We start from the raw sequence: 56,248 nt of genomic DNA, 5'->3' as shown, positions 1-56,248 counted from the left end.
CGGCGTCTGCCAGCCGGCCATATCCCTCGAATGCGCCGACCCCGCCGGCCCGCCGCACGGGGCTTTTTCTCGTGCTCAGACGATCACGGCCTCAGCCGTCATATCGGCGCGCGCCGTCTCGGGCAGCTCCTCGAAGCCGTGATAACCGGCGGCCTGGGCGGCGACTTCCAATGCCCGATCCGCTGTGTCGGCCTGTCCCGTCCAGAGGACCGCGCGCGTGCTGTTCTGCCTCACCTGGAAGATCGTCATGCTTACCTCCCGTGCCGTCGATCGTGCGTCGACTGGCAAAGGCAGGATCACCCGGACCTGTTCCGCCCGCAATAGGGTGTCGCCCTGTCCCTTCGGACATCTGCCCGCCGGGTTCGCCGGCGCGGGCTCTTTCGTGCTCGGAATCCCTGCGCGGGACCATCCTCCGGCCGACACCGAACGGCTCGGTAACCGCCGCCGGGCATCCAGCATCACGAGCCGCGTTGCGTATCGGCTCGGCTGGGCCGCGCCGCAGCTCTTCGGCGTCCATCCGGAGCACGGCGTCCTGCGCGTGACGTAGGCCGGCGCCCTGATGGTCAACGCTAGCCGGACCGTCGGCGTCGAGCCCAACCGGATCGTGTTCGACCGGTTCTCCGGCTGCCGGACCAAGCCGGGTCAGACCTGGGGCCCGCCGGTCCGGGAGTTCGCCGCCAAGCGGCGCGGCTGACGATCAGCCCTGCAGGCTCTCGGCAAAATCGTCCGGCACCTCGCCCCACTGGCCGAGGATCCTGACGCCCTCCAGCTCGCCGGTCTCGTCATCGGCCACAACCTTCAGCGCCGCCGCGCCCGGCATCCGCCTGGCCAGGGTCTCGGCCTTCTTCAGCGCGCCGCTCTCCGTCTGCACCGGCTCCTGGCGGGCCGGGCGCAGGCGCTTGCGGTGGATCTCGAACGGCTGCACCACGAAGCTGGTCGTCATCGCCATGGTGCGGCTCCCGTCCTTACGCCGACTTGCCGCCGACCCGTACCGCAGTGAACGCGCGGAACAGCACGGGCCGGCCTGCGGCATCGCGCACGTCCACCGACCACACGGTCCAGTCCTGACAGCCGACCCCGTCCATCAGGCCCAGCGCCACCCGGTCCGCGTGCTGCCGGATCTCGCGGATGCTCGACAGCCACCGCCCCTGCAGGTCGAACACGGCATCACCGCCTCCCAGGCAGTGGAAGCGATAAAGCCTCCGCGGCATTGGCGTTTTCCCGACCTCTCCACACGTGCCCACTGCGATCTCCGCGGGATCCGACACGGCCATTGAACCACGCCCCACCATCGGGCTTTGTTCCCGATGTGTTCTAGTCGAGGTTGTGATCCGGATGCATGCCCAACGGCACGAACCGCCTGTGGAGATCCGTCTGTCCGAGGCCGAGGTGATCGCCCTGGCCTATCACCGGGCCGCCTCCGGCGATGCCTGGGCCGCCCTCGTTCGGGCGGTGGAGGATGCGCTCACCGACCTGCGAGACGCCGAAGCGCGCGTGCTCGCCCAAGGCCGGCTGATCTCCCGCGGATACGCACGATGCCACGCCGGGACGGCCTGAGCCCCGTGCCGATCCACCCGATCGACGCGTTGCTGCTCGGGAGTCCCGACGCCGTCCGCGTGCCCCTGATCGGGCAGGCGCTGTGCGCCGGCTTCCCGTCGCCGGCCGACGATTTCCTGGAGGGCGCGCTGGAGCTGCCGCGCTGGCTCGTGCCGAACCCGCCCGCCACCTTCCTGTGGCGGATCAGTGGCTCGTCCATGGAGGGCGCCGGCATCTATGACCGCGACCTCGCCTGCGTCGACCGCAGCCTCACGGCCGGCCATGGCAGCATCGTCGTGGCGGCGGTCGACGGCCAGATGAGCTGCAAGCGCCTCGTGATCGACGGCAACACCGCCCGGCTCGCCTTCTGCAACCCGGACCTGCCGGCCTTCGCGGTCGAGGAACTCGGCGAGGGCGTGATCTGGGGCGTGGTGCGCTTCTCGATCCGCTGGCACGTCGCCCGCGGGCAGGTCTCGTGAGCACGCCGGAGGCGCGCCGGCGCGACCGGATCGGCGGCGGCCGCGCCGTGGCGCTGATCGACGGCAACAGCTTCTACTGCTCGTGCGAGCGGGTGTTCGACCCGAAGCTCGCCGCCGTGCCGGTGATCGTGCTCTCGAACAACGACGGCTGCGCCATCGCCCGGACCAGCGAGGCCAAGGCGCTCGGCATCAAGATGGGCGATCCGTTCTTCAAGATCCGCGACCTGTGCCGCGCCCAGGGCGTACGGGTGTTCTCGTCGAACTACACGCTCTACGGCGACATGTCGGGCCGGACCAACGCGGTCTACCGGCAGTTCAGCCCGCAGGTGGAGATCTACTCCATCGACGAGAGCTTCCTGAACCTCACCGACGTGGCGCCGGGCCTGCGGGTCGAGCTGGCGCGGGACCTGCGCACCACGGTGCGGGCCTGGACCGGGATCCCGACCTGCGTCGGCATCGGCCCGACCAAGACGCTGGCCAAGCTCGCCAACCACATCGCCAAGACCGTGCCGGATCTCGGCGGCGTCTGCGACCTGACCGACCCGACGGCCTACGCGCATTGGCTGTGCCGGATCGACGTCGGCGAGGTCTGGGGCATCGGCCGGGCCTCGCTCGCCAAGCTCCAGGCGATGGGCGTCGAGAGCGTCGCGGACCTGCGCGACCTCGACCCGCGGCCGGTGCGCAAGGGCCTGACCGTGGTGGGCGAGCGGATCATCTACGAATTGCGTGGTGCGGCCTGCCTGCCGCTGGAGATGGTGCCGGCGCGGCGGAAGGGCTGCGCGGTGACGCGCTCGTTCTCGAGCCGAATTACCGAGCGGGCGGTGCTGGAGGAGGCGGTGGCCGCGCACGCGACGCGGCTCGGGGAGAAGCTGCGGCGCGAGGGTCTCGGCACCAACCATGTGACGATCTTCTACCACACGAGCGAGCACGACCGCGACGAGCCGATGCGCTCGGTCTCGACCACGGTGCGCTTGCCGGAGCACAGCTCGGACACGCTGGCGCTGATCAAGGCCGCGCGGCACGGGGTGGCGAAGACCTGGCGCGAGCCCGGGGAGCGGCCGTGGCGGTACAGCAAGGCCGGGCTCGTGACGAACGACCTCGTGCCGCTGTCCCACAGCCCGCGGGCGCTGATCGGCGCGCTGGACCGGGAGCGGTCGGGCCCGCTCATGGCGGCGATGGACGCGTGCAACGCGCGCTGGGGCCGCGGCGCCGTGGTGCCGGCGCGCGCGGGGCTGGTGAGCCGGCGCGACTGGAACACGAAGTTCGAGATGCGCACGCCGCGCTACACGACGCAGGTCGGCGAGTTGCCGGTCGCCTACGTCTGAACCGCTCCTTGAGCACGCGGCCGAGTGCTTTGGGTGGATTTCTGCCGGTCCGCTGTCGGGCGACAATGGCGTGAAGCGGACGTCGCCGCCGCGCCCATCTCCAAGACGTAGGCGGGTTGTCCCGTCCTGCCACCAACGGCAGGATGAGGCTAAGGAGCCCGACGAGGTTCAGGATGACGTGGCGGCTACATTGGCTTGAGGCGTCCGGCGATCTGGATCCCTGGCGTAGCACCATCGCCGAAGAGGTCGAGATCGCTCGAAAGGCTATAGCGGGCGTCTTGCCGGTGTCGCCGCTCGACATTCTCGTGCAACGCCTGCCCGGCGCGGTGATCCCGGAGACTGGCACGACGGGATTGGCGATGCGACCTGGCCTGTTCTCCCTGACTATCGACCCCGACAACCCCAACTTCTCACGCGCGCTGCGTAATGGGGACCTGCGCCGGACTGTGGCGCACGAGGCCCACCACTGCTTGCGCATGGCTGGACCCGGCTACGGCTGGACGCTGGGTGAGGCCCTGGTGAGCGAGGGCTTGGCGGGGCAGTTCGTGAGCCGCCTGTTCACCTCGCAGCCCGAGCCGTGGGAATGTGCCGTCACCAACGAGGTGCTCGCGGCCAACTTGCCGGACAACGCGACGCTCGTCGGCAACGAGCACGACCACCGTGCGTGGTTCTTCGGCTTCGGGGGACGGTATCCGCGCTGGCTCGGCTACACCCTGGGCTACCATATCGTGGGCGATTGGCTGGAAGCAGGGGCCGACCTAATCGGTGACGCATGGATCAACGTTCCCGCACATGTGGTCATCGACGCCGCGCGCGGGCGCACGTTGTTGAACATCTGATGCCGCCCCCATTCAAGGTCGAGTTGGCCGAACACAACCCCTGCTGGTCAGAAGCGGCTGAGGCGCAGGCCGCGATCCTGCGCATCGCGCTCAATCCAATCTTACTTGCCGTCCACCATATCGGATCGACCGCTATCCCAGGTCTGGCAGCAAAGCCCATTTTGGATCTCATGCCGGTCGTCGGCGACCTCCATGACCTGGATCGGCGCAGAAATGACCTCGAAGCAGTCGGCTTCGCATGGTGGGGCGAGTTCGGACTGCCGGGGCGGCGCTACGCGACGAAGGACGAGTGCCATTCTGGGCGGCGGCTCGTACAACTGCACTGCTTCGCCAAGGGATCTCCCGATATCGAGCGCCACCTCGTCTTTCGCGACTACCTTCGGAAGAGACCAGACCTCGTCGCATCCTATGCGCATGAGAAAGTCAGGTGCCGAGCGCTTCACCCCGAAAACTCTCACGCGTATGGCGCATGCAAGAGTGCATGGATCGACGCAGTCGAAGCTGCAGCCTTGGCTGATCGGCTGATTTCCTGAGTGACCAGCGGCCGCTTTGGAGAACCGCAAACGACGGTCCAAGTGCCCGGGTTGGGTCGCATGCGGAAGGTCCGCTTCCGGATGGAGAATCCACTTCCGATCGCGATCCCAGCCAACCGTTCGAATAACGCGCGCGTATGAGATGAAGCTCAACGCGGTAGCAAATGGCCACTATCGACCCAGCCTCCCCGTTGATGTCAGACCGCGCCTTGTCCCCGCGCGGTCAGCAATTGATATTCGGAATTGTTCTCCATCATTGCGTCGATGTCGAATTATACAGCCATTAATCGATGGCCGCCCTGAAGATGTTCTGCCAGGCTTACGGGAATGGGTCTGTCGTAAAGATTTTGTTAACCATCTTTGAGGAAAACATTCGTCGAATTGGGCGGCCTCGATGACGGGCAATCCGTGCACCGATGACCCCAACCCTCTCGCTGAGGGCTGCGCAGATGTGCGGATCCGTGCGAGCAAAGAGCCTTTTCTCGATGCCGTCTCTGTCAGGTCAGCCAACTGTTTTAATTTGCCACGGGACGGTCCGTAGCCGCGAACGATTTCTGGTTACGGCCACCACCACCCTGGCATTGATCGTCAGCTTCTCTGCGCACGCCGCCGAGCAATCCCAACCCCAAGTGGTCATCGGCGCAGATGGCCGGGATGGCAAAGTCGTCATCATTGGGCGGAACACTTCTGCCACGCCCGGCCAGGCTGGCGGCGATCTGACCTTGATCGATGTCGATACCGCAGCCGCCGGGCTTGATCCCGCCGTGACGCTCCAAATTGGCTCGAAGGGCGGACGCGGTGGACGAGGCGACGATTTTGGCCTCGGTTCGGTTTTCGGCGCCAACGGAGGCGCCGGCGGTGCCGTCTCGGTAACGTTGTTGGAGGACGTCGCCGGACTGGGCGACCAAGTCAGCAGCGGCGCTCGGCCGGAATTCAAGCCCATTCCCCGGTTCCTCGTTTTTTCCCGGGGCGGGGATGGCGGATTCGCCCTCACGAACTTCGGCGGCGGCGGAGATGCCGGCCCAGTTGCGCTCACCGTTTCGTCCATGGTCTCGACCGTGGGGCAAGCCTTCCTTGGCGTGCGAGTGAGCGCCACCGGGGGAAATGCCGGCTCAGGCGGGGTTGCCGCCGACCAGACTGCGTTCCGGAAGGGCGGGACCGGCGGGTCGGCTTCGCTCGTCGTGACGCCGTCCGGGCAGGTGAGCACCGACGGTGCCGGTGCTACTGCGGCGATCGTCGAGTCCATCGGCGGCGCAGGCGGCAACCGCGGAACAGGAACCGCCTACAGCAAGCCCGAGGTGACGCAGGGCGGCATCGGTGGCCCTGCGCGCCTCGACATGGCCGGCACGATCAGGACGGCTGGCGACTATGCCTTCGGCGCCCTCGTCCAGAGCATCGGCGGTCGAGGCGGAAGCCAGGGCGATGCAGGTGGACGGGATGGAGCCCGAGGCGGCGACGGCGGCACCGTCACGGTGATCCAGCGCGGCACCGTGGTCACGCAGGGCGATTATGCCCTGGGCATCGTTGCGCAGTCGGTCGGCGGCCCCGGCGGCAGGGGCGGCGACGGCATCTTCGGCGGCGGCAAGGGTGGGGATGCCGCCACGGGCGGATCAGTGACATTGACCAACAGCGGCACCGTGACGACCGGCGGTACCGGGGCGATCGGTCTGGTCGCGCAGAGCATCGGTGGCGGCAGCGCCGACACGGCCCTGCCCCTCTCGCCCCTGGCCGTGAGGTCCGAGGCAAATGGCGGCGGTGCCGGGGGCAGGACGCTGTGGTTCTCCACCGGCGGTACCGGTGGCACCGGGGGGAGAGGCGCCACCGCCGAGATCGTCGATGCCGGCGGCAGGATCGTGACCGCGGGTGACGCCGCATACGGCGCCCTCGTCCAGAGCATCGGCGGCAGCGGCGGCATCGGCGGCGACGCGTTCACGGCGAATGCCTTCTTCTCTGTCGGCCTGGGCGGCAGCGGCGGCGGCGGCGGCGATGGCGGCCTCGCCCGCTTCACGGGCGTCGGCGGTACGGTCGAGACCGGCGGTGACGGCGCGACGGCCGTGCTGGTTCAGAGCATCGGCGGCGGCGGCGGTGCCGGCGGCGAGGCCAGGACCAAGGCGGTGGGTGTAGGGCTTTCGGCGTCGTGGGCGATCGGCGGGAGCGGAGGCCGAGGCGGACAGGGCGGCTCCGCCGTCATCGAGAGCGGCAGCACGGTCACGACCGTCGGCCTCGGCGCGGACGGCCTCGCGGCGCTCAGCATCGGCGGCGGCGGCGGCGTGGGCGGCCTGGCCAACGCGCAAGCGATCACGGCACCCCTCGTGACCCCGACCGGCAAGGCGCTGCCGAGCTTCGCGTTCTCCACCGCGATCGGCGGTTCGGGAGGGGATGGTGGCGCGGGCGGCGCAGCGCGTGTCGCCAACACCGGCCTCGTTACCACTTACGGCGATGGGGCGACCGGCCTCCTCGCCCTCAGCGTTGGCGGCGGCGGCGGAATCGGCGGCGGTGCGACGGCCTACGCGCTGGCCGTCGCACCGCCGCAGCAGATGGCTGTGGCTGCCACCACGATCCTCGGCGGCACGGGCGGCGGCGGCGGCAACGGCGGCAGCGCTACCATCACCAATCGCGGGACCGTGCGGACCTCCGGCGACGGCGCGTCCGGCATCGAGGCCCTGAGCATCGGTGGCGGCGGCGGAACCGGCGGTGGCGCGACCGCGACGAGCAACACCTTGAGCCTGCGCCAGAACATCGCCATCACCCGGGGCATCGGCGGGAAGAACCGCGATCGGAGCGGTGGGGAGGGTGGAGGCGGTGGTACCGGCGGCGACGTGACCGTCACTCAGGCGGGTCGCGTCACGACCGGAGGCGACGCTGCGATCGGCGTCCTCGCGCTGAGCGTCGGCGGCGGCGGTGGTAATGCCGGGCCGGCCTCGGCAGTCGCGACGTCCGGAGTCTCCTTCGACAAGACCCTCAACGAAGTTCTCGGCAAGCTCCCGATCGCCGACACCCTGTCGGTGAGCGATACCGTTGGCGGCTCAGGCGGCGTCGGCAACCGCGGCGGTACCGTCCGGGTCACGAACGAAGGCACGGTCTTGACCGGCGGTTCGAACGCGACCGGCATCCAGGCCCACAGCATCGGCGGCGGCGGCGGCAACGGCGGCGAGGTGTCGGGTGCCGCCACGGGTACGTTCAAAATCACCCGACAGCTTGGCGGATCCGGCGGGACCGGTAGCATGGGCGGCCCAGTGGCTGTCTTCAACGCCGCGACCGGCACGGTCGCGACCTCGGGTGACGGCGCACACGGGATCCTTGCCCAGAGCATCGGCGGCGGCGGCGGTACGGGGGGCAGCCTCGCGGCCGGAACGGATGTCGCGCCCGACGCCGTCGGGGAGATCTGGCAACAGATCAAGCAGGCGATCGGCGTCGAAGCGTATCAGCAGTGGGCCGCCGACAAAAATAACAAGGACGACAGGAAATCGCTTGAACAATTCCTCAAGGACATCAAGGCCAGCGACACCTACAAGGGGCTCGCTGACAAGCTGAAGAAATCGGATTTCGGCAAGGCGCTGAAATCCTACTCGACCGGCATCTCAAACTACCTGGACACACAGAAGAAGACCGGGACCAAGCTGCCCAATGTCTCGGCAACTTTGGCTCTCGGCGGCGACGGGGCAAGCGGAGGCTCCGGTGGCGAGGTCAACGTCAAGAACGAGGGGACGATCACGACCCTTGGAGCCTCCGCTCACGGGATCATGGCGCAGAGCATCGGCGGTGGCGGCGGCCAGGGCGGCGTTTCGTTCGCACAGGCCACCAATGCGACCAACATCGCGGCGACCGTCGGCGGCTCGGGCGGCACGGGCAATACTGGCGGTCCTGTGGGGATCCTCAACCTCGGTACGGTCGCTACAGAGGGCAATGCAGCCTACGGCCTCTACGCGCAGAGCATCGGCGGCGGCGGCGGGACCGGTGTCGGCGCCAGCGTCGACAGCCAAGTCAACAAGGGTTTGACACTCAATCTGAACGTCGGCGGCCGCGGCGGTGTCGGCGCGCATGGCGGCGACGTCACGATCGAAAACCGCGGCACCATCGCGACGGCCGGGATCGAGGCGCATGCCGTTGTCGCTCAGAGCATCGGCGGCGGCGGCGGCAGCTTCGCCGCACCGGCTGGCGACGACGCGGCTGACGATGGCACGACCAAGGACGGCTCCGGGAGCGACGCCAAGAGTGGCGCCAAGGATGACACGAAGAGCGATGCCAAGGCGCTGACGGATGCGCTGCTCGCAGCGCTCGACATCGTACAGATCGCACCGCCGGAGGATCCTGCCTCCGTCTCGGCCAAGTCCGGCAGCCTGACGCTCGGCGGCTCCGGAGCCATGGCGGGCAATGGCGGCACCGTGCGGATCGTTCAGGACGGCACAGTCGCCACGAGCGGCTTCGGCGCGGTCGGCATCCTTGCCCAGAGCATCGGCGGCGGCGGCGGGCTCGCCTCCGTGGCGGCGGGACCGGGCGGCCATAAATATACGTTCGGGCTGGGCGGCACGGGTGGTGCCGCTGGCGATGGCGGTTCGATCCAGGTCAGGATGGGGGCGAGCGCGCAGATCCTGACCACCGGCGACGCGGCACCGGCCCTGCTCTTGCAGTCGATCGGCGGTGGCGGCGGCTACGGCGGCGCCCATCAGGCCATGGGCTACGCGATCCCCTACGGACTGGCGGACGGCAGTAGCGGCTCCGGCGGTGCGGTCAGGGTCAACCTGGAGCAGGGCTCCGTCATCCACACCGCGGGCACGCAATCCCACGGCATCGTCGCTCAGAGCCTCGGCGGAGGTGGCGGGCTCCTCGTCGGCCTGTCCGGCGAGACGGCGATGCAGCCCGTGCGAAGCCGCGCCGTAACCGGGAGCGGCGGCGATATCTCCATCGAGTCGGCCGGGTCGATCATCGCGTCCGGCCTGGACGCCCACGCGATCCTGGCGCAATCCGGCGTCCAGCGGACCGATGGTAGCCTCGAGCCCGATCCGAGCCGCAGCGGCAAGATCGTCATCCGGGTCAGCGGCCTCGTCACTGGCGGCAGCGGCGCGGGCGCGGCGATGCGCGTCGAGGGTGGGCACGACAATAGGATCGCCATCGAGGAGGGCGCCGTGGTCAGCGCCGCCTCGGGCCGGGCGATCGTCGGCGCGTTCACCACCGGCACGATCACCAATCGCGGTACGCTGATCGGTGACGTCGACCTCACAGGCGGAGGGCAGACGGGTCGCGTCCTGTTCGACAACGGATTCGACGGCGCAGCTTCGGCGATCCTGCGCACCGGTCCCGACGGTGTCATCGCCCTGGGAGATGGCGGCCGCCTGCGCAACGGCGCCATCCTCGACATCGGCGGGGTCGGCAAAGTCGCCCGGGCGACGATAACCGGCAATTTCGAGCAGACCGAGTCCGGGCGCCTGTTGGTCGATATCGCACCGCTGGCGACAGATCCCGCCTTGCGGAACGATCTTCTGACCGTCACCGGCACCGCCTCCCTGAGGGGCGTGGTCGAGCCGCACGTGATCGATGGTCTCTCGCCCGGCCGCTACACTTTCCTCAGGGCCGGCCAAGTGGAGAACGTCGGCGCCAGCGCCACCGGAAGCAGCATCAGCTCGGGGGCCATCCCAATCTCCTGGACGATCGTCTCGACGGGGAACAGCATCGCGCTGGTGCCGCAGGCTCATTTCACGGCGCCGGTCGGCGTGACCCTGACCGAGGACCAGCGCAGCGTGGCGCAAGGCCTGCAGGATGCCTGGGATGGAAACACGACGAAGCTGGGCACGCTCTACGGACGCTTCCTCTCCGTCGACAGCTCGAAGGCCTATGCCGCCGCCCTGGACGAGTTGAAGCCAGAATCCAACCAGGACAACCTGACCGACCGGACGCTCGATACCCGCAAGGGTCTCCAGCGCGCCATGAGTTGCCCGGCGTTCACGGGAACCGGTACGCTCCTGCGTGAGGGTGAATGCGTCTGGGGGCGCATCACCAGCGCTCACACGACCCAATCCGCCACCGCGGACGACGTTGGCTACCGTCAGACCGCCCTCAGCTACCAAAGCGGACTTCAGACCGAGTTCGCCCCGGACTGGTTCTTCGGCCTCACTGGCGCCTACACACGGGCGATCCAGAGCGACCCCGACCGGATCACCGGGACAACGAGCGATGCCGCCGATGTCTCTGCGGCGCTCAAGCACCAGATTGGCCCCTGGCTGCTCGCAGCTTCGGCCAATCTTGGTTATTCCTGGGCCGACAACAAACGCCTGATCGATTTTGGTGGGGCTACCGCCACGGCGCGCAGCAAGTCCGGAATCCTCACCGCGGGCGGTCGGCTGCGGGCGAGCTACCAAGTCTTGTTCGGCGACTGGTATCTCAAGCCCTACGCGGATCTGGACCTGCTCTACAGCTACAGCCCTGCCTATTCCGAGACCGGGGCGCCGGGCTTCAACCTCGACATGCGGCCGGTGGCCAAGACGCTGGTGGCATTCAGCCCGATGATGGAGATCGGCGGCCGGATCGACCTCGACGGGGGGCGCTGGGTCCGCCCCTACGGCACCCTTGGCGTGACACTCCTGTCGGACGACCATTTCACCGGCAAGGCGAGCTTTAACGGGACCGGCGCGCTGGGCCTGTTCGCTACGGAATCATCGATCCCCGATCGCCTCGGCGAAGTGGGGCTGGGTTTTCAGGTCAGCCTCGGTGGCGGCATCGAGGTGACCGGCGAGTATCAAGGTCAAGTCGGAGACCACTTCCTCTCGCATGCGGGGACTGCTCGGATGCAGCTGCGCTTCTGAGAAAGGCTGCTGCCGACCTCACCAAAACCCATCGCGGTCGATTGGATGCCGTGGGGCATCTACTTTCGCCACTTTCGTCCAAAAGCGGACCGTCTCCAAACGACCCATATCGACCGTCCCGACAGCCGTTGCTACGTCCCGAAAGCGGTCCTTCTCGGTGCTGGGCGACGCAAGTTCGAAGCGGACAGAGATCGGACGCATCAGACGGGGATGCGGACGCGCACTGGACCACGATGATGACCTCGCGTGGCGGCCGAGCCACCTGGAACTATCCGACCTTCGCGAACGTCGCGCGCACATCTGCGACCAAGGCCGAAGGGTTCTCCATGGCCGCGAAATGTCCGCCCCTTGGGGGCCGGTTGTAATGACGCAGGTCCACGAAACGCTTTTCCGCCCAGCGCCGTGACAGCCGCATCACCTCACCGGGGAACACACTGACGCCGGCTGGCAGCGGCATGGGTTCGCTCGGCATACCCGCTTGGCCTTGCGCGTTGTCCCAATAGAACCGCGCCGAGCTGGCTCCGGCGTTCGGCAGCCAGTAGAGCATGATGTCGTCGAGCATGTGGTCCAGCGGGATCACGCGCTCGGGCTCGCCGCCGCTGTCGGTCACGTCCTGAAACAGCGCGTAGATCCAGGCCGCCAGCCCCACCGGCGAGTCCGCCAGCGCAAATCCGACCGACTGCGGACGCGTGTTCTGCAGCTTCATGTAACCCGACTGCACCCGGTCGTATCGCGCCATGCCGGACAGCATCGCCTGCTCCTCCGGCGTCGCGTCCGCGATCTCGTCCTCTGTCGGCTGGAACATGACCATATTCAGGTGGATGCCGGCGAGGCCGGGCGCGCGCATGTGCGCCAGCACCGTCACCACGGCCGCACCCCAATCGCCGCCCTGGGCGAACCACCGGTCGCCATAGCCCAGCCTCTGCATCAGCTCGACATCGGCGCCAGCGATGCGGCCGACGTTCCAACCTGGCCCGGTCGGCTTGTCGGAGAATCCGAACCCCGGCATCGACGGGATCACGAGGTGGAACGCACACCGCGGATTTCCGCCATGCGCCGCAGGGTCGGTCAGCGGCCCGATCACGTCGCGGAACTCCAGGATCGAGCCTGGCCAGCCATGCGCCAGCAAGAGCGGTTGGGCATCGGGCTCGGGCGAGCGGACATGCAGGAAGTGGATGCCGAGGCCGTCGATAACGGTGCGGCTGCTGCCCCAGCCGTTGATGAGGGCTTCTGCCACCCGCCAATCGTAGCCATCGTGCCAGCGGCCGACCAGACGGCGGATGGCGTGCACGGTCGGACCTTGGCTCCCGTCGGTGACGGTGCCGGCATCGGGCCAGCGGGTGCGGGCGAGGCGGTCGGACAGGTCGGTCAGGTCGGCGTCGGCGACCCGGATCGGGAAGGGAGTGATAGCGTCGGTCATGGCATGGCTTTCCCTTGGCGGGTCGATGCTCAGCGGATCGTGGGGGCGAGGACGGCTGCGGCGCTGGTCCAATCGGTCTTGCCGTAGCGGGTGTTGTCGAAGCCGTGCAGCTTGCCGCGCCCGGTCGACATGTCGCGCAGGTATTGCATCCCCTGCCACGCCGGGAACGGCGCGTCGGTCTCCGGGGTCAGCGCGCGCGCGACGGCTATGATCGCGCTCAGGCGACCGATGCCGCCGGCGCGCAGCAGCCGCCAGCGCCGGCCTTCCAGGCTGGTCAACAGCTCGGCCAGCCCGCGCGGGCTGATCTGATCGCCCGAGATGCGCAGATGGCGGGGCGCAGCAGGGTCGAGCGCCGCGTCCGCGGTGTAGGCGGCGACGTCGTCCTTGGCGGTGAAGTCGAACACCTGGTCGGCATCGCCCCAGAAGAGGACGCGGCGAAAGCGGTGCAGCACGATAGGAGCCTGGCCTTCGAGGAGGTCGGCGAACGGCCCGTTGAGTATCGAGGTCGCACGGATCCGTGCCGCATCGAGGCGGGCCGCGAATTGGCGTCGCAGGTCCATGTTGCGATTGTCGCCCGGCCGAGTTGTCAGATAGTCCAGGCAGAAGTCGGACGGGATGAAGCGCGGCACGCCGGCTGCCACCGCCGCGTCGAGCAGTTGCCCTTGCGTGTCGAGGATCACCGGCGCGTACCGTTCAGCGCAGACACGACGCACGCGGCGCCGGAGACGGCGTGAGTCAGCGCAACACCGTTTCCGAAATCCACGGAGACTTGCTCGACGTTGCCGCGGGCCAGCTCATCGGCCGGCCGGCGCACCAGCGCCCGTACCGGCCTACCCTTGGCCGTCAGTGCCTTGACGATCCGGGTGCCGAGATCGCCGGTGGCTCCTGCCACGACCACCAAGTGCTGGGTCTGCGCGCCATCCACCACTCATTCCTCCATCCGCTCGCCGATCAGGTGAATAGGCGTTGCGCTCTCCTGCGATTAGCTGGGCGAGATGGGACAGGGTGTTGCAAAAGGTGGAACGACAATGCAGCTCTCCGACCTGCGCGCGTTCGTGCGCATCACCGACCTGATGAGCGTGTCGGCCGCGGCGCGCGCGCTCGGCCTGCCGAAGTCGGGGGTCAGCCGCGCGCTCGCACGGCTGGAGCGCGATCTCGGCGTGGTACTGATGGACCGCTCGACGCGGCATTTGCGGCTGACCGACGCCGGTACGCTGTTTCGGCCGCACGCGATCCGCATCCTGGCCGACGTGGACGAGGCAGGCACGGCACTCGAAAGGTTGGGAGGCGTTCCGGCCGGTACGCTGCGGGTCAGCCTGCCTTTCACGGTCGCGACCGCACTGGTCGCTCCCATGCTGCCGGGGTTCATGGTCGCCTATCCCCAGGTCCGCGTGATGCTGGCGGTCGAGAACCGGTTCATCGACATGCCGGCCGAGACGGCCGACCTGCTGATCCGGGTGGGCCCCCTCGTGGACAGCGACCTGATCGCACGCCGGCTGCTGGTCTCGGAGGCATGGCTCTGCGCCAGCCCCGGCTACCTCGCGGCGCGGGGAACGCCCGCTCACGCCGCCGACCTCACCGACCATACGCTGATCAGCTACGGCGATCGGGCCATGGCCTACCAGGACAATGCGACCGACGACGCCAGACGCATCGAGCTGCCGCCGGCCGTTGCCATCTCCGACTCCGCGGCTCTGCTGCCAGTGGTACTGGGCGGCGCCGGCATCGCGTACCTGCCCGATTTCCTTGCGAGGCCGTACGTCGCGGACGGCCGGCTGGTTCGGCTATGGCCCACCGCCGAGGGCATCGAGACCGTGATTCACGCGATCTACCCGAGCCACCGCAGCTTGTCGGCCAAGGTGCGAGTCTTCATCGACGCGCTGGTTGCCAGCTTCGATGGATTGCAGCGTTAGCGCTAAGTCGAAGCTGCAATCCGGCACAGGGTTTGCCGTCTTCCCGGGCACCCTCCCGGCTGATCGCCGATCCGGTCATTGCGCGTCTCACGGCATCGTCACAGTTGAATTGAGTGAATGTGTTGCCTTCCGATGTTCAATGTTTTCGGGACGGCAACATCGCCCATCAACGTCAGCTTTCGATGCGTCCTTGCCCTAAAGCCGAAGGACTGCCGTCCACCGATCGAAGGCGCTCGGAGGCGCGTTGGCGCCGCGGGAGCTGACCGAGGGCTACCAGCTTGCTTTGGCGAACGGCCCTCGGCAGAGCGGACGCACTTCTGCGGCCCCGCGCACGGCTTCAGTCCCTCACGCGGGCGATGACCGCTACCGGCCCGCCGCCATCCGGCCCCTGATGCTCAGCGCCGCCGGAGACGAACAGGTCCGTCCGGCCGATCGCCGCGGCGGCCACGCCGCCGACCAAGGCACGGGCGTGCCGGGTGGCGTTGATATCGCTGTCGTCGTTCATGATGTGGCGCCGTCCCCGGATCAGGCCATCATGGGAGGGCTCGGCCTTGGCGAGCAGGGCGATCACGCGCTCCGACTCATGAGGCGGCAACTGCCCCGCTTCCAGGAAGCCGAGGTCGGTGAGCACCCCCCGAATCGCGGGCAGGTCGATGCCGTCGTCCATGACCCGGTGGGCGATGGCGAGCGGGCCTGTCCAGCCCTGGGAGTTGCCGAGCACGATGATCTCGTTGCGCATCAGCTCGATCCCCGCCGAGCAGCTGGCGCGGCCGGAGAAAAGATCGCGTCGGGTGCCGATGGCGGAATCCGTGAGATGTTCGCGGTCGACCTCCCCGAGGGCGAGGGCGATGCCGAGCGCCGAGGCGCCGCGGGATAAGCCCATCGAGGCGTAGGTGTCGTGTGTGGCAACGCCGTGGCCCCGGGCGGCCGCCTCGGCGATCCGAGCGCTCGTCAGGAGCGGGCACTTCACCTGCACCAAATGCACGTCGGCGGGATCGGTGAGCCCCGCCTCTGCCATGGCCCGGCCGACCGCCGCCGCAGTCGCCTCGACCTGCGCCATCCGGCCGATCTCCTCCGCCCGGAACTCCTGCGTGAAGGCCGTGCCGATGGCGAGCGCCTTGCCCTCCGGCACCGCAGGGCCGTCACGCCGGGCGAGGACGAGGAAGTGCGGCGACAGCCCGCCTTCGGTGCCGCCGGACATGACGAGGGCGATCCGCGCGCCGACCTCCGCCGCCGTGCAGCCGAGGGCGGTGGCGAGCGCCGTCTCCAGGGCCATCACCGCAAGCTGCCGGGTGAAGTCATTCACGCAGCCATTGCCCTCGGTCTTGCCGAAGATCGCGACGATCTCGGTCACGTCCACCGCCCCGGAAGCGACGAGGCCCATCACCTCGGAGACGTCGGCGGGATGCTGCGCGGGCACGCGGAAGACGAGGCATTCGGGCATGGGGGAACCAGGGTGGAAAAAAGGGGCGCCGCCCTTTCATCGGGGCAAACCCATCGTCCGTCCGCGCGCCCAGCGACGACAGGAACCGGCACGATCGGGTGGCCAGCAGGGGCAAGCACAGACCGGACCATCTTCGGAGAATCCCTGAGCATTCTACCGCCCGGGCGGAGCAAGTCGTCGATCGGCTCCCGACTCCGAACCAGCACATTGGCCCAATCTGCGGTAGAAGCAGACCGTCTCCAGACCACTCCCTGCCGCCGTTCCGGTAGCGACCCAGTCCGGCTGTTCCAGACTGCTTCGTGGCGTCCTGGAACCGAACACTTGGATGCAAGCAGCTTCGTCGTACCTTTGTTTTCCGGAGGCTGTAGCACAGTTTAAGGCGCATGCTCGATAACGTTACTTGTCGTTATGCTCTGTGATTGCTTATTGCTTCGAGTAAAATGGAGTGCTGTCGATGAACAACCCGGAGAAAGACGGCGTCGTCCTCTAAGGCTCGCGCCAGCACAATCGCGCCTTGTATCCCCGAAACCACCTCCTCCGCGAGTTTCGAGGCGTGTAATTTGGAAACTCCACCGGTTTCTAAACACTGAGCGAGAGCAGATATCCAGCGAGCGAAATAACTTCTTATTCGCACCGCGAAAGCGGCTCCAGAGGCATTCAGACCAATGCAGCCGACCAGACATACCCTTCTGCCGGATCGGAAGTATACCGTCACGTCCTCGATCATGGACGTGACGGCAGCCGTCGGATTATTTGCATGCTCCAACGTCGAGAAAATCACGTTCTCGAACCAAGCGTCTATGTCGGCAAGAACCGCCTCCATCATCTCTTCCTTCCCGCCCGGAAAGAAGTTGTAGAGGCTGCCTTTGCCGAGGCCGGTCGCCTGCGACAGTACCGACAGGCTCGCGCCCTCGAACCCGTGCTCGCGGAACGCTTCAGCTAGTGCTGGGACGGCATCGGCACGCTCGGTCGGGGCGCGCTTAGCGCTCAAAGGCCGAGGTCGCTGAGCGAGGGATGATCGTCGGGTCTGCGGCCCAGTGGCCAACGGAATTTCCGCTCCGTCTCGTTGATCGGCATTTCGTTGATGCTGGCATGGCGGTGGGCCATCAATCCGTCCTCAGCGAATTCCCAGTTCTCATTTCCGTAGGCGCGGAACCAATGTCCGCCGTCGTCACGATACTCATATGCATAGCGCACAGCGATACGGTTGCCGGTAAAGGCCCAAAGCTCCTTGATTAGCCTGTATTCGTGCTCTTTATTCCACTTGCGTGTGAGGAAATCTTGTGCCTCCTCCCGATTGTTCGCAAATTCGACACGGTTCCGCCAGCGTGTATAGGACGTATACGCTGTCGCGACCTTGGCCGCATCGCGCGTGTTCCAGCCGTCTTCAGCAAGGCGCACCTTTTGGATCGCGGACTCTTCAGTGAACGGGGGAAGCGGGGGCCGGGACATCGGAATCACCTTTCAGAACCATGTTGTACCGTTCGGTACAACATGGTGGCCGACCGATCAAGCCCCCTGGGAGCACTCCTACTGTCGGTTCGGGGATCTGCATGCGGCGAGCGGCAGCTTCCTCCGATCTTGGCTCTGAAAGCAGACCGGCGGGAAGCCACCCTGAGCGGCCCTCCCGCAATCGACCCCACCCAGTCGTCCAATGCCGCCTGAGCAGGCCCGGTCAGCAGACGTGCAAATGCTGGGACGTCGAAGCCGATCCTGCGGTAGGCGACGCGCCGGACATCGTTGGGATATTGCAACGCACCACCCTGCTGATGTACGAGGGCGGTATAGGACAGGACCCGGTGAAAGCCCGGGTGGCTCTTCCGGCCGCCGATCCGCCGGACCACGCAATTGACGGCGACTGTGTCACGGACTCCCGCGGGGGCCGACCTGCCGTCTTGCGCCTCCCGCACGGGTTTGCAGACGCTTCGCGTGCCGGGACGATGAAAGTCCCTATCCAACATGAACTTCGCACATCTCCGGAGCGAATGGGTTCCGAACACGGTCACGCGTGAATTATTGGCCGGCGCGGTGGTCGCCCTGGCCCTCATTCCAGAAGCCATCGCCTTCTCGATCATCGCAGGCGTCGACCCCAAGGTCGGCCTCTACGCCTCCTTCTGCATCGCCGTGGTCACCGCCTTCGCCGGTGGCCGGCCGGCGATGATTTCGGCCGCCACCGGCGCCATGGCGCTGCTCATGGTCGAGCTCGTGAAGGCCCACGGGGTGGGCTACCTGTACGCCGCCACCATCCTCACCGGGCTCCTGCAGATCGTCGCCGGGGCCCTGCGCCTGGGCAACCTGATGCGGTTCGTCTCTCGGTCGGTGGTCACCGGTTTCGTCAACGCCTTGGCGATCCTGATCTTCCTGGCGCAGATGCCCGAGCTCCTCGGCCAAGGCACCACGGTCTACGTCATGACCGCCGTTGGCCTCGGCATCATCTACGGGCTGCCGTACCTGACCAAGGCCGTGCCATCACCGCTGGTGATCATCGTCCTGCTCACCGCCGTCTCGATGTACCTCGGCCTCGGCATCCACAGGGTCGGCGACATGGGGGCGCTCCCGAGCGAGCTGCCGTGGGTGGCCCTGCCACAGGTGCCGTTCACCCTCGACACGCTGTGGATCATCCTTCCGGTCTCGCTGACCTTGACCATGGTCGGTTTGCTGGAGAGCTTGATGACCGCGGCCATCGTCGACGAGATGACCGACACGACTTCGAACAAGAACCGTGAATGCGCCGGCCAGGGCGTCGCCAACATCGCTTCCGGGTTCCTCGGCGGCATGGCCGGCTGCGCCATGATCGGGCAATCGGTCATCAACGTCTCCTCCGGCGGCCGCGGGCGCCTCTCGACCCTATTCTCCGGTGTGTTCCTGCTGTTCCTCATCGTGGTGCTCGGGCCTTACGTGGCGCAGATCCCGATGGCGTCGCTCGTGGCCGTGATGATCATGGTCTCCATCAACACCTTCCAGTGGAAATCCCTGCGCACGCTGGTCACCCATCCGAAGGCGTCGAGCGTGGTCATGCTCGGAACTGTCGCTGTGGTGGTCGCCACTCACGACCTCGCCAAGGGCGTGCTGTTCGGCGTGGTCTTGAGTGGGTTGTTCTTCGCCCACAAGGTCACGAAGTTCTTCGCCGTCCGGTCTTCCCGTGGCGAGGGCGACGTGCGGACCTACCGGATAACCGGGCAGATTTTCTTCGCCACGGCGGAAGCCTTCCACGCCGCCTTCGATTTTCGCGAGGAAGAACTGAAAGGAGTGGTGATCGACCTGCAGGCGGCGCACTTCTGGGACATCTCCGCCATCACCGCCCTCGACCGGGTCGTCCTGAAGCTTCGCCACCATGGCATCTCAGTTGACGTCGTCGGCATGAACGAGGCGACAGCCACCATGGTCGAGCGCATTGGCACCCACGACAAGCCTGGGGCGACGTTCGCCGTCGGCGGTCACTAACTCGACGGCAGGCCATCCTCGCATCGCGTTGGCAGTGCGTGAGGATGGCCGCTTTGCGATCAACACGCTCAGAAGCAGTCATGCCGCTTCCCACCCCGAGCAGCCGGTCCGCACCCGATCCGAGTCGGTCGCCGTCGATGGATTGGAGCATTCTCGGAAGCAGATCTAAATCGCGTCTTTATCGAGTGTGGGTGTCTCCGCAGCGCGCAAGTCGTGGCGCTGGTCTAATGCGTAGGCATTGATGATCCCTGCCAGCAGACCGGGAAAGCGTGCCTCCACCTCGATCCAGCGGGAATGGTTGCGCACTTCGACGCCGTGACGTTCGCTGCGGATCAAACCGGCCTCGCGCAGAACCTTGAAGTGGTTGGACAGCGAGGATTTCGGGATGACCCGGTCACCAACTGCCGAGACTGCCGAGCAGGCCTCGACACAGCCCGCCTGCATGATCTTGGCGAAGATGGCCGCGCGGCTCGGATCGGCGAGCGCGTGCAGGATCGCCTCCGGACGCACGTCATCGATAGCGGGGTGAAACAGGGGTCTCATATTTCGTCCATATGGGGTCTTGAACGACGCTCCATTAGTTCCGAAGTTCCGAACTATGGGCCTAAGGCTGCCATCCCGGAGCCGGTCCCAGTCGGAGATAGCACACATGTCGAAGCTTGAGGGCAAGGTCGCCGTCGTGACCGGAGCATCCAAAGGCATCGGTGCGGCGATCGCCAGAGCGTTGGCCCAGGATGGCGCCGCTGTGGTGGTGAACTACGCGTCCAGCAGGGCCGGGGCTGACACCGTCGTGGCGGCCATAACCTCGGCCGGCGGAAGGGCCATCGCGGTCCAGGGCGACGTGTCCAAAGCGTCCGAGGCGCAGGGTGTGATCGAGGCGGCGGTGCGGGAGTTCGGGCGGCTCGACGTGCTGGTCAACAACTCCGGCATCTACGAGTTCGCGGCGATCGAAGAGGTCACAGAGGAACACTATCGCCGCCAGTTCGACGTCAACGTGCTTGGCATTCTGCTGTCGACCCGGGCGGCCGTGAAGCATCTCGGCGAAGGCGCGAGCATCGTGAACATCTCTTCGGCGATCACGCACGTGCAAACGCCGGCGGCGGCGGTCTACGCGGGCACGAAGGGCGCGGTGAACGCGATCTCGGGCGTCCTCGCCAATGAGTTGGCCCCGCTCAAGATACGCGTGAACGTGGTCAGCCCCGGCTACGTGGTGACCGAAGGCACGCACACGGCCGGCATCTCCGGCTCGGAGATGGAAGCCGGGATGGTCGCACAGACACCTCTCGGCCGCGCCGGCCACCCGGATGACATCGCGGGCGTCGTGACGTTCCTCGCGTCCGAGGACGCGCGCTGGCTTACCGGCGAGAACATCACCGCCAGCGGCGGTATTCGCTGAAACATAACGACTAGACCTGCGCGCACGGGCCAGACAGGGGCTGCGCGCAGGAGCGCAACGCAGGACGAGCGTTGTCGAACTACGTCAACCCTTCGATAGCGTCTGCTTTGCTGTCTCTCGCACCGGAAGCAGACCTGCGGCTTTCCACCCAATCCGGTCATTCGGAGCCACACGCCAGCGGGGCTGGACTTGGCCGAAAACCGTCGGTCCGCTTTCAAGAAGGTCCGCCGGAGAAGCGGACGGACTGCTACCGATCCAACCCGGCCGCCCAAGCTGCCGCCGGCGGTTCTCCAAAGCGGTTATTCTAGGGGCGACCCTCATCCGGCGTTGGAGGGGACGCTCACCGCAGCCGCGTTGCGTCGATGACTAGGAAGTACTGGCAAGCCTCTGCCCCGAGATTGGTGAAGGCGTGCCCGGCATCGGCCTCGAAATACAGGCTGTCCCCCTCTTCGACCACGAGGGACCGCTCGCCGATGACGGCGCGCAGGCGCCCCTTCAGCACGAAGATGTATTCCGAGACGCCCCTGCGGTGAGCGACGAACTCCCCCGCCGTTGCTCCCGGCGGCAGGGTGTTGAGCACCATGTCGATTCCCCGGCCCGGCAGGACGGGCGAGAGGCAGCGGCGCAGGAAGCCCGTTTCCTCGTCGCGCAGCACCGGCTGACGGGCGGCGGGGATCAGCAGCACCTCCCGGTCGGTGGCGGGCGACATCAGGCGCGAGAAGGTCACGTCCAGGGCCTCGGCGAGGCGGGAGAGCACCGCCGTCGACGGTACCGCCTCGCCGCGCTCCACCTTGGAGATCATCGACCGGCTCACCCCCGACAGGGCGCTCAGCGCCTCCAGGGAGAAATCCCGCTCCTTGCGCCGCCGCCGGATCTCTCCGGCGAGCACCTGGAGCTGCGAGCGGGCCTCGGCGTCGGCCTGCTCGCGCCGCCCCTCTGTCATGACCGTCATCGGCACGTCGTCCTGGTCCCCCGGCCAGAGCGCTCCCTCGTTCCCGGAAGCTCGTGCGAGGGACTTAGCACGACCCGCGCGGCCGTGTCCGCCGGACCGGCGCGTCCGGATGGCACGCGGCTTGTATCGCCTTGAGTGGAAATTCCTCTTTCAAAGTGGATGACCGACATGGTCGACGCCGCCCTCCCGATGGATGGAACCCTGCTGGCCGCGCAGGATCCCGTGACCCCTGCGGACCGCCGCCAGATCGTCTGGTCGAGCGTCATCGGCACCACCATCGAGTGGTACGATTTCCTGATCTACGGCACGGCCAGCGCGCTGGTGTTCAACAAGCTGTTCTTCCCCAGCATCGATCCGGTGGTGGGGACCATCGCCGCGTTCGGCTCCTACGCCGTGGGCTTCCTGGCGCGGCCCCTCGGCGGGGCGGTGTTCGGCCATTTCGGCGACCGGGTCGGGCGCAAGGCCATGCTGGCCCTGACCCTGATGATCATGGGGATCGGCACATTCCTGATCGGCTGCCTGCCGACCTATGGGCAGATCGGCATCCTGGCCCCGGTCCTCCTCGTCGCCCTGCGCCTGGTCCAGGGCATCGGGATCGGCGGCGAATGGGGCGGCGCCGTGCTGATGGTGGTGGAGAGCGTGCCGCAGGAGCGGCGCGGCTTCTTCGGCAGCGTCGTCCAGCTCGGCTACCCGATCGGGGTGATCCTCTCGATCGGCGCCTTCGCCCTGACCGGCCTCCTGCCGGAGGAGGCGTTCCTGTCCTGGGGCTGGCGGGTGCCGTTCCTGGCGAGCGCGCCGCTGGTCCTCGTCGGCCTGTTCATCCGCCTGCGGCTGCACGAGACCCCGGCCTTCCGGGCGATCAAGGCTTGGGCGGCGACGGCCCGGTTGCCGGTGATGGAGATCCTCACCGAGCATCCGGGCCTGTTCCTGAAGGCGGTGGGCCTGAAGGTCTCGGAGATCGCCTATGTCAGCGTGGTGACCGTGTTCTCGATCTCCTACGTCACCGGGCAGCTCGGGCTGTCGCGGGGCGTGATCCTCAACGGGATCCTGATCGCGGCGGTGATCGAACTCTTCACCATCCCGGCCTTCGGCTGGCTGTCGGACCGCTACGGCCGCAAGACCCTGTTCGTGGCCGCCTGCCTGTTCTCAATCGCCTTCGCCTTCCCGATGTTCCAGCTCCTCGACACGCGCAACCCGACCATCATCGCCCTGACGGTGGCGGTCGCCCTCAGCTTCGGCCAGGGCATCATGTTCGGGACCGGGGCCGCCTGGATGTCCGAGATGTTCCACGCCCGCCTGCGCTACAGCGGCGCCTCCCTCGGGTTCCAGGTCGGCGCGGCCCTGAGCGGCGGCTTCACCCCGCTGATCGCCGCCGCGCTCCTCGCCTGGAGCGGCGGGGCGACGTGGCCGATCTCAACCTACCTCATCGTCCTCGCCTGCGTAACGCTCGTGGCGACCTTCCTGGCGCCGGAGACGGCCCGGCAGCCCATCGACTGAGCGCAGCAACGGCCGCATCACTGAAGCGAAGCGACGCGATCACGCAGTGGACATCTTTCCACTAAAATGGAATAAAAACAGGCGAGAATGCCTCAAAGGAGGGCGGCTTTGACTCGAACGATCATCGTGACGGAGGCCGCCGCGCCGGCGGTGGGACCCTATGCCCAGGCCACCCGAGTGGGTGACCTCGTCTTCGCCTCTGGGCAGCTGCCGATCGACCCGGCCACGGGGGCGTTTCCAGAGGGGATCGAGGCGCAGACGCGCCGCTCGCTCGCCAACCTCGCGGCGGTGCTGGAAGCCGGCGGCGCCAGCCTCGCGAGCGTGGCCAAGACCACGGTGTTCCTGAAGGACAGGAACGACTTCGCCGCGATGAACGCCGTCTACGCGGAGCATTTTTCCGAAGCCGCCCCGGCGCGCTCCACCGTGGAGGTGGCGCGCCTGCCGCGCGACGCCCTGGTCGAGGTCGAGGCTATCGCCCTCGCGACAGGACCCGCACGATGAGCACGACCTCGGCCCCTCCCCATATCGAGGCCTTCGCCCACAAGGTCGGTTCGGTCGCCCACGGCGTACCCGGTGGCGCCACCGGGTGGCAGGGCAGCCTGCTCCACATCCACATCGCCCCTGCGGCGAGCTACGAGATGGAGGAGCTGACGGAGGCCCGCTGCGTCGCCGGCCGGGGCATCGAGGGCGACCGCTATTGCCTCGGCACCGGCACCTACTCGCCCAAGGCCGACACCCGCGAGGTGACGCTGATCGAGCAGGAAGTCCTCGACGCCCTCGCGCGCAACGATCCACCGCTTCAGGAGGGGCCGATCCACTTGGCGCCCATCGACCACCGCCGCAATCTCACGGTGCGCGGCGTACCCCTCAACCACCTCGTCGGACGTCGTTTCCAGGTGGGCGAGGTGATCCTGCGCGGGGGGCGGCTGAACTTCCCGTGCAAGTATCTTGAGGAACTGCTCGGCCTCCCCGTCTACCTGCCGCTCTACAACCGCTCTGGGCTCAACTGTGGGATCGAGCGCGGCGGCATCATCCGGCCGGGCGATCCGATCACCCTGGTGGAGTGAGGCGATGTCCGCACGCATCGTCATGAAGCTGACGGTTGTGGAGGCCATCGCCACCACCCCGGAGGTGGTGCGCCTCACCCTCGTCCATCCGCGGCGCCCCCAGTTGCCCGCATGGGAGCCCGGCGCCCATGTCGACCTGCGCCTGCCGGACGAGCGGGTGAGGCAGTATTCCCTCTGCGGCGACCCCGCCGACCGAAGCCGGTACGTCCTGGCAATCAAGCGCGAGGAAGCCGGGCGTGGCGGCTCGGCCTGGGCACACGCCCATCTCGGCGCCGGGGCGAGCGTCCCCATCTCGCACCCGCGCAACCATTTCCTCCTAACTGCCGGGGCGCGGCACCACGTGCTCATCGGCGGCGGCATCGGCGTGACGCCCGTCGCCGCCATGGCCCGGCACCTGGCCGCGACGGGGGGCAACTTCACGCTCCATCTCTGCGCGCGCTCGGCCGCGCAGGCTCCCCTGCTGGAGGAGCTGCGCGCGGTCTGCGGCGAGCGCCTGCGCTGCTGGTTCTCCGCGGAGGGCGAACGGCTCGATCCCGCGACGCTCGGGCCGCCGGAGGACGGCGTCCACCTCTACGCCTGCGGACCCCAGAGCCTGACGGCGGCCGTGCAGGCGCTGGGCTGGCCGGCGGATCAGGTGCATGTCGAGCATTTCGCGCCTCTGGTCGTCGAGGGCTTCGTGCCCGAACCCTTCGACGTGCAGATCGCCTCGACCGGCGCGACCCTGCATGTCCCCGCCGAGACCTCGCTCTTGGAGGTCCTGCGCCAGAACGGGGTCAACATGCCCTCGTCCTGCGAGATCGGCGTGTGCGGCGCCTGCGAATGCGGCTACCGGGAAGGCGACGTGATCCACCGCGACGTCGTGCTGCCCCAGGCCAGACGCCGAGATCACCTGATGCCCTGCGTCTCCCGCGCCAGCGGGACCCTGACGCTCGCCCTCTGATCCCTCGCAGTGCGACCCAGGCTCATTGACCGGGGCGCCTCAGCCCCGGCACGGGCCGCTCGTGATGAAGGCTACCGTCTCGGACATGCCCTGAACGAGAAGATGCAGCGCCACGAGCTGAATCGCCTTGCCTGCAACGAGTGAGCGACCGCCGCTGGCTTTGCCGGACGGGCGCTTCGGGGCGAGTCCGCTTTTAAGTTCGGCGGTGACGCGATCAGATGGCTGCATTGGGCACCAAGCAGCCGCCCGAGCTTGACCCTCGATTGACTGCTTCGCGCGCAATTCGGTTATCGAGCTAGCTTCGACAATGCCTCATGAGCGGGCGCGATCGGACAGGCGCGGAGGCCTGAGAACGCCGGACAAATCCGTACTGAGCAGGTTATGCAGGTACGGACGCGCTCGTATCCGACGACCTCTGGGCGGTGGTCGAGCCGCTTCTGCCATCCGAGCTTGAGCAGCCGAAAGGCGGGAGGCCGCCCTCCTCCACAGTGCCAGCCTGCCGGCAGAGTGGCCCCCGCGACGGGTCCGAACCCGACGGACCGCGGCCTCGTTCCTGCAAGCCTGCGGGTTGCCAGGTTCGGTGATCGTACCGGACCACCGCGAGCGGTCGTCCAATCACCGCCCGCGCAGAGTGGGACTTGTCCGATGAAGCGGCGTACGCTGTTGCAGAGAGCCGGAGCCGTCGTGGCGAGCGCAGTCGCGGCACCATCCCGGGTCCGCGCGGAGGCCACAACAACCCTGCGCTTCATCCCGCAGCAGGATCTCGTCACGCTCGATCCGGTGACGACCTTCGCGTACATCACCCGCAACCACGGCTACATGGTCTTCGACACGCTCTACGGCATGGACGGCGCCTTCCGCGCCACGCCGCAGATGGTCGAGGGCCACCGGATCGAGGAGGACGGTCGCCGCTGGGACCTGACCTTGCGCGAGGGCCTGCGCTTCCACGACGGGACCCTCGTGCTGGCCCGCGACTGCGTCGCCTCCCTGCGGCGCTGGGCCAAGCGCGATCCGTTCGGCGGCTCCCTGATGGAGGCCACCGACGAGCTGTCGGCGCCCGACGACCGGACGATCCGGTTCCGCCTCAAGCGCCCCTTCCCGCTCCTGCCGATCGCGCTGGGCAAGGCCTCGGTGCCGGTCTGCGCGATGATGCCGGAGCGCCTCGCCGTCACCGACCCGTTCCAGCAGGTGCCGGAACTCATCGGCTCGGGGCCGTTCCGCTTCAAGGCGGACGAGCGCGTGCCCGGCGACCGCACGGTTTACACCCGCTTCGAGGGCTACGTGCCCCGCACGGACGGCACACCCACCTGGACCTCCGGTCCGAAAATCGTCCACTACGACCGGGTGGAGTGGCGCGTCATCGGCGACACATCCACGGCCACCTCGGCGCTGGTCGCCGGCGAGGCGGATTGGCAGGAATACGCCTCGCACGACCAGCTCGGTCTGCTGAAGGCCGCCAAGGGCGTCACCACCCGCGTCCTCGACTCGACCGGCTTCGTGACGATGCTGCGGGTCAATCACCTGCAGCCACCCTTCAACAACCCGGCGATCCGGCGGGCGCTCTGGGGGGCGATCGACCAGACGTCCTGCATGCAGGGCGTGGTGGGCGCCGACGATCCCAGCCTGTTCCACGTGCCCCTCGGCTTCTTCTGCCCGGACACGCCGATGGCCTCGACGGACGGGCTCGGGCCGCTCACCACACCGCGGGATCCGGCCAAGGTGCGGGCCGACCTGAAAGCGGCCGGCTACGCCGGCGAGACCGTGCTGCTGATGGTGCCGTCGAACTCGGCCCCGCTTCTGGCGCTCGGCCAGGTCGCGGCCGACCTGCTCCAGCGCGTCGGCATGAATGTCGAGGTCTACGCGGTCGAGTTCAACGCGATGCTGCAGCGGCGCAACCGCAAGGGGCCGGTCTCCGAGGGCGGCTGGAGCGCCTTCGTCACCAACTGGTCCGGCATGGATTGGCTCAACCCCGCCGGCTACATCGCCCTGCGCGGCACCGGCGAGAGCGGCTATGCCGGCTGGGCCACGACCCCGCGGATCGAGACCCTGCGGGACGCGTGGTTCACGGCTCCGGACGAGGCGGCCCGCGCCGCCCTGTGCCGGGACATCCAGCTCCAGGCGATGGAGGACGTGCCCTACTACCCCCTCGGCCAGTACCTGCAGCCGACCGCATACCGCTCCCGCCTCACCGGGATCCTCGACGGGTTTCCGACCTTCTGGAACGTCCGGCCCGCCTGAGGATCACGGCGCCGGGGCCTCACAGCCCCGGGAAGGTCGGCGGCGCGATGGCGTCGGGGCCGCGCCCGGCCCAGTCGAGCTGCCGGATCTGCGCCAGCGCACGGCCCTGCGCCTCCTCCAGCGCCGCCGCGGCCGCCGCGTAGTCGACCGTCAGGGCGCGGCCGTCGCGCACGATCTCGCGGCCGTCGACAAAGACCTGCCGGACCGCGCGGTCGCCGGCCGAGTAGATCAGCGACTGCACGGGATCGCGGCACGGCCGCATGGCCGGATGCGCGCAGTCGACGAGGACGAAGTCGGCCTTGCAGCCCGGCGCGAGCCGGCCGATGTCGTCGCGCCCGAGCGCCCTTGCGCCGCCCACAGTGGCGGCGTGGAACACGTCCGCCGCGCGGGTATCGCGGGGATTCTCGGCGACGACCCGGGCGAGGTACGCGACGAGGCGCATCTCGTCGAGCATGTTGTGCGGGTAGACGTCCGTGCCGATGCCCATGTTCACCCCGGCCTGGCGGTAGCGGCCGAAATGGTGGAGCGCGATGCCGCGGCGGGCGAAGACCGTCGGGCAATGGGCGACCGTGGCGCCGCGCTCGGCCAGGCGGCGCATGTCCGAGCCCGGGCTGTGCCAGTGGGTCCAGGGATGGTCGTCGAGGAAGATCCCGTGGCCCACGATCGTGCGCTCGGTGAGTACGCCGAGATCGTCGAGCCACTCGATCGGCGTCATCCCGGTGCGGCGGGTGATCTCGTGGAATTCCGACAGGGACTGCGCCGCATGGGTGTGGAACCGCAGGTCGCGCCGGACCGCCTCGGCATGGGCGTCGCGCATCAGCTCCGCCGTACAGGTGTCGACCTGGGCCGGGCAGAGCATGCCGGAGAGGCGTCCGCTCGGGTGGCGCTGCGCCGCCTCGATCTCGGCGAGCGCCTGCTCCAGGCCGCGCTGGCCCGCCGCCGCGTCCCATTCGTACTCGACGCTGTGGCCGTTCCGGGTGAGCCATCGCCCCGACCGGAACATCGGGGCGATGCAGACCCGCAGGCCCGACGCGCCGAGGCGATCGAGCCAGCCGTCGCTCGGCAAAGCGAGGTCGCAGACGGTGGTGACGCCCGAGAGCGCCAACTCGGCGAGCGCCACCCCGTAGGCGGCGCGGGTGCCCTCCGCGTCGGGCCGAAGGATCGGCAGGTACTCGTAGAGCGAGGTGTTGTAGAGCCGCTGGCTGCCGACCTCGTCCCACATGCCCTTGTTCATCGGCTCCGAGAACAGGTGGGTGTGGATGTCCACGAGGCCGGGCATGACCAGGCAGCCGGAGGCGTCGATGGTCCGGGCCGGCGGGGGGCCTGCGTAATCCGGACCGACATGGATCAGGACGCCGTCCTCGAACACCACATCCGCGCCGGTGCGGTAAACGTGGCCGCCGCTGTCGGGATCCCAGGCGACGACCCACCGGGCCCCCGTCACCAGGGTGGCGCCGGCGCTCTTGTCCGCAGCATCGTCGTACATCGATACCCTCTCTCTGGCGCCGACGAGGCGGGCAAGATCGGTGCCTGATCGGGCCGGTATTGCGGCGCAGCGCGGCCCGAGTTTCGCATCGCGCGGGCCACTGTCGTCAGCGGCAGGCCCGCGCGTCGGTTCCGCAGGAGGCGGCATGCATCATCGCGGCACCACCGGACCCGCGCGCATCCTGGTCATCAACCCGAACGCCTCCCGGGCGGTGACGGCCGCCATCGACGCGGCGCTGACGCCGCTGCGCCTGGCCGGCGGCCCCGTCATCGCGGTGACGGATCTGCCCGAGGGGCCGGCGGGCATCGCGACCCAGCAGGACGCGGATTCCGTGGTGATGCCGCTGGCCCGGCGCATCGCGGAGGATCCGGCGGACGCCTTCGTCATCGCCTGCTTCAGCGACCCCGGCCTGCATACGGCCCGCGAGGTCGCCGGCGGCAGGCCCGTGATGGGGATCGCCGAGTGGGGCCTCCTCCGGTCGCTCACCCTCGGCGAGCGCTTCGGCATCGTCGCCCTCTCGGAGGGCAGCGTACGGCGCCAGCGCCGGATGGTCCGCCAGATGGGCCTCGGCGAACGCTATGCCGGCAGCCGGCCCGTGGAGGCCCGGGCCGACGAGACGGCGGGGGAGGCGATCCGCGACCGCCTGATCGCGGCGGCCCGGACCCTGGTCGCGCGCGACGGCGCCGACGTCATCGTGCTCGGCTGCGCCGGCATGGCGCTGCACCGGGCCGCCGTCGAGCGGGCGGTCGGGTGTCCGGTCGTCGAGCCCTGCCAGCAGGCGGTGGCGGCGGCCCTCGGGGCGGTCCTGCTCCGGGCGGACCTGTAGGGAGACACCGGCGATGCACTACGACCTGCTGATCCGCGGCGGCACCTGCGTGACGCCCTGGGGCACCGAGGCGATCGATCTCGGCATCCGCGACGGGCGCATCGCGGCCCTCGCGACCCCGGCCGGCGCGACCGCGGAGGCGGTGATCGACGCCGCGGGCCTGCACGTCCTGCCCGGCCTGATCGACAGCCACGTCCACCTGCGCGACCCCGGCGACCCGGCGGTGGAGACGATCGAGACCGGCACGCGGGCCGCGGTGCTGGGCGGGATCGCCACCCTGTTCGACATGCCCAACACCGTCCCGCCGATTGCCGATACCGAGCGCCTCGCGTGGAAGCGCGACTACGTTGCGGGCCGGAGCTGGTGCGACATCGGCCTCTACGTGGCCGGCACGAAGGCCAATATCGACGCGCTCGCCGCGCTGGAGCGCGCGCCGGGCGTCTGCGCCGTCAAGGTCTTCGCCGGCAGCTCCACGGCGGCGCTGATGATCGAGGACGACGCGCATCTCGAACGCGCCATGCGCGCCGGCCACCGGCGCATGGCCTTCCACAGCGAGGACGAGGACCGGCTCCAGGCCCGCAAGCCGCTGTTCAGCCGGGGCCAGCCGTACCGGACCCACATGGAATGGCGCGACCCGGAATGCGCCTTCCTGGGCACGCGCCGCCTCATGGCGCTGGCGCGGAAGACCGGCCGGGCGACCCATATCCTGCACGTCTCCACCGCCGAGGAACTCGCCTACCTGCGCGATTTCCGCGACGTCGCCACCGTGGAGGTGCTGGTCAATCACCTCACGCAGGTGGCCCCGGACTGCTACGACACCCTCGGTGGCTTCGGCGTCATGAACCCGCCGATCCGCGACGAGCGCCACCGGGCGGCCGCCTGGGCGGCCGTGCGCGACGGGACCGTCGACACGATCGGCAGCGATCACGCGCCCCATGCGCGGGCCGCCAAGGAGCGGCCCTGGCCGGATTGCCCGGCCGGCCTCACCGGGGTCCAGACCCTGGTGCCGATCATGCTCGACCACGTCGCGGCCGGGCGCCTGTCGCTGGCGCGCTTGGTCGACCTGATGGCGGCCGGCCCGGCCCGCGTCTACGGGCTCCGCGGCAAGGGTCGGATCGCCGCCGGCTACGACGCCGACTTCACCCTCGTGGACCTGAAGGCGCGCCGCAGGATCGAGGAATCCTGGATCGTCTCGCCCTGCGGCTGGACGCCCTTTGCCGGCACCGAGGTCACCGGTTGGCCCGTCGCCACGCTCGTGCGCGGCCACCTCGTGATGCGCGACGACGCGGTGCTCGGCACGCCCGTCGGCGGCCTCGCGCGCTTCGCCGCATGATGAGGCCCGCCCTCAGCCGTCGCAGGTTTCCGCCGCCAGCCAGGTGGTGAGGATCGCGACGGCGTCGAGAAGGTCGTCGATCGCCATGGCCTCGTCGGGGTTGTGGCTGCCGTTGGCGTTGCGCACGAACAGCATGGCCATCGGCACGCCGGCCTTGGCGAAGGCGGCGGCGTCGTGGGAGGCGGGGCTGCCGAGGGGCCGTGTGGCGATGCCGAGCGCGTCCGCGGCCGCCGCGAGGCCGTCGCGGATCCGGGGCGAGACCGCGCCGACGCCCGCCTCGGCGCGGGGCCCGAGGGCCACCGTGACACCGCGGCGCTCCGACACGTCCGTCACGGCGGCCAGGAATGCGGCCTCCAAGGCCGACAGCACCTCGGCCGCGTAGGCCCGCATGTCGAGGCTGAACCGGAACTCGCCGGGGACGGTGGTCAGGCCGTGGGCCGCGGCATCGGTGTGGAACCGGCCGAAGGTGACGGCCATCGGGCAGCCGGCGGCCTCGCGCTCCGCCCAGACCCGGTCGAGGGCCAGGGCGATGTCCGCACCGGCCAGCGCGGCGTCGCGGCGGAAGCGGCGGGGTGTGCCGACATGGTCGTAGCGCCCGACGATCCGGACGTCGGGGTAGCGGACGTTGCCTGGGATCCCGGTGCAGAGGCCCACCGGGATCCCGGCCTCCTCCAGGCTCGGCGCCTGCTCGATATGCACCTCCAGGAAGGCGTGGATCGCGGCGGCGTCGAGGGCGGGCGGGCCGCTGCGCAGCACCTCCGGGTCGCCGCCCTCCCGGGCGATGTGCGCGGCGAGGCTGAGGCCGCTGTCGATCCGGGCGGCGTCGAGCGCCCCGTCCGGCAGGGTTCCGAGGGCCGCCCGGCTGCCGATGTAGGAGACCTGGAACCAGACGCTCTCCTCGGCGCGGATGCCCATGACGGTGATGTCGCGCGCCGGGGTCAGCCCCAGCTCGCGGAGCGCCGCGACGGCGGCGAGACCGGCCACCACCCCGGCGGCGCCGTCGAAATTGCCGCCGTGGGCCACGGTGTCGAGGTGGGAGCCGATCAGGATCGGCGGCAGGCTCCGGTCCCGCCCCGGCAGCGTCAGGGTGGTGTTGGCGGCCGCATCCCGCCCGATCGCGAGGCCGAGAGCGGCGGCGCAGCGCATCACCACCGCGTGCGCCGCACTCTCCTCCGGACTGTAGGAGGCCCGCGTGAACCCGGGATCGGTCCGGCCGCACCGGGCGAGGTCGTCGAACAAAGCCGCCACCCGGCCGCGCTGCGCGCGGACCGCCGTGCCGATCGCCGATACCGTGTCCATCCCGCCGCTCCCGTTGCGCGGGCCCGGGGCGGACCGCGACGGCGCCATCCTGCCACTTTCGTGCCGGCGTCGCGGAGATCCGGCCACCCGGCAGCCCACGGCTTCGCCGGCACGCTCGCCGGTCCGCGCCGCGTCCGGCGAGGGCGCCCCGACCGGCGCGGCCGTCCGCGCCCGGTCGGACACGGCTTCCGACTGATGCGGTCGCTGGATGCAGGCATCCCGTCGACGCGTTACGGGCGACACCAGTTCGGCACCCGATACGAGAATTTTGACGTTCTCGGCACAGGACCGCCCGCAGCGCGCACAAATGCTGCCAATATGCGCAAGGCCCATGCCGACCTGCAGCCTCTTTGACCTTCCCGTCTCCCGGCCCCCGGCCGACAATCGGGCGGTCCATCCAGGGAGCTTCGGGGTCGATGACGCATCTCACGCGACGCGGCGTCTTGGGCACAGGCATCTCGGGCACGGCGGCGCTGCTCGCGGCCCCGGCCCTCATCCGGCCGGCCTTCGCCGCCGACACCGTCAAGCTCGGCTGCCTGTTCTCGTCGTCGGGCACGATGGCCAATCTCGAGGGCCGGCTGAACCACGTGGTCCGCATGGCCGCCGACGCGATCAACGGGCGCGGCGGCGTCAACGGCCGCCAGATCGAAGTGCTGACCTCCGATCCCGCCTCCGACTGGCCGCTCTACGCCCAGGTCGGCCGGCAGATGCTCCAGCAGGAGAAAGTCGCGGCCCTGTTCGGCTGCTGGACCTCCGTGTCGCGCAAGTCGGTGCTGCCGGTGGTCGAGCAGAATGACGGGCTGCTGTTCTACCCGCTCCACTTCGAGGGCGACGAGAATTCCAAGAACGTCGTCTACGTGAACTCGCCGCCCGCCAGTTCCGTGCTGCCGGCGGTCGACTACCTGATGGGCCCGGACGGGGTCGGGGCGAAGCGGTTCTTCATGATCGGCTCGGACTACGTCTGGCCGCGCACGATCAACAAGCAGCTCAAGGGCTACTGGAAGAGCAAGGGTATTCCCGAGAGCGCGTGGCGCGAGGAATACGTGCCGTTCGGCTTCTCGAACTTCCAGACGCTGGTGAATCAGGTCCGCAGCTTCGCCAGCCAGCCCGGCGGCCAAGCGATCGTGGTGCTCACCGTGGTCGGCTCCTCGATCCCCGACTTCCTGCGCGAATTCGCCAACCAGGGCATCAGCGCCACCGACGTGCCGATTCTCGGCCTCGACATGGTGGAGGCGGACCTTGAGGGGCTCGATACCGCCAAGCTCGTCAGCCACCTGAACTGCTGGGCCTATCTTCAGGCAGCCAAGGGCGAGCGCAACCAAAAGTTCCTCGCCGACTGGGCCGCCTACGTGAAGGCCAAGAACGTCCCGTTCAGCGCCGACACGGTGATCGACCCGATGGTCTCGGCCTATGACAGCGTCAACCTCTGGGCGCTCGCCGCCGCCAAGGCCGGCTCCTTCGCGGTGCCTGAGGTGCGCAAGGCCTTCGCGGGGCTCAGCTTCGACGACCCGTCGGGCTACACGCTGACCATGACGGGGGAGAACAACTACGTCTCCCGCGGCGTGTTCATCGGCTCGGTCAACGAGAAGCGCGGCTTCGACGTCCTCTGGCAATCCCCGGACGCCCCCAAGCCGGTCCCGTTCAGCCCCTATGGCTGATCGGCTCCGCGCGCTCCTGGCCCTCTGCTGTCTGGCGCTGCTGACGTTTCCGGCCTCCGCCGCGCCAATCGACCGGGCGGCCTTCGCGGCGGGTCTGTGCGGGGACGGCGCCGCGCAGGTCCGCGCGGCCGAGGGTCTCGTGCAAGCCGGCGGCGATCTGGCGGCCGACGACCTCGCCTATGCCGGCGGGCTCCTCGGCGCGCTGGCCGAGCGCCGTCTCGCCTGCCCGGCGGAGGGCGCACTCCTGCTCGACCGCCCGGGCGCATCCGACGGGCGCGATGCGGTCAGCGGCGCGCCGCGTCCGGCCGCCGAGGCGCGCGCGCCGGTCCTCGGCCTACGCCAGCGGGCCGCCGTCGAGACCGCGCGCGGCACCGTCGCTCTGTTGACCGGCCCGGATCCGGCCGCCCGCAGCGCCGGGCTGGCGGTGCTCGAGCGGCGCATCGCCACCGTTCCGGCTTCCGTGCTCGACCGGGCGCGGGACGCGGAGACCGATGCCACGCTGAAGGCGACCATCGCCGGCCTCGCCCAGGCGGCCGCCCTGTCGTCGCCCGATCCGGCCCGGCGCCGGGCGGCGATCGCCGCCGTGGCCGCGAGCCCGTCCGGGGCCGCTGAGGCGCGCCTCGCGGCGCTCAAGAGCGATCCGGCCTACGCCTCCGACCCGGCCTTCCGGGCGGCGCTGGATGCGGGGCTCGCCAAGGTCACCCGCGCGGTGGCGATCGGCGACGGGCTCGCGGTCGTCTACAACGGCCTGAGCTTCGCCAGCATCCTGTTCATGGCGGCGGCCGGGCTCGCGATCATCTTCGGGCTGATGGGCGTGATCAACCTCGCCCAGGGCGAGTTCATCATGCTCGGCGCCTACGCCACCTACGGCGTGCAGGAGGCCTTCCGCCGCCTCGCCCCCGGCCTGCTCGACCTCTACCTGCTCGCCGCCATCCCGGTCGCCTTCGGGGCGGTCGCCCTGGTGGGCATCGGGGTCGAGGCGCTGATCCTGCGCCACCTCTACCGGCGGCCGCTCATGAGCCTGCTGGCCACCTGGGCGGTGAGCCTGTTCCTGGTGAACCTCGTCCGCGTGACGGTCGGCACCCAGAACCTGCAATTCGTCATGCCGGCCTATGTCAGCGGCGGCGTTCCCCTTTACGCCGACTTCGTGATGACCTGGAACCGGCTGTTCGCCATCGGCTTCGCGGCGGCGACCCTCGTCCTGACGCTCCTGATCCTGCGCCGCACGCCGCTGGGCCTCGACATCCGCGCCGTGACCCAGAACCGCGACATGGCCGCCTGCCTCGGCCTGCCGACCCGCCGGGTCGACCGGCTCGCCTTCGGGCTGGGCTCGGGGCTCGCGGGCCTTGCCGGGGTGGCGCTCTGCCCGATCTACAGCGTCAATCCCGGCATGGGCTCGGGCTTCATCGTCGACAGCTTCATGGTCGTGGTGCTGGGCGGCGTCGGCAGCCTCGTCGGGACCCTGGTGGCGGCCGTCGGCGTCGGCGGCGCCAACGTGCTGATCGAGCCGATCTCCGGCGCGGTCGCCGCCAAGGTGATCGTGCTCGTCGGCATCATCCTGTTCCTGCAGCGCCGGCCCGAGGGGCTGTTCGCCGTGCGGCGGCGGCGATGAGCGGCGCCGTGCAGACCGCCCTCGCCGCCCCCGCCGGACCGGGACGCCGCGCCGTGCGCGATCCCCTGGTCGCCGGCCTCGTCGGGCTCTGCCTCGCGGCCGCGGTCGGGCTCCTCGTGGCACCGCCCGCCCCGTATCTCGTCAACGCGGTGGGTCAGCTCGCCGCCTTCGCGATCCTCGCCGTGTCGCTGGATCTGGTCTGGGGCTATCTCGGGATCCTCAGCCTGGGGCACGGGCTGTTCTTCGCCATCGGCGGCTATGTCTGCGCCATGCACCTGCTGGCCCACGGCGTGGCCGTGACCGGCGTGCTGCCGGATTTCGTGCAGTTCATGGGCTGGAAGAGCCTGCCGGCCTACTGGGCCGGCCTCGACAACGCGGCCTACGCCTTCGTCCTCGCCCTGGCGCTCGCCGGCCTCGTCGCCTTCGTGTTCGGGCTCGCCTCGTTCCGCTCGCGGGTGAACGGCGTCTACTTCTCGATCATCAGCCAGGCGCTCGTCTACGTCGCCATGCTGCTGATGTACCGCAACGATACCGGGCTCGGCGGCAACAACGGCATGACCGGCTTTCCGCTGCTGTTTGGCTGGCCGATGGGCTCCCCCGGCGTCGTCACGGGGCTCGCCGTCGCCGCCCTCCTGACGCTGGCGGCGGTGCTGGCCGGCGCGCGGCTCCTCGTCGGCAGCGCGATCGGGCGGCGGATGCTCGCCTGCCGCGACGACGAGACCCGCCTGCGCACGCTGGGCTACAGCACCACCCGGCTCAAGCTCGGGATCTGGTGCCTCTCGGCCATGATCGCGGCGCTCGCCGGCATCCTGTACGTGCCGCAGGTCGGCATCATTAACCCGCGGGTGCTGGCGCCGGACCTGTCCATCGAGATCGCCGTCTGGGTGGCGATCGGCGGGCTGGGCCGGCTCGGCGGGGCGGTGATCGGCGCGATCCTGGTCAACGGCCTGAAGTTCTGGCTGAGCGCCGCGATGCCGGAGGCGTGGCCGTTCATCCTGTCGGGGCTGGTGCTCGTCGTGGTGCTGGTCCTGCCGAACGGCCTCCTCGACCTCGTGGGCTGGCGCCCGCGCCCGACCTGGCTGCGGGGCGCCCGATGACCGCCCTCGTGGTCGAGGCCCTCACTGTCGCCTTCGGCCGGTTCACGGCCCTCGACGCCGTCTCGCTCGCGGTCGATCCCGGCGAGGTGCGGGCCGTGATCGGCCCGAACGGCGCCGGCAAGACCACCCTGCTCGACGTGATCTCAGGGATCACCAAGCCGGTCTCCGGCCGCGTGATGCTCGGCGACCGGATCGACCTGACCAAGCGCTCCGAGGCCGAGATCGCGAAGGCCGGCGTGCGGCGCAAGTTCCAGAAGCCCAGCGTCTTCCCCGCGCTCACTGTGCGCGAGAACCTGGAGATCGGCTGCGGGCCCGCGCTCCCCGCCCGCGAGCGGCCCGCCCGCATCGCCTCCGTCCTCGGCGAGATCGGCCTCGGACCCCGCGCCGCGGTGCCGGCCGGCCGCCTCGCCCACGGCGAGAAGCAGTGGCTGGAGATCGGCATGGTGCTCGCCGCCGAGCCGGCGCTGCTCCTGCTCGACGAGCCCGTGGCCGGGCTCTCCGACGCCGAGACCGCCCAGACCGCCGCGCTGATCCGGAGCCTGCGCAGGCCGGACCGGGCGATCCTGGTGATCGAGCACGACATGGGCTTCGTCGAGGCCATCGCCGACCGGGTGACGGTGCTGCACGAGGGCCGGACCCTCTACGAGGGCAGCATGGCAGGCGCCCGCCACGATGCCCGGGTGATCGAGGTGTTCCTCGGCCGATGACGCAAGCGTATGCATCTCCGCCCGCACGCCTCGCCGTCGAGGGGCTCGACCAGCATTACGGCAGCGCGCAGGTGCTGCGCGGGATCGGCCTCGACGTCGAGCCGGGCGCCTGCCTCGCCGTGCTCGGCCGCAACGGCGCCGGCAAGACCACGCTGCTGCGCTGCCTCACCGGCCTGATCCCGGAAAGCCGCGGCCGGATCGCCCTCGACGGGACCGAGCTGACGCGCCTGTCGCCCGACCGGCGCGCCCGCTCGGGCCTCGCCTACGTGCCGCAGGGGCGCGAGATCTTTCCCGACCTGACCGTCGCCGAGAATCTGCGGGTGGCGGCCCGGGCCCACGGGCTGGAGCGGACCGACGCAATTGACGAGGCGGTCGCCCTGTTCCCGGCGCTGCGCGGCCTCTGGCACCGTCCGGGCGGCAACCTCTCGGGCGGCCAGCAGCAGCAGCTCGCCATCGCCCGGGCGCTCGCCACCCGGCCTCGCGCGCTCCTCCTCGACGAGCCGACCGAGGGCATCCAGCCCTCGATCGTCGCCGCGATCGAGGCGGTGATTGCCGGGCTCAAGGGCCGGATCACCGTGCTGCTCGTGGAGCAGTATCTCGATTTCGCCCTCCGGGTCGCCGATTCCGTGGTGGTCTTGTCCCGCGGCAGCGTCGTCGAGCGCGGCGATCCGAAGGTGCTGAACCCCGAAGCCCTCACCCGTCACATCGCCGTCTGACATCCGTAGAAGGAGCCGCCGTGTCGACCCATCACGAGATCCCCGCGACGCCCGAGACCATGGTGCTCGGCTATTTCGACGCCGCGCTGCCGCCCGTGCTGACCGTGAAATCGGGCGACACCGTCACCCTGCACTCGCATCCGGCGGGCGGGCGCGAGTCGCTCCACCCCGACCCCGCCCGGGTGCCGGCCGACCTGCTCCACGCCCTCGACACCCTGGAACGCGGCCCCGGCCCGCACTTCGTCACCGGCCCCGTCCACGTGGAGGGCGCCGAGCCCGGCGACATGCTGCAGGTCGACATCCTCGACCTGAAGTTCCGCCTCGACTGGGGCTTCGTGGCGATCCTGCCGCTCCTCGGCACCCTGCCGGACGAGTTCACCGAGTACGAGACCGTCCACGCCGACATCGACACCGCCCGCGGCCTCTGCCGCCTGCCCTGGGGCACGGAGCTGCCCCTCGACCCGTTCTTCGGCATCATGGGCACCGCCCCGCCCCCCGCCTGGGGCCGGGTCGGCAGCCCGGTGCCCCGCGCCTTCGGCGGCAACATGGACAACAAGGAATTGAAGGTCGGCACGACCCTCTACCTGCCGGTGTTCAACCCCGGCGGCGGATTCTACGCGGGCGACGGCCACGGCGTGCAGGGCGACGGCGAGGTCTGCATCACCGCCCTGGAGACCGGGCTGACCGGCACGTTCCGCCTCACCGTGCGCAAGGATCTCCCAGGCGCGTGGCCCTTCGCCGAGACGCCCACCGACCTGATGTCGATCGGCCTGCACGAGAGCCTCGACGAGGCGATGCGCCAGGCCGTGCGCGAGATGGTGCGCCTCGTCTGCGCACGCACCAGCCTAACCCGCAACCAGGCCTACATGCTGTGCTCGCTCGCCGGGAACCTGCGGATCACCCAGACGGTCGACGGCAACAAGGGCGTGCACATGCTGATGCCCAAGACTGCCCTCGCGTCGACGTCCGGGGCCGCCTGAGCGCATTCTCGGCTGATGCTGCCTCCTCCGTCTTTGCGAGCGCAGCGAAGCAATCCAGCAGCGCTACGTTCAACGGTCCCGCTGCCCTGGTTCGCTTCGCTGCGCTCGCGATGACGGGGAGGCAGCATCAGCCGATTCCTGCAGATGGAGACCGCCTCAGTTCGCACTGCGTCCGAAGGCGAACCGGCCGACACAGGCTTGGGCGCCGCGATGGTGCGGCGGCTGGCTCAGGCTCGCGCGCTCCGTCGTAGCCGGTGCCCCGCGCCCCGGCTGGACGAGCAGGGCTGCCCGAAGCCGCAGCACCTCCGCCCGGAGGCCGGCATTCTCCCGCTCGACCTGATCGAGCCGGGCCACACCGGCGGGCTTCAGGCCGCCGAGGCGTCTTCGCCAGCGGTAGAAGGTGCCGAGCGAGACATGGGCGCTGGCGCAGATCGCGGCGATCGGTATGCCCCGCGCGGCCTCGTCCAGCAGGAAAGCGATCTCCTCGTCCGTGTGCAGGGATCGACGCATGCAGGGTCTCCCGGTTCGGCAGCCTCGGGGCACTCTTCGGGCGGAGGATCAGCAAGAAGCGGACCGGCCGCGACGGGCCGACCGCGGCGCTTTCGTGCCGCGAAGCCCGCGATCCGGGCCGGCGGCCGCCGATTCACGTAACCGGCGCTCGGTTCTGCGGTCTCCGTACGCTTGGGTTTGCGGGCGCTTGTCAGGCGCGCGTGGATCGGCGCTGCGACCGCATCGGAGTGGATTTTGGCATCGCCCAATCAGCTATGCCGCGGCGCGGCTGGCCAGGTAGCGGCGCCAGCCGCCGAACTGCGTGATGTCGGCGGCCCCCGCGACGCCCGCCGTCTCCACCAGGAAGCCCTTCGGCGCGGTCCCGTCGGCGAGCCGCAGGGTGCCGATCCCGAGCGGTTCCGGGATGGCCGCCACGAAGGCCCCGAAGGCGGCGGGCGGCAGGGCCCAGACCTCCGTCTCGATCGCGCCGCCGTCGCCCTCGGCCACCCGGAGCAGTCCGGGACGATGCGGCGGTCCGCCGGGCAGGGCGTAGAGGCGGTACTCCGGTCGGGTCGCCACCGTCCGCAGATACCGGGCGCCGTGCGCGGCGAGTTCGCGGTTCAGCGGCAGGCCCGACAGATGCGCCCCGACGACCGCCAGTTCGATCTCGCCGGGCCATCCGCGGGCCGGACCCGGCGCCACGGCCGGCACGGGCGTCGCCCCCGCGCCGATCCGGCCGGCCGCGGCCGCGTGCAGGCGGGCGCCCAGGGCGGCGAGGAGCCCATCGGAGCCACGCGGCGCGAGCAGGGTGATCCCCGAAGGAAAGCCGTCGGCGCGGGGCCGCCCCGGGACCGCGAGGGCACACCAGTCGAGCAGGTTGACGAAGTTGGTGTAGGTGCCGAGCTCGCTGTTCGGGCCGATCGGGTCGGCGGCCACCGCCGCGCAGGTCTGGGGACGCGGATAGGTCGGCACGGCGAGCACGTCGACCCGGTCCCAGACCGCGTCCGCGTGCCGTCGCAGATCCGCCAGGCTGTAGAGTCCCGCGAAGGCGTCGGCGGCGCTGTAGCGGCCGGCGGCGGCGATCACCGCCCGTGTCGTCGGGTGCAGGATCTCGGGGCGCGTCTCCATGATCGGCCGGATCGCCGCGTAGCGCTCGGCGACCCAGGGCCCGTCGTAGAGCAGGGCCGCGACGGCGAACATCGGCGCGAAATCGACCGGCAGCGCCGCCCCGGCGAGGGTCTCCAGATCGGCAATCGTCGCCGCGAAGGCCGCCTCCGAGTGGCCGTCGCCGCCGAAACGGAGGCTCGCCGCATCGGGAAGGCCCAGCCGCAGGCCCGGTGGAAGGCCGGCCGGTGCGGGCGGCACCGGCAAGGCCCGCGACCAGGGATCGGCGCTGTCGAAGCCCAGCATGACCCGGAAGGCGGCGTCGGCGTCGGCGACGGTGCCGGCGAACACGGAGAGCGTATCGAGGGTCCGGCAGGCCGGCAGCATGCCGCGGCTGGAGATTGACCCCAGGGAGGGTTTCAAACCGACGACGTTGTTGAGCGCCGCCGGCACCCGCCCCGAGCCTGCCGTGTCGGTCCCGAGGGCGAAGGCGACGATTCCGTGGGCGACCGCGACGGCCGAGCCGCTGCTGGAGCCCCCCGGCACGTAGGCCGGATCGATGGCGTTGCGCGGGACCGGGTCGGGCGTGCGCAGGCCGACGAGGCCGGTGGCGAACTGGTCGAGGTTGGTCTTGCCGATCAGGATCGCCCCGGCCGCCTGTAAACGGGCCACGGCGGGCGCGGTCTCGGTCGGGGTGTAGGCGAAGTCCGGGCAGGCCGCGGTGGTCGGCAGGCCGGCCACGTCGATGTTGTCCTTGACGGCGAAGGGCACGCCCCAGAGCGGCCTCGACACAGGGTCGAAGGGCGGGAGCGCGGCCGCCTGCGCCAGCGCCTCGGCCTCCGGCACCAGGGCCAGGAAGATGCCGGGGTCGTCAACCGCGGCGAGCCGGCGGTAGGCCTCGGCCACGACGGTGCGCGGGTCGCGGCCGTCGGCGTAGGCCGCGTGCAGGAGCGGGATCGTCGGGAAGGGCGGCACGGCGGTTCCTCGGGTCGCTGCTCAGGATTCGTCGCCGGTGGCGCGGTACCAGTCGAGGATCTCGCCCCCCTGCATGAACACCGCGTCGCTGCGCACCAGGATCGCGTCGAGCAGCCGCTCCAGCAGGCCGATCCGGTGCGGGACGCCGGTGATGTAGGGGTGGATCGCGAAGCCCATCACCTTGGCGCCGCCGAGGGGGCCGGGACCCGCCGCCTCGGCGGCGAGGCGGTCGAGGTTGGCGAGCGCCCGCTCCACGAACTCGTCGGCCCGGTGGTGTTGGATGGCGAGCAGCGGGATGTCGTTCAGCTCCACCGAGTAGGGCAGCGCCACGAGGGACCCCGTGCGTGTCGCCACCCGACAGGGCCGATCGTCGACCACGAAGTCGCCGACATAGTCGACGCCGGCCGCGTGCAGGTGGTCGGGCGTGTCGAGGGTTTCGGTGAGGCCCGGCCCCAGCCAGCCGCGCGGCGGACGCCCCGTGGTCGCGGTGATCGCCGCGATGGTGCGAGAAATCATCTCCGGCTGGTCCTCGACCCGGTGGGTCGGAACCTGATGGAAGCCGTGGGCCATGAACTCCCAGCCGGCCGCATGGGCGGCCTCGGCGATGCGGGGATAGGCCGTGCAGACCGAGCCGTTGATCGACAGGGTCGGGCGGATGCCGCGGCTGGAAAAAGCCTCGAGGAAGCGCCAGAAGCCGACCCGCATCCCGTACTCGTGCCACGCCCAGTTCGGGATGTCCGGGAGCAGGCTCGCGGCGGTCGGCGGCACCAGGATCTGGCGCGGCATCGGATGGTCGATGAGCCAGTGCTCGACATTGACCACCGGCCAGACGGCGACGTGCTTGCCCCCGGGCAGGGTCAGGCGCGGCCGGTCCACGGCGGCGCGGTAGGCGAGCCGGTTCTCGGGCCGGCGGGGATTGTCGGGGGCGGTGTCCATCAGGCGGCGGCCCGCGGGGCGTGGTGGCTGTGGAGCTGGGCCGCGAGCATCCGGCGCAGGTCGTTGAAGGCCGGGCTCGACACGTCGCGCCGCCGCGGCAGCTCGACCGGATGGATCGCCTCGATCCGGCCGGGGCCGGGCGACATCATCACGATGCGGTCGGCGAGAAAAATCGCCTCCTCGATGGCGTGGGTGACGAACAGGATCGTCAGCCCCGTCCGCGACCAGAGATCGAGCAGCTCGTCCTGCAGCCGCTCGCGGGTCATGGCGTCGAGCGCCCCGAAGGGCTCGTCCATCAGCACGACCTCGGCCTCATTGGCGAGCACCCGCGCGATGGCGACCCGCTGCTTCATCCCGCCCGAGAGCTGGTGCGGGTAGGCGTCGGCGAAGGCCTGGAGGCCGACCAGGGCGATGTAGCGCTCGGCGGTGTCGCGCACCTCGGCGGCGGGCCGCCCGCGGGCCTTCGGGCCGAAGCCGATATTGTCGCGCACGGTGAGCCACGGGAACAGGCCGTAATCCTGGAAGACCATGCCGCGGCTCGGCCCCGGCCCGGCGATCGGCTTGCCCCACATCAGGGCCTCCCCGGCGGTCGGGGCCTCGAAGCCGGCGGCGACCCGCAGCAGCGTCGACTTCCCGCAGCCCGAGGCGCCGAGCAGGCATACGAACTCGCCGCGTCCCACGGTGAGGTTCGCCTCGCGCAGGGCCTCGGTCCGGCGGACGCCGGCCGCGTAGGTCTTGGAGACCGCCCGCATGTCGAGGATCGGGATCGTCGGATCAGCCATGATTGGGGCTCCAGGCGAGCAGCCGGCGGCCGAGCTGCATGACCAGCCAGTCGGACACGAAGCCCGCGACCCCGATCACCGCCATGCCGCAGATCACGATCTCGGTGCGCGAGAGCTGGCGCGCCTCCATGATGATCGCGCCGAGGCCGGTCTGGACCCCGGTCATCTCGCCGACCACGATCACCACCCAGGCGAAGCCGAGGCCGAGCCGCAGGCCGGTGAAGATCGATGGCAGCGCCGCCGGCAGCACCACCCGGACGAACTGCGCCGGGCCGGTGCAGCCCAGCATCGCGGCCGCCTCGAACAGGCGCGGCTCCACCGAGCGGACCCCGAACACGGTGTTGACCAGGATCGGGTAGAACGCCCCGAGGAACACGAGGAAGAAGGCCGAGCGCGGCCCGAGGCCGAACAGGATCATGGCCAGCGGCAGCCACGCGGTGACCGGGACGGGGCGCAGCACCTGCAGGACGGGGTCCAGCAGCGCCCGGATCAGGGGCACGCGGCCGATCAGCAGGCCGAGCGGCAGGGCGGCGGCGGCGGCCAGCGCGAAGCCGCCATAGACCCGGCTCAGCGACGCCGCGAGATGGGTCCAGAGCGTGCCGCTGAACGCGTCGTCGTTGACGCCCCCGACGGCGAGGTCCCGCATCTCGGCCCAGACCTCCGCGGGGGGCGGGATTAGGCTGTAGGGCCGGCCCGCGGTAGTGACCTGCCAGACCGCGACGAGCACGGCCGGCACCACGCAGGCGAGGGCCAGCCGGCGCAGGTGGGCGAGCCCGGCCCCGGCCCGGCCGGCCCCGCGGGCCGGGGCCGGCGTCACCGGCGCCGCTGCCGGCAGGGCGCCGGCCTCGATGCCGGTGCTCACGCCCGCCCCAGCGCGTCGACGAAGCGGGTGTCGATGAAGCCGGGCTCCGGCAGCCGCTTGATCTGCTTGAGCGCCAGCATGTGCTGCGCGTAGGCGTCGGCCTGCCGGACCTCGTTCGGCCCGAGGCGCCAGGTCAGCTCGACGTTCGGGGCCGAGAGTTCCAGCGCCTCGCGCTTCTGCCCGAGCTTGGCCACCGCCATGGCGATCATCGCGTCGCGGTCGCCGGCCGCGAAGTCCGTCGCCTTGCGGTGGATCTCCAGCATGGTCCGGACGAGGTCCGGCCGCTCGGCCAGCGTGTCGCGGTGGGCGCCGAACACCATGTTCAGCGCGCCCATCTCGGTGCCGTAGGGGTACTCGACGAGCTGGCCGACGCCCGAGGCGAGGCTGACGCCGGGCCCCGGCTCGGCGCCGACATAGGCGTCGACGTCGCCGCGGGCGAGCGCGATATGCATCTCCGAGAAGGAGACGCGCACGGGGGTGATGTCCTTCACGGACAGCCCCTCCATGCGCATCCGCTCCAGGACGAAGACCTCCTGGGTGCTGCCGGGCCAGATCGCGACGCGCTTGCCGCGCAGGTCCTTGATGGCGTGGATCTCGGAGCCCTTCTTGGCGATCACCGCCATCCCGCGGTTGCAGGTGGAGGCGATCACCACGAGTGGCTCGCCGGCGGCGGCGCCCAGCGTCGCGGCGGCGATGCCGAAGGTGCCGAAATCCACCGACTTGGTGACCACGGCGTTCTTGCACTCGGTGGGGCTCTCGAAGGGCACCACCTCCACGGTCACGCCCGCGGGGGTGAAGCGCTCATAGAAGCTCGGCGCGATCGAGTGGATCAGCTTGAGCGAGCCCATCCGGATCGTGACCGGCGTGCCCGCGGCGCGTGCCCGCGACAGGGGGCCGAGGGCGAAGCCGGCCCCGAGACCGGCCAGGAGGGTGCGGCGGCGGATCATCGAACGGCTCCTGCAGGGTCGCTATCGCCGTGACGCTAGGTGCGCTCCCTGTTGCAAGGAAGTGCTATTTTCTGAGCGTGTCGTTGCATCTTCGGCAACGGGGGCGCACGATGCCGGCGTGAAGCATCTGCGCACCGTCACCTACGTCGCCGAGGTCGCACGTGCCGGCTCGATCCGGCGCGCCGCGGAGCGGCTGAACCTGACGCCCTCGGCCCTGACGCGGCAGATCCAGGATCTCGAATACGAGCTCGGCACGCCGATCTTCGAGCGCCTGCCGCAGGGGATGCGGCTCAACGCGGCCGGCGAGCTCTTCGCGCGGCACATCCGCGACCAGGTGGCGGATCTCGACCGCGTGAGGTCGCAGATCGCCGATCTTTCGGGGGTGCGCCGCGGTCACGTGTCGCTCGCCTGCAGCCAAGCCTTCGTCACGCAGGTGGTGCCCGAGGAGGTCGAGGCCTACCGGGCCCGGTTCCCCCAGGTCGGCTTCATGGTCCAGGTCCGCGATCACGCGCAGGCCGTGACGGCCCTGGCGGCGTTCGAGGCCGATCTCGCCCTGATCCTGCAACCACCGCCTTCGGCGGAGCTGCATCCGCTCTTCTCCGGACACCAGACCCTCTGCGCGCTGATGCGCACGGGGCATCCGCTGGCGTCGGAGACTGGGCCGGTCCGGCTGCGCGACTGCCTCGGCCATGCCCTGGCCCTGCCCGACCACTCGCTCGCCATCCGCCATCACATCGAGCACGCCCTGGCCCGGCGCGGGGTCGAGCTCCGGCCGGTCGTCGAGTCGGGCTCGCTCGAATTCCTCCGCAACCTCGTCCTGCGGGAGGATCTCATCAGCCTGCAGATCCCGAGCGGCATCCCCCAGGACCCGCGCCTGCACAGCCGCCCGATCGATCTCCGCGACCTGACGCCGATGACGCTGGTCCTCGCGCAGTTGCGCGGGCGATCGCTCTCCGTCGCGGCGGCGAAGTTCGCCGATCAGCTTGTGGTTCGGCTCAACCGGGAAGCGGTCTGATGCGGCGCACGCCCTGAGGCCGGCGCGTCACCGCTCTCCGCGCCCGATCAGGGCGCGCCCGCTTCGGCCGTGGCGAGGAAGGCCCGCACGGTGTCGCGGAGAAAGGTGGCATCGGCCGGGTTGATCGACGGGTTGCCGGCGCGGTGGCCCCAGATGCTCGGGATCGGCTGCAGGACGGCGTCGCGCAGATGCGGCAGCTCGGCGGCGTTGTCGGCGACGCGGAAGTAGAGATCCGTCTCGCCCGGCATCAGCAGCAGCCGGGCGGTGATCGCGTTGAGCGCCCGGGTGAGATCGCCGCCGTAGCGCGGGTCGCGGCTGATGTCGCCCGCCTCCCAGGTGCAGAGCTGCGCGTAGAGATCGGCCGCAGGGCGGCGGGCGAAGCGTTCCTCCCAGTCGGTGCGCAGGAAGCTGTCGAGGTCCGGGGCGCCGAGCGCGGTGCGGTGGAGGTCCGCCCGGTAGAAGTCCTGGCTGAGCGCCCAGCCCGCATAGATGCGTCCAAAGGCCCGGAGGGCGTCGGCCGGCTCGGCCGAGAAGCGGCCCCCGCCGCCATGCTCCGGCGCCGCCTCCAGCACCGCCATGAGGCCCTTCAGGAACACGCGGTTGTGGGTGGCGGTGCGGGCGCTGCCGCAATTGATCACCGCGCGGGCCACGCGGTCGGGGAACAGGGCGGCCCAGTGATAGGCCTGCTGGGCCCCCATGGACCAGCCGTAGACGGCGTGCAGGCGCTCGATCCCCCACATCTCGGCGAGCAGGCGGCGCTGCGCGTGGACGTTGTCCCAGGCGGTGACGAGGGCGGGCCAGTCCGGGGTGTTCGACGGGCTCGACGACAGCCCGTTGCCGAACATGTCGGGGATGACGATGAACCAGCGGTTGGGATCCAGCACCCCGTCGGGGCCGATCAGCCATTCGAGGTCCGGATGCTGGGCTCCGTAGCTCGTCGGGTAGAGCACGACATTTTCGCGCCCGGGCGACAGGGTGCCGTGCGTCTTCCAGCGCAGCTGCGCGCCCGGCAGCACCGCCCCCGACTGAAGCGTCAGGTCACCGAGTTCGAAGGTTCCGGTGGCCGTCGCCCAGCCGCTCACGGGCGCAGCGTCCGCACGAAGCCGACCTGCCAGCGGTTGTCGCCCCGCTGCGGCACGCCGGGCCGCGCGCGCATCGCGGTATGGGCGTCCGGCAGGCGGTGGAACGGGATCGACGGATAGAGGTGGTGCTCGGTGTAGACGGGCATGGCCCACATGAGGCGCCGCATGAGGCCATTGGTCAAGGTCGTGCGCGTGTGGGTCGGGCCGTTGTCGTCCATCGTGGCGGCCGCCCGCTCAAGGTCGGGCCGGCCTTCGGCGCGCCCGGTGTCGGACTGAGATACACGGAAGATCTACTGCGTACTTCGGTGTAATAATTTGTGTCGGAAAAATATTTCCCCATCCCGGCGATGTAATGGATCGGTCGGTCCGAAACCTGCTTGGCACGCGTGTTGCGAACGGGCTGGACGCTTCAGGAGTCCTCTGGCTTGTCCCGCACGTCCGACGTGACCGATCTCTCCCGCCGCACCGTTCTGGCGCTTCCCCTCGGCCTCGCAGCGGCCGCGAGCGGCGCGCGCGCCGCCGAGCCGAGACGCGGGGGCACGATGGTGATGATCGTCCATCCCGAGCCCTCGACCCTGGCCCATTACGCGGTGTCGGCGGGCAATATCCCGCCGATCGCCACGCAGGTCTACGAGGGGCTCTGCACCTACGACTGGGACCAGAACCCGCAGCCGAACCTCGCGAAGTCGTGGGAGGTCGCGCCCGACGGCAAGACCATCACGTTCAAGCTCCAGGACGGCGTGACCTTCCACAACGGCAAGCCGTTCACCAGCGCCGACGTGCAGTACTCCTTTATGGAGATCCTGAAGAAGTACAATCCGATCGCGCCGGTCATGCTCGCGGAGCTGGTGGCCGTCGACACGCCGGACCCGATGACCGCGATCCTGCGGCTCGCCAATCCGGCGCCCTACATCATGAAGGCGCTGTCCGGGCGGGACCTGCCGATCCTGTGCCGCTCGGTGTTCGAGGGCACGGATGTCCTGCAGAACCCCAGCGCCAACAAGCCGATCGGCACCGGTCCGTTCAAGTTCACGAGCTGGGAACGCGGCCAATTCGTGCGCCTGGACCGCAACGAGCAGTACTGGAAGCCCGGCCTGCCGTATCTCAACCGGATCGTTGCCCGGTTCATCCCGGATGCGGCCACGCGCTCGGCCGCTATGGAGGCGGGGGAGGCGCATTTCGCCGGGTACAGCGCGGTGAACTACGCCGACCTCGCGCGGATGAAGACCAACCCGATCCTCGATCTCACGACCAAGGGCTACGAGATGACGCCGGCCCAGAGCGTCCTGGAGCTGAACGGCCGTCACCCGCATCTCCAGAAGAAGGACGTGCGCCAGGCGATCGCCTACGCCATCGACCGCAAGGTCATCCTCAAGGACGTGATGTTCGGCTACGGCCTGCCCGCCACCGGCCCGCTCAGCCGCAAGTTCAAGACCGCCGGCCTCTACACCGACGACGTGCGCCAGTACGACGTGCCGGACCGGCTGGACATCGCCAATAAGCTGCTCGACCAGGCCGGCGCCCCGCGCGGCGCGGACGGGACCCGCTTCGCCCTGCACTTGGAGGTCAATTCCTTCGGCGAGCAGTGGCTGCGGCAGGCCGAATATTTGAAGCAGGCGCTGGCCGTCGTGGGCATCGCCGTGACGCTGCGCTCCGAGGACACCGCGACCTGGCTGCGGCGCGTCTACACCAACTACGATTACGACCTGAACGAGCCGTTCCTCAGCCAGGGCGTCGACCCGGTCTACGGGCTGAACAAGCAGTTCCTCACCAGCCAGATCCGCAAGGGCGTGACCTTCGTCAACGACACCTTCTACAGCAATCCCGAAGTCGATCGCATGCTCGGCGAGGGCGCGCGCGAGCCGGATGCCGAGAAGCGCGCCGCGCTCTACAAGAAGGTCCAGCAGATCCTGGCGGAGGACAGCCCGATGATCTGGCTCATCGACGTGCAGTACGTCAGCGTCTTCAACCGGCGCCTCAAGGACCACACGACCGGCCCCCTCGGAACCCAGCAAGCCTTCGAACGGGCCTGGATGGACACGTAGTCCCGTGCGGCTCGCGCGGTTCCTCGGTTACCGGCTGCTGCTGGCGATCCCGGTGGTGCTCGGCATCGTCGTGCTCAACTTCTTCCTGATCCACCTCGCGCCCGGCGACGCGGCCTCCGTGCTGGCGGGCGAGAGCGGCGCGGCGAGCCCCGAATACATGGAGCAGCTGCGCCACAAGTTTGGGCTCGACCAGCCGCTTGCCACGCAGTTCGGCGTCTATCTGCTCAACATGCTCCACCTCGATCTCGGCTACTCGTTCCGCAACGACAGCCCGGTGGGAAGCCTGATCGTCGACCGGCTCTGGCCCACCGGGCTCCTGATGCTCACCGCCTTCGCGGCCGCGTTGCTGATCGGCACGCTCCTCGGCCTCGTGGCCGCGACCGGGCGCAACAGCTGGCGCGACGCGGTCATCTCCCTCGTCAGCCTCGTGGCCTACGCGACGCCGGGGTTCTGGCTCGGACTGATGATGATCGTGGTCTTCGCGATCCGTCTCGGCTGGCTGCCCACCAGCGGTTACGACACGGTCGGCGCCGACAACGAGGGCTGGGACGAGGTCTGGGACGTCGGCCGCCACCTCGTCATGCCGGCGGTGGCGCTCGCGCTGTTCTACCTCGCGGTCTACGCCCGGGTGATGCGCGCCTCCGTGCTGGAACAGGTCGGCATGGACTACGTCACCACCGCCCGCGCCAAGGGGCAGACCGAGGCGCGGGTGATGACCGGGCACGTCCTGCGCAACGCGCTGCTGCCGGTGGTCACCATGGCGGGCGTGCAGGCCGGCAACCTGATCGGCGGCTCGATCGTGGTCGAGACGGTGTTCGGCTGGCCGGGGGTCGGCACGCTGGCCTTCAACGCGCTCCAGTCGCGCGACCTCAACCTGCTTCTCGGCATCTTCTTCGTCTCGGCCTGCCTCGTGGTGGTGATCAACCTCGCCGTGGACCTCGTCTACGTCTGCCTCGATCCGCGGCTGGAGCTCTAGCGATGCGTACGGCTCTGGCGCGGTTCGCCCGGAACCGCCTCGCGCTCGCGGGCGCGGCGGTGCTCCTCGGGCTGGTCGTCCTCGTGGCGCTCACGCCGGTCCTCTATCCGGGCGATCCGTTCGGGCTCGTCGGTCCCGCCCTCCAGCCGCCGGGCGGCCGGTTTCTGCTCGGGACCGACACGCTGGGCCGGGACGTGGCCGCCGAGATCGCGTACGGCGCCCGCACCTCCCTGATCATCGGCCTCAGCGCGACCGGGGCGGCGATCCTGCTCGGGACCCTGATCGGCGGGCTCGCCGGCTATTACCGGGGCGGCGTCGAGGTCGCGCTGATGCGGCTTACGGAGTTCTTCCAGACGATCCCCGCCTTCGTGCTGGCGATCCTGATCGTGGCGATCCTGTCGCCGTCGCTCTTCAGCGAGGTCGTGGCCATCGTGGCCGTCTCCTGGCCCGGCATCGCCCGCCTGGTCCGGGGCGAGTTCGTGGCGCTTGGCGGCCGGGAGTTCGTGCTGGCCTGCGACGGCCTGGGCGCGGGCGACGCCCGCATCGTCTTCCGCCACATGCTGCCGAACTGCACCGCGGCGATCATCGCGGTCGGCACGCTCCTGATCGGCACGGCGATCCTGATCGAGGCGGGGCTCGCCTTCCTGGGCCTCGGCGATCCGAACGTGATGAGCTGGGGCCTGATCATCAGCTCGGGCCGCGCGGTCCTCCGGTCGGCGTGGTGGATCTGTACCTTCCCCGGGCTGGCGATCCTGCTGACCGTCCTCGCCATCAACCTCGTCGGGGATGGCCTGAACGAGGTCCTGAACCCGAGGCTCCGAGAGCGATGAGCGACGCCGTCCTCGAGATCGAGACGCTCACGATCACGCTGCCGCCCGGCGCGGACCGGCCCAATGCCGTCACCGATCTGGATCTCGTCCTGCGGCCCGGTGCGGTCACCTGCCTGATCGGCGAGAGCGGATCGGGCAAGTCGATGGTGGCCCGCGCGATCCTCGGGCTGCTCCCGGGACCGCGCGTGCGCGTCGCGGGCGGGCGCATTCAGTTCGAGGGTGCGGATCTCGCCGCGATCACCCCGCGTCAGATGCGAAAAGTCCGGGGTGCGCGCATCGCGATGATCTTCCAGGAGCCCATGACGGCCCTGAACCCGCTCCACACGATCGGGCGGCAGATAGACGAGGTCCTGCGCATCCACACGCCGCTCGGGCGCGCGGACCGCCGGGCGCGCATCCTCGCGCTGCTCGAAAGCGTCCATCTCCCGGACCCGGCCCGGCTGCTGCGCTCCTACCCGCACCAGCTCTCGGGCGGCCAGCGGCAGCGGGCGATGATCGCCATGGCGCTGGCGTTGAACCCGCGGCTGCTCATCGCCGACGAGCCGACCACGGCGCTCGACGTCACCACGCAGGCGCAGATCCTCTCCCTGATCCGCGACCTGCAGCGCGAGCACGGCACGAGCGTCCTGTTCATCACGCACGATTTCGGCGTCGTGGCCGACATCGCCGACACGGTCGCGGTGCTGCAGAAGGGCGTCCTGGTCGAGCAGGGGCCCGCGGCCTCGGTCCTCGGCGCCCCGAAGCATCCCTACACGCGCGCCCTCATCGCCGCCGTGCCGAAGCTCGTGCCGCCGCCGTGGCGCGCCGCCAGCACCGCCCCTCTGGTGGTGGAGGCAAGGGGGGTCGAGAAGACCTACGGCGCCCGCGGCCTGTTCGGGGGCCGCGTCACCCGGGCCCTCGACGGCGTGGACGTCCTGCTGCGGCGGGGCGAGACCCTGGGCCTCGTCGGCGAGAGCGGCTCCGGCAAGAGCACGCTGGCGCGGGCACTCACCCGCCTGATGCCCGTCGACGGCGGGGAGATCCTGCTTGCCGGGCACAGCGTCGCCGAACTGAGCCGCCGCCAGATGCGTCCGCACCGTCGGCGCGTGCAGATGGTGTTCCAGGATCCCTACGGCTCCCTCGATCCGCGCCAGCGCGTGGTCGACATCGTCGCCGAGGGGCCGATCATCCACGGCACCGAGCCGGGAATCGCGCGGGTCCAGGCATGCGAGATGCTGGCGCTGGTCGGCCTCGACCCCGCGGCGGCGCAGCGCTACCCGCACGAGTTCAGCGGCGGCCAGCGCCAGCGAATCGGCATCGCCCGGGCGCTCGCCATGAAGCCCGAGATCCTGGTGGCCGACGAGCCGGTCTCGGCCCTGGACGTCTCCGTCCAGGCGCAGGTCCTGGCGCTGCTCGCCGACATCAAGGCGCGGCTCCATCTCAGCATGCTGTTCGTGACCCACGACCTCCGGGTCGCGCTGCAGGTCTGCGACCGGATCGCCGTGATGCGGTCCGGTCAGGTGGTTGAGGTCGCGCCGACGTCCGAGATCTTCTTCGCGCCGAAGCACCCCTACACGAAGGCGCTGTTCGCCGCGGTGCCCGGCGCCCAATGGCAGGACCCGATCCCCGCATGACGACCGCGCAGCCCCTCTCGACGGACCCGTTCCTGCCCGGGCCGCGCGTCCGCGTCGCCGGATCCGCGACGGGGCCGCTCGCCGGCCTCACCTTCGCCGTCAAAGATCTGATCGACGTCGCGGACAGCCCCACGGCGGGGGGCAACCCGGACTGGCCGCGGGCCTACCCGACGCCGACCCGCCATGCCGGCGTGGTGCAGACGCTGCTCGATGCGGGCGCCTCGGCCGTCGGCAAGACGGTGACCGACGAAGTCTCGCTGGGAATCCTCGGCGAGAACGCCCACGACGGCACGCCGCTCAATCCGGCGGCGCCGGACCGGGTGCCCGGCGGCTCGTCCAGCGGCTCGGCCTCCGCGGTGGCTGCGGGCGCCTGCGACTTCGCCCTGGGCACCGATACCGGCGGCTCCGTGCGCGTGCCGGCGAGCTTCTGCGGGCTCTACGGCATCCGGCCGACGCACGGCCGCATCGACTTTTCCGGGATCTGCGTCCAGGCGCCGAGTTCGGACACCTGCGGCTGGTTCGCCCGGGACGCGGCGACCTTCGCGCGGGTCGGCGAGGTCCTGTTCGGCCAAGGCATGCCGGACCGTCTGCCCCACACGCTGCTCGTGGCCGCCGACGCGCTCGGCTTCGCGGACGCCGCCGTGCAGGAGGCGCTGGCCCCGCAGATCGAGCGTCTGGCCGCCCTCATCGGCAATCGCCGCGACGTGACGCTCGCGCCGCAGGGCCTGTCCGTGTGGCAGCGGGCGCAGCGCGTCCTGCAGAGCAACGAGGCATGGCAGACCTTCGAGCCCTGGCTCGATGCCTGCAACCCTCGCATGGCCTTCTCGGTGGCCCGCTCGCTGATCCAGGGCTCGATGATGACCGATGCCGAGCGCAGCGCCGCGAGTTTGATGCGGATCGAGGCAAGGGCCCGCCTCGCGCGGCTCCTGCCCCCCGGCACGATCCTGTGCCTCCCGACGACCCCCTTTCCGGCGCCGCTGCGCGGGCTGCCGCTCGGCGCGCTGCATCCGCTGCGCGAGCGGATCGCCTGCCTGACGAGCCACGGCGGCCTCACCGGCGTCCCGCAGGTCAATCTGCCGGGCGCCCACGTCGATGGCGCGCCGGTCGGCCTGTCAATCCTCGGGGCGCGCGGGACCGACCTCGATCTGATCCGCCTGGCGGTCGCCCTGGAGGGTTGAATGGACGTGACGGTGAACCGCCCGGAGATCGTGGCCGAGATCGCGGCTTTGTTCGAGCGCTACGAGCAGGCGCTCATCGAGAAGGATATCGCCGTCCTCGACGCGACCTTCTGGGACAGTCCGCACACGATCCGCTATGCGCTGGCCGAGAACTGCTACGGATTCGCCGAAATCCACGCTGCCCGCGTGGCGGCCGATCCGCCGCCGGGCGGCACCAAGGAGGCACGGATCCGGCTGGAGATCCTGACGCTCGGGAGCGACTTCGCCACCGTCAATCTGGAGTTCAAGCCGCGCGGCAAGGCCGGCATCGGGCGTCAGAGCCAGACCTGGATGCGCTTGCCCGGTCTCGGATGGAAGGTGGTGTCCGCCCACGTGTCCATCCTGTCGATCGGGACGTGACGCAGGATCGCCGGGCGCGGAGGACCGGACACATCTGGGTTCGGTCAGCCGCTCGGCGCGTCTCTGCCGCCAGCCAGTCGATGAACGTATGAGCAGGACGCAGGCGTCCGCCTCTGGACGATTGCGCCGAGGAGCTGAACGGCTGAGACGTTTTGGCAGAAGGCTGTCCGCTTTTGCGGCAAGTCCCGCACCGAAGCAGACCAGCCGCTGACGGCCCGATTTCGTCACACTTGATCGTCCTGGCACGCAAAAACGGCCGTTCGGCCTTGCGCCCAATCCGGCCGTTTATGCGCGTTCAGCACTGGCCGCGAAGCGGACATCAACCGTGCATTCGATTGCAGAAGCACAAGAAGGCTGGCATGCACCGCGCCATCGTCATATGCTGTGAATGGGCCGGCCACAGTTGGCGACCTTCAATTGAATGTTGCGGGATCGCGAGACAAACATTCGTTGGCGTCTGGTCGGATTGTCCTCCAAGAAATTAACGCGTGAAAAATACAAGTCTCTGGGAAGAATGATAAAAATCGGTCGGTGCGCCGGGGGCAAGAATTAATTACATCCAACGCTACCGCAGAGCGAATTAGTTGGATTGATCGACGAGGATGTGCTCGCAGATCCGCGCAGTATGTTAAGGGCACTTTTGGCTTCTTCATTATCAGGCTTTATGACCTGACCGGTATTTTGGACCGAGCCAATTGAGAGGCTACTGCATGGTCGCTGTCATGGGTAGCCGGAAGGCCAGATCTGGGTAGCTGACGGGCGCAGGTGGCCGATAGCCCAGCGACGAATGCGGTCGGACGCGGTTGTAGGTGGTTTGCCATAGACCAATCACGATCTGTGCCTCCTTCAACGAGTAGAAGATCTCCTGGCGTAGGCACTCGTCACGAAGCTTGCCGTTGAAGCTCTCACAGTACCCGTTCTCCCACGGGGATCCTGGCGCGATGTACTGGATCTGCGAGCCAGCTTTGGCGACCCATTTGCGCAGCGCCTTCGAGATCATCTCAGGGCCGTTATCGCAGCGGATGTGCTCCGGGATGCCATGCAGGCACATCGCCTCGGCCAGCGCCTCGATCACGCCGAGGCTGTTGATGCGTCGCGCCACCTTCAGCGCCAGGCAGGCCCGGCTGTGCTCGTCGAGGAGCGTCAGGATGCGCAAGCTGCGGCCGTCGTGGGTCCGCGCCTGCACGAAGTCGAAGCTCCAGACGTGGTTGCGGTGGAGCGGCCGTAGTCGCACACATGAGCCGTCGTTCAGCCAGAGGCGGCTGCGGGGTTTATGTCGGCTGGGGACCTTCAGCCCCTCGCGACGCCAGATGCGCTGAACCCGGTCCTTGCCCACCTGCCAGCCGCCTGTCTGCAGCAGTGCGGTGACGCGGCGATAGCCATAGCGCCCGTAATCGGAGGCCAGGGCAACGATGGCCCGGGTCAGCGCATCCTCGTCGGCCGGCACGGTCGGCACGTAGCGCTGCGTGCCGCGGTAT

52 protein-coding genes and 1 other annotated feature are annotated in these 56,248 nt (G+C 69.6%); of the genes, 30 read left to right on the top strand and 22 right to left on the bottom strand.

Annotated elements, in window-relative coordinates; all coding sequences use genetic code 11:
* Positions 1-75: 75 nt before the first annotated feature.
* Complete coding sequence (locus GGQ91_RS27420; RefSeq protein ID WP_164706411.1) at positions 76-249, bottom strand: hypothetical protein; 174 nt, start codon at positions 247-249, stop codon at positions 76-78.
* Between the two features lie 310 nt (positions 250-559).
* Here GGQ91_RS27420 and GGQ91_RS28480 point away from each other — a divergent pair, with 310 nt between their 5' ends.
* Positions 560-694, top strand: a complete 135-nt coding sequence (locus tag GGQ91_RS28480) for a hypothetical protein (protein ID WP_281375187.1) — start codon at positions 560-562, stop codon at positions 692-694.
* A gap of 3 nt (positions 695-697) precedes the next feature.
* On the opposite strand, the gene GGQ91_RS27415 is transcribed toward GGQ91_RS28480, so the two are convergent.
* Both GGQ91_RS27415 and GGQ91_RS27410 read right to left on the bottom strand, forming a co-directional pair.
* Complete coding sequence (locus GGQ91_RS27415) at positions 698-949, bottom strand: hypothetical protein (RefSeq protein WP_182593277.1); 252 nt, start codon at positions 947-949, stop codon at positions 698-700.
* Positions 950-965: 16 nt separating this feature from the next.
* Complete coding sequence (locus tag GGQ91_RS27410) at positions 966-1,211, bottom strand: DUF6894 family protein (protein ID WP_182593276.1); 246 nt, start codon at positions 1,209-1,211, stop codon at positions 966-968.
* Between the two features lie 151 nt (positions 1,212-1,362).
* On the opposite strand from GGQ91_RS27410, the gene GGQ91_RS27405 reads away from it, so the two are divergent.
* The 6 genes from GGQ91_RS27405 (at position 1,363) to GGQ91_RS27380 (ending at position 11,512) form a co-directional block, all read left to right on the top strand.
* Entirely contained in the window at positions 1,363-1,557 is a 195-nt protein-coding gene (locus GGQ91_RS27405; protein ID WP_335645387.1) for a hypothetical protein, read from the top strand.
* Positions 1,536-2,015 carry a LexA family protein gene (locus GGQ91_RS27400; protein WP_246410953.1) on the top strand — a complete coding sequence of 160 codons (480 nt, stop codon included), beginning with the start codon at positions 1,536-1,538 and terminating at the stop codon, positions 2,013-2,015. Before GGQ91_RS27405 ends, GGQ91_RS27400 begins: the two co-directional genes overlap by 22 nt.
* Positions 2,012-3,340, top strand: a complete 1,329-nt coding sequence (locus GGQ91_RS27395; protein ID WP_182593275.1) for a Y-family DNA polymerase — start codon at positions 2,012-2,014, stop codon at positions 3,338-3,340. Before GGQ91_RS27400 ends, GGQ91_RS27395 begins: the two co-directional genes overlap by 4 nt.
* Before the next feature lie 173 nt (positions 3,341-3,513).
* On the top strand, positions 3,514-4,179 hold the full coding sequence (locus GGQ91_RS27390) for a DUF2268 domain-containing putative Zn-dependent protease (RefSeq protein WP_182593274.1): 666 nt from the start codon (positions 3,514-3,516) through the stop codon (positions 4,177-4,179).
* The gene (locus GGQ91_RS27385) at positions 4,179-4,712 is read left to right on the top strand and encodes a GrpB family protein (protein WP_075381739.1); all 534 of its coding nucleotides are present in this window, start codon (positions 4,179-4,181) and stop codon (positions 4,710-4,712) included. Before GGQ91_RS27390 ends, GGQ91_RS27385 begins: the two co-directional genes overlap by 1 nt.
* A 416-nt stretch (positions 4,713-5,128) precedes the next feature.
* Positions 5,129-11,512, top strand: coding sequence for an autotransporter outer membrane beta-barrel domain-containing protein (locus GGQ91_RS27380; protein ID WP_246410958.1), 6,384 nt, complete (start codon positions 5,129-5,131; stop codon positions 11,510-11,512).
* A 268-nt stretch (positions 11,513-11,780) separates the two neighbouring features.
* On the opposite strand, the gene GGQ91_RS27375 is transcribed toward GGQ91_RS27380, so the two are convergent.
* The 3 genes from GGQ91_RS27375 to GGQ91_RS28475 are packed head-to-tail and all read right to left on the bottom strand — an operon-like array spanning position 11,781 to position 13,857.
* Positions 11,781-12,932, bottom strand: a complete 1,152-nt coding sequence (locus GGQ91_RS27375) for an epoxide hydrolase family protein (protein WP_043384528.1) — start codon at positions 12,930-12,932, stop codon at positions 11,781-11,783.
* 29 nt (positions 12,933-12,961) lie between these two features.
* Positions 12,962-13,612 (bottom strand): Rossmann-fold NAD(P)-binding domain-containing protein, encoded by a 651-nt coding sequence (locus GGQ91_RS27370; RefSeq protein ID WP_210281465.1) that lies wholly within the window; start codon positions 13,610-13,612, stop codon positions 12,962-12,964.
* The gene (locus tag GGQ91_RS28475) at positions 13,609-13,857 is read right to left on the bottom strand and encodes an NAD(P)H-binding protein (RefSeq protein ID WP_210281464.1); all 249 of its coding nucleotides are present in this window, start codon (positions 13,855-13,857) and stop codon (positions 13,609-13,611) included. Before GGQ91_RS28475 ends, GGQ91_RS27370 begins: the two co-directional genes overlap by 4 nt.
* Positions 13,858-13,960: 103 nt before the next feature.
* On the opposite strand from GGQ91_RS28475, the gene GGQ91_RS27365 reads away from it, so the two are divergent.
* Positions 13,961-14,845 (top strand): LysR family transcriptional regulator, encoded by an 885-nt coding sequence (locus GGQ91_RS27365; RefSeq protein ID WP_182593273.1) that lies wholly within the window; start codon positions 13,961-13,963, stop codon positions 14,843-14,845.
* A 337-nt stretch (positions 14,846-15,182) separates the two neighbouring features.
* On the opposite strand, the gene atzD is transcribed toward GGQ91_RS27365, so the two are convergent.
* The 3 genes from atzD to GGQ91_RS27350 all read right to left on the bottom strand — a co-directional run bounded on the left by atzD (position 15,183) and on the right by GGQ91_RS27350 (position 17,741).
* Complete coding sequence (atzD, locus tag GGQ91_RS27360) at positions 15,183-16,289, bottom strand: cyanuric acid amidohydrolase (RefSeq protein WP_182593272.1); 1,107 nt, start codon at positions 16,287-16,289, stop codon at positions 15,183-15,185.
* A 406-nt stretch (positions 16,290-16,695) separates the two neighbouring features.
* Entirely contained in the window at positions 16,696-17,280 is a 585-nt protein-coding gene (locus tag GGQ91_RS27355; protein WP_182593271.1) for a TetR/AcrR family transcriptional regulator, read from the bottom strand.
* Positions 17,277-17,741, bottom strand: coding sequence for a nuclear transport factor 2 family protein (locus tag GGQ91_RS27350; RefSeq protein WP_182593270.1), 465 nt, complete (start codon positions 17,739-17,741; stop codon positions 17,277-17,279). Before GGQ91_RS27350 ends, GGQ91_RS27355 begins: the two co-directional genes overlap by 4 nt.
* Positions 17,742-18,078: 337 nt before the next feature.
* Positions 18,079-18,134: a sequence feature (sul1 is cis-regulatory element that is thought to sense ions involved in sulfur or methionine metabolism; They are found in Alphaproteobacteria), on the top strand.
* A gap of 114 nt (positions 18,135-18,248) precedes the next feature.
* On the opposite strand from GGQ91_RS27350, the gene GGQ91_RS27345 reads away from it, so the two are divergent.
* Positions 18,249-19,733 (top strand): SulP family inorganic anion transporter, encoded by a 1,485-nt coding sequence (locus tag GGQ91_RS27345; protein ID WP_182593269.1) that lies wholly within the window; start codon positions 18,249-18,251, stop codon positions 19,731-19,733.
* A 165-nt stretch (positions 19,734-19,898) separates the two neighbouring features.
* Here GGQ91_RS27345 and GGQ91_RS27340 read toward each other — a convergent pair whose 3' ends face one another.
* Complete coding sequence (locus GGQ91_RS27340; RefSeq protein ID WP_182593268.1) at positions 19,899-20,276, bottom strand: ArsR/SmtB family transcription factor; 378 nt, start codon at positions 20,274-20,276, stop codon at positions 19,899-19,901.
* A 106-nt stretch (positions 20,277-20,382) separates the two neighbouring features.
* Here GGQ91_RS27340 and GGQ91_RS27335 point away from each other — a divergent pair, with 106 nt between their 5' ends.
* Positions 20,383-21,129, top strand: a complete 747-nt coding sequence (locus GGQ91_RS27335; protein ID WP_182593267.1) for a glucose 1-dehydrogenase — start codon at positions 20,383-20,385, stop codon at positions 21,127-21,129.
* A gap of 340 nt (positions 21,130-21,469) precedes the next feature.
* On the opposite strand, the gene GGQ91_RS27330 is transcribed toward GGQ91_RS27335, so the two are convergent.
* A complete protein-coding gene (locus GGQ91_RS27330; RefSeq protein ID WP_043385352.1) occupies positions 21,470-22,081 on the bottom strand; it encodes a helix-turn-helix domain-containing protein in 612 nt (203 codons plus the stop codon).
* A gap of 168 nt (positions 22,082-22,249) precedes the next feature.
* Between GGQ91_RS27330 and GGQ91_RS27325 the strand changes: the two genes are divergently transcribed.
* The 5 genes from GGQ91_RS27325 (at position 22,250) to GGQ91_RS27305 (ending at position 27,823) form a co-directional block, all read left to right on the top strand.
* Positions 22,250-23,578, top strand: coding sequence for an MFS transporter (locus GGQ91_RS27325; protein WP_182593266.1), 1,329 nt, complete (start codon positions 22,250-22,252; stop codon positions 23,576-23,578).
* A 108-nt stretch (positions 23,579-23,686) separates the two neighbouring features.
* The gene (locus GGQ91_RS27320) at positions 23,687-24,079 is read left to right on the top strand and encodes a Rid family detoxifying hydrolase (protein ID WP_182593265.1); all 393 of its coding nucleotides are present in this window, start codon (positions 23,687-23,689) and stop codon (positions 24,077-24,079) included.
* On the top strand, positions 24,076-24,645 hold the full coding sequence (locus tag GGQ91_RS27315) for an MOSC domain-containing protein (RefSeq protein ID WP_179698056.1): 570 nt from the start codon (positions 24,076-24,078) through the stop codon (positions 24,643-24,645). The genes GGQ91_RS27320 and GGQ91_RS27315 overlap by 4 nt, the downstream gene beginning before the upstream one ends.
* A 4-nt stretch (positions 24,646-24,649) precedes the next feature.
* Positions 24,650-25,585 (top strand): PDR/VanB family oxidoreductase, encoded by a 936-nt coding sequence (locus GGQ91_RS27310; protein ID WP_182593264.1) that lies wholly within the window; start codon positions 24,650-24,652, stop codon positions 25,583-25,585.
* Between the two features lie 645 nt (positions 25,586-26,230).
* Positions 26,231-27,823: an ABC transporter substrate-binding protein gene (locus GGQ91_RS27305; RefSeq protein WP_182593263.1), complete on the top strand. Its 1,593-nt coding sequence runs from the start codon at positions 26,231-26,233 to the stop codon at positions 27,821-27,823.
* Between the two features lie 19 nt (positions 27,824-27,842).
* Here GGQ91_RS27305 and GGQ91_RS27300 read toward each other — a convergent pair whose 3' ends face one another.
* Positions 27,843-29,309, bottom strand: a complete 1,467-nt coding sequence (locus GGQ91_RS27300; RefSeq protein ID WP_182593262.1) for an amidohydrolase family protein — start codon at positions 29,307-29,309, stop codon at positions 27,843-27,845.
* Between the two features lie 145 nt (positions 29,310-29,454).
* On the opposite strand from GGQ91_RS27300, the gene GGQ91_RS27295 reads away from it, so the two are divergent.
* The gene (locus GGQ91_RS27295; RefSeq protein WP_043355454.1) at positions 29,455-30,135 is read left to right on the top strand and encodes an aspartate/glutamate racemase family protein; all 681 of its coding nucleotides are present in this window, start codon (positions 29,455-29,457) and stop codon (positions 30,133-30,135) included.
* Between the two features lie 13 nt (positions 30,136-30,148).
* Positions 30,149-31,468, top strand: a complete 1,320-nt coding sequence (locus tag GGQ91_RS27290) for a dihydroorotase (protein ID WP_182593261.1) — start codon at positions 30,149-30,151, stop codon at positions 31,466-31,468.
* A 12-nt stretch (positions 31,469-31,480) separates the two neighbouring features.
* Here GGQ91_RS27290 and GGQ91_RS27285 read toward each other — a convergent pair whose 3' ends face one another.
* Complete coding sequence (locus tag GGQ91_RS27285; protein WP_182593260.1) at positions 31,481-32,767, bottom strand: hydantoinase/carbamoylase family amidase; 1,287 nt, start codon at positions 32,765-32,767, stop codon at positions 31,481-31,483.
* Positions 32,768-33,183: 416 nt separating this feature from the next.
* On the opposite strand from GGQ91_RS27285, the gene GGQ91_RS27280 reads away from it, so the two are divergent.
* From GGQ91_RS27280 to GGQ91_RS27255, 6 genes are read left to right on the top strand one after another with little or no spacing between them, the layout of a single operon-like run.
* Positions 33,184-34,425 (top strand): transporter substrate-binding protein, encoded by a 1,242-nt coding sequence (locus GGQ91_RS27280; RefSeq protein WP_182593259.1) that lies wholly within the window; start codon positions 33,184-33,186, stop codon positions 34,423-34,425.
* Complete coding sequence (urtB, locus tag GGQ91_RS27275) at positions 34,418-36,037, top strand: urea ABC transporter permease subunit UrtB (protein ID WP_182593258.1); 1,620 nt, start codon at positions 34,418-34,420, stop codon at positions 36,035-36,037. Before GGQ91_RS27280 ends, urtB begins: the two co-directional genes overlap by 8 nt.
* Complete coding sequence (urtC, locus tag GGQ91_RS27270) at positions 36,034-37,134, top strand: urea ABC transporter permease subunit UrtC (protein ID WP_182593257.1); 1,101 nt, start codon at positions 36,034-36,036, stop codon at positions 37,132-37,134. Before urtB ends, urtC begins: the two co-directional genes overlap by 4 nt.
* Positions 37,131-37,841 (top strand): ATP-binding cassette domain-containing protein, encoded by a 711-nt coding sequence (locus GGQ91_RS27265; RefSeq protein WP_182593256.1) that lies wholly within the window; start codon positions 37,131-37,133, stop codon positions 37,839-37,841. The genes urtC and GGQ91_RS27265 overlap by 4 nt, the downstream gene beginning before the upstream one ends.
* Positions 37,838-38,557 (top strand): urea ABC transporter ATP-binding subunit UrtE, encoded by a 720-nt coding sequence (gene urtE / locus GGQ91_RS27260; protein WP_182593255.1) that lies wholly within the window; start codon positions 37,838-37,840, stop codon positions 38,555-38,557. Before GGQ91_RS27265 ends, urtE begins: the two co-directional genes overlap by 4 nt.
* 20 nt (positions 38,558-38,577) lie before the next feature.
* Positions 38,578-39,537, top strand: a complete 960-nt coding sequence (locus GGQ91_RS27255) for an acetamidase/formamidase family protein (RefSeq protein WP_043385385.1) — start codon at positions 38,578-38,580, stop codon at positions 39,535-39,537.
* Between the two features lie 156 nt (positions 39,538-39,693).
* On the opposite strand, the gene GGQ91_RS27250 is transcribed toward GGQ91_RS27255, so the two are convergent.
* The 6 genes from GGQ91_RS27250 to GGQ91_RS27225 all read right to left on the bottom strand — a co-directional run bounded on the left by GGQ91_RS27250 (position 39,694) and on the right by GGQ91_RS27225 (position 45,632).
* Positions 39,694-40,047, bottom strand: a complete 354-nt coding sequence (locus GGQ91_RS27250; protein WP_043352705.1) for a transposase — start codon at positions 40,045-40,047, stop codon at positions 39,694-39,696.
* A 252-nt stretch (positions 40,048-40,299) separates the two neighbouring features.
* Complete coding sequence (gene atzF / locus GGQ91_RS27245) at positions 40,300-42,105, bottom strand: allophanate hydrolase (protein ID WP_182593254.1); 1,806 nt, start codon at positions 42,103-42,105, stop codon at positions 40,300-40,302.
* A 21-nt stretch (positions 42,106-42,126) separates the two neighbouring features.
* Positions 42,127-43,041 carry a polysaccharide deacetylase family protein gene (locus GGQ91_RS27240; RefSeq protein ID WP_182593253.1) on the bottom strand — a complete coding sequence of 305 codons (915 nt, stop codon included), beginning with the start codon at positions 43,039-43,041 and terminating at the stop codon, positions 42,127-42,129.
* Positions 43,041-43,823, bottom strand: a complete 783-nt coding sequence (locus tag GGQ91_RS27235; RefSeq protein WP_182593252.1) for an ABC transporter ATP-binding protein — start codon at positions 43,821-43,823, stop codon at positions 43,041-43,043. Before GGQ91_RS27235 ends, GGQ91_RS27240 begins: the two co-directional genes overlap by 1 nt.
* Complete coding sequence (locus GGQ91_RS27230; RefSeq protein ID WP_179698038.1) at positions 43,816-44,685, bottom strand: ABC transporter permease; 870 nt, start codon at positions 44,683-44,685, stop codon at positions 43,816-43,818. The genes GGQ91_RS27235 and GGQ91_RS27230 overlap by 8 nt, the downstream gene beginning before the upstream one ends.
* Entirely contained in the window at positions 44,682-45,632 is a 951-nt protein-coding gene (locus GGQ91_RS27225) for an ABC transporter substrate-binding protein (RefSeq protein WP_179698036.1), read from the bottom strand. The genes GGQ91_RS27230 and GGQ91_RS27225 overlap by 4 nt, the downstream gene beginning before the upstream one ends.
* A gap of 118 nt (positions 45,633-45,750) precedes the next feature.
* Here GGQ91_RS27225 and GGQ91_RS27220 point away from each other — a divergent pair, with 118 nt between their 5' ends.
* Positions 45,751-46,647, top strand: coding sequence for a LysR family transcriptional regulator (locus GGQ91_RS27220; RefSeq protein WP_043354034.1), 897 nt, complete (start codon positions 45,751-45,753; stop codon positions 46,645-46,647).
* A gap of 47 nt (positions 46,648-46,694) precedes the next feature.
* On the opposite strand, the gene GGQ91_RS27215 is transcribed toward GGQ91_RS27220, so the two are convergent.
* On the bottom strand, positions 46,695-47,729 hold the full coding sequence (locus GGQ91_RS27215) for an alpha/beta fold hydrolase (RefSeq protein ID WP_182593251.1): 1,035 nt from the start codon (positions 47,727-47,729) through the stop codon (positions 46,695-46,697).
* Entirely contained in the window at positions 47,726-47,947 is a 222-nt protein-coding gene (locus GGQ91_RS27210) for a fatty acid desaturase (RefSeq protein ID WP_179698033.1), read from the bottom strand. Before GGQ91_RS27210 ends, GGQ91_RS27215 begins: the two co-directional genes overlap by 4 nt.
* Before the next feature lie 207 nt (positions 47,948-48,154).
* Here GGQ91_RS27210 and GGQ91_RS27205 point away from each other — a divergent pair, with 207 nt between their 5' ends.
* From GGQ91_RS27205 to hpxZ, 6 genes are read left to right on the top strand one after another with little or no spacing between them, the layout of a single operon-like run.
* Entirely contained in the window at positions 48,155-49,774 is a 1,620-nt protein-coding gene (locus GGQ91_RS27205; RefSeq protein WP_051976165.1) for an ABC transporter substrate-binding protein, read from the top strand.
* 4 nt (positions 49,775-49,778) lie between these two features.
* Positions 49,779-50,750, top strand: coding sequence for an ABC transporter permease (locus GGQ91_RS27200; protein WP_043755366.1), 972 nt, complete (start codon positions 49,779-49,781; stop codon positions 50,748-50,750).
* A 2-nt stretch (positions 50,751-50,752) separates the two neighbouring features.
* Positions 50,753-51,580 carry an ABC transporter permease gene (locus GGQ91_RS27195; protein ID WP_182593250.1) on the top strand — a complete coding sequence of 276 codons (828 nt, stop codon included), beginning with the start codon at positions 50,753-50,755 and terminating at the stop codon, positions 51,578-51,580.
* Positions 51,577-53,193, top strand: coding sequence for an ABC transporter ATP-binding protein (locus GGQ91_RS27190; RefSeq protein WP_182593249.1), 1,617 nt, complete (start codon positions 51,577-51,579; stop codon positions 53,191-53,193). The genes GGQ91_RS27195 and GGQ91_RS27190 overlap by 4 nt, the downstream gene beginning before the upstream one ends.
* A complete protein-coding gene (locus tag GGQ91_RS27185) occupies positions 53,190-54,371 on the top strand; it encodes an amidase (RefSeq protein WP_182593248.1) in 1,182 nt (393 codons plus the stop codon). The genes GGQ91_RS27190 and GGQ91_RS27185 overlap by 4 nt, the downstream gene beginning before the upstream one ends.
* The gene (gene hpxZ, locus GGQ91_RS27180; protein ID WP_182593247.1) at positions 54,372-54,770 is read left to right on the top strand and encodes an oxalurate catabolism protein HpxZ; all 399 of its coding nucleotides are present in this window, start codon (positions 54,372-54,374) and stop codon (positions 54,768-54,770) included.
* 703 nt (positions 54,771-55,473) lie between these two features.
* Here hpxZ and GGQ91_RS27175 read toward each other — a convergent pair.
* Positions 55,474-56,248: IS3 family transposase (locus GGQ91_RS27175; RefSeq protein ID WP_182593246.1), on the bottom strand; the 775-nt coding region annotated here is incomplete at its 5' end.

Origin of the sequence: Methylobacterium fujisawaense, assembly GCF_014138435.1 — a bacterium.
GTDB lineage: Bacteria > Pseudomonadota > Alphaproteobacteria > Rhizobiales > Beijerinckiaceae > Methylobacterium > Methylobacterium fujisawaense.
The sequence above is the reverse complement of the archived record's forward strand: the minus strand, read 5'-3'. Positions and strand labels throughout refer to the sequence as shown.

What these genes read in the sequence shown, in the direction of transcription:
- GGQ91_RS27195 (WP_182593250.1), top strand. Translation starts at nt 50,753, where the DNA reads ATGCGTACGGCTCTGGCGCGGTTCGCCCGGAACCGCCTCGCGCTCGCG.
- GGQ91_RS27300 (WP_182593262.1), bottom strand. Translation starts at nt 29,309, where the DNA reads ATGTACGACGATGCTGCGGACAAGAGCGCCGGCGCCACCCTGGTGACG.
- urtE (WP_182593255.1), top strand. Translation starts at nt 37,838, where the DNA reads ATGACGCAAGCGTATGCATCTCCGCCCGCACGCCTCGCCGTCGAGGGG.
- GGQ91_RS27290 (WP_182593261.1), top strand. Translation starts at nt 30,149, where the DNA reads ATGCACTACGACCTGCTGATCCGCGGCGGCACCTGCGTGACGCCCTGG.
- urtB (WP_182593258.1), top strand. Translation starts at nt 34,418, where the DNA reads ATGGCTGATCGGCTCCGCGCGCTCCTGGCCCTCTGCTGTCTGGCGCTG.
- GGQ91_RS27380 (WP_246410958.1), top strand. Translation starts at nt 5,129, where the DNA reads ATGACCCCAACCCTCTCGCTGAGGGCTGCGCAGATGTGCGGATCCGTG.
- GGQ91_RS27295 (WP_043355454.1), top strand. Translation starts at nt 29,455, where the DNA reads ATGCATCATCGCGGCACCACCGGACCCGCGCGCATCCTGGTCATCAAC.
- GGQ91_RS27325 (WP_182593266.1), top strand. Translation starts at nt 22,250, where the DNA reads ATGGTCGACGCCGCCCTCCCGATGGATGGAACCCTGCTGGCCGCGCAG.
- GGQ91_RS27310 (WP_182593264.1), top strand. Translation starts at nt 24,650, where the DNA reads ATGTCCGCACGCATCGTCATGAAGCTGACGGTTGTGGAGGCCATCGCC.
- GGQ91_RS27235 (WP_182593252.1), bottom strand. Translation starts at nt 43,823, where the DNA reads ATGGCTGATCCGACGATCCCGATCCTCGACATGCGGGCGGTCTCCAAG.
- GGQ91_RS27330 (WP_043385352.1), bottom strand. Translation starts at nt 22,081, where the DNA reads ATGACGGTCATGACAGAGGGGCGGCGCGAGCAGGCCGACGCCGAGGCC.
- GGQ91_RS27410 (WP_182593276.1), bottom strand. Translation starts at nt 1,211, where the DNA reads ATGCCGCGGAGGCTTTATCGCTTCCACTGCCTGGGAGGCGGTGATGCC.
- GGQ91_RS27400 (WP_246410953.1), top strand. Translation starts at nt 1,536, where the DNA reads ATGCCACGCCGGGACGGCCTGAGCCCCGTGCCGATCCACCCGATCGAC.
- GGQ91_RS27315 (WP_179698056.1), top strand. Translation starts at nt 24,076, where the DNA reads ATGAGCACGACCTCGGCCCCTCCCCATATCGAGGCCTTCGCCCACAAG.
- GGQ91_RS27385 (WP_075381739.1), top strand. Translation starts at nt 4,179, where the DNA reads ATGCCGCCCCCATTCAAGGTCGAGTTGGCCGAACACAACCCCTGCTGG.
- GGQ91_RS27375 (WP_043384528.1), bottom strand. Translation starts at nt 12,932, where the DNA reads ATGACCGACGCTATCACTCCCTTCCCGATCCGGGTCGCCGACGCCGAC.
- GGQ91_RS27190 (WP_182593249.1), top strand. Translation starts at nt 51,577, where the DNA reads ATGAGCGACGCCGTCCTCGAGATCGAGACGCTCACGATCACGCTGCCG.
- hpxZ (WP_182593247.1), top strand. Translation starts at nt 54,372, where the DNA reads ATGGACGTGACGGTGAACCGCCCGGAGATCGTGGCCGAGATCGCGGCT.
- GGQ91_RS27280 (WP_182593259.1), top strand. Translation starts at nt 33,184, where the DNA reads ATGACGCATCTCACGCGACGCGGCGTCTTGGGCACAGGCATCTCGGGC.
- GGQ91_RS27250 (WP_043352705.1), bottom strand. Translation starts at nt 40,047, where the DNA reads ATGCGTCGATCCCTGCACACGGACGAGGAGATCGCTTTCCTGCTGGAC.
- GGQ91_RS27285 (WP_182593260.1), bottom strand. Translation starts at nt 32,767, where the DNA reads ATGGACACGGTATCGGCGATCGGCACGGCGGTCCGCGCGCAGCGCGGC.
- GGQ91_RS27185 (WP_182593248.1), top strand. Translation starts at nt 53,190, where the DNA reads ATGACGACCGCGCAGCCCCTCTCGACGGACCCGTTCCTGCCCGGGCCG.
- urtC (WP_182593257.1), top strand. Translation starts at nt 36,034, where the DNA reads ATGAGCGGCGCCGTGCAGACCGCCCTCGCCGCCCCCGCCGGACCGGGA.
- GGQ91_RS27335 (WP_182593267.1), top strand. Translation starts at nt 20,383, where the DNA reads ATGTCGAAGCTTGAGGGCAAGGTCGCCGTCGTGACCGGAGCATCCAAA.
- GGQ91_RS27305 (WP_182593263.1), top strand. Translation starts at nt 26,231, where the DNA reads ATGAAGCGGCGTACGCTGTTGCAGAGAGCCGGAGCCGTCGTGGCGAGC.
- GGQ91_RS27340 (WP_182593268.1), bottom strand. Translation starts at nt 20,276, where the DNA reads ATGAGACCCCTGTTTCACCCCGCTATCGATGACGTGCGTCCGGAGGCG.
- GGQ91_RS27210 (WP_179698033.1), bottom strand. Translation starts at nt 47,947, where the DNA reads ATGGACGACAACGGCCCGACCCACACGCGCACGACCTTGACCAATGGC.
- atzD (WP_182593272.1), bottom strand. Translation starts at nt 16,289, where the DNA reads ATGCCCGAATGCCTCGTCTTCCGCGTGCCCGCGCAGCATCCCGCCGAC.
- GGQ91_RS27420 (WP_164706411.1), bottom strand. Translation starts at nt 249, where the DNA reads ATGACGATCTTCCAGGTGAGGCAGAACAGCACGCGCGCGGTCCTCTGG.
- GGQ91_RS27415 (WP_182593277.1), bottom strand. Translation starts at nt 949, where the DNA reads ATGGCGATGACGACCAGCTTCGTGGTGCAGCCGTTCGAGATCCACCGC.
- GGQ91_RS27365 (WP_182593273.1), top strand. Translation starts at nt 13,961, where the DNA reads ATGCAGCTCTCCGACCTGCGCGCGTTCGTGCGCATCACCGACCTGATG.
- GGQ91_RS27350 (WP_182593270.1), bottom strand. Translation starts at nt 17,741, where the DNA reads ATGTCCCGGCCCCCGCTTCCCCCGTTCACTGAAGAGTCCGCGATCCAA.
- GGQ91_RS27265 (WP_182593256.1), top strand. Translation starts at nt 37,131, where the DNA reads ATGACCGCCCTCGTGGTCGAGGCCCTCACTGTCGCCTTCGGCCGGTTC.
- GGQ91_RS27240 (WP_182593253.1), bottom strand. Translation starts at nt 43,041, where the DNA reads ATGGACACCGCCCCCGACAATCCCCGCCGGCCCGAGAACCGGCTCGCC.
- GGQ91_RS28480 (WP_281375187.1), top strand. Translation starts at nt 560, where the DNA reads ATGGTCAACGCTAGCCGGACCGTCGGCGTCGAGCCCAACCGGATCGTG.
- GGQ91_RS27225 (WP_179698036.1), bottom strand. Translation starts at nt 45,632, where the DNA reads ATGATCCGCCGCCGCACCCTCCTGGCCGGTCTCGGGGCCGGCTTCGCC.
- GGQ91_RS27345 (WP_182593269.1), top strand. Translation starts at nt 18,249, where the DNA reads ATGAACTTCGCACATCTCCGGAGCGAATGGGTTCCGAACACGGTCACG.
- GGQ91_RS27390 (WP_182593274.1), top strand. Translation starts at nt 3,514, where the DNA reads ATGACGTGGCGGCTACATTGGCTTGAGGCGTCCGGCGATCTGGATCCC.